Raw genomic sequence first — 57671 nt, forward strand, 5'->3', positions numbered from 1 at the left:
CGGTATCGGCACACTGCCACTTGATGAGTTCCTCTATCGGAATGGTCTCGCCCCGGGTCCGGTTCCTACCCCAGTGGGAGAGGAGGAAGCTGGGCATGCTGCCGTCGCAGAGGAAACCAACGTGGGCGCCCGCGTCGCCCAATCCGGGGACACTGAGCGGGTGGGAAAGCATCTCCCTGGTGAGCTCGAAGTCCCCGTGGCAGTAGTTCATCACCGGGACGTAGAGCAGCTCGGTGCCGTCGCGGGCCAGCAATGCGTCGTAGAGGGCTTCGTGGGGATCTACGCCTCTTCGAGCGGCATCGGCCGCCACACTGGCTTCGGGCGACGGCTCGTAATCGGGGATCTCACCCAACGGGAAGAGCTTGTCGAGTTGGTTGAACGTGTGGAGGGGCTGCGCGGCCAGTTCGGACACCAGCACTGCCCTCATCTCGGATTCGCGCATGCGGGCCACCCTTTCGTCCAGTTCGAGGGTGGCGATCTGGCGATAACTGGGGCAGGACAAGAGCGCGTGATAGGTGGATTGAAGGCCCACGAGCACTCCAATCGGCCTGCTGGCCACCTGGGCCCGCAACGGAATGCCCGCGGCATTGGCCTGGGTGATGCGATTCAGCAGCTGGCGTCCCAGTTCGGGCCGGGAGTCGGGGACGGCAATGGTCATGGAGAGCGGTCGGCCACTGCGCCGGGCCATTTCTGCGACGAGGTCGAACTCGGCGTCCAAGTCGATCCAGTCGCCCACCATCTCGAACACGCCTTTGCCGGTTGCCCCCACGGCCTCGGCAATCGCCCACAGTTCTGACGCGCCGGCCGTGAGGCTGGGGGTGTGTTCCCCGGCTTTGGTCTTGTGATTGATAGTGCGGCTGGTTGTGAAGCCCACTGCACCGGCGGCCACGCCCTCAGCAGCCAGCCGGGCCATCTCCGCCATCTCCGCTTCGGTGGGGTGGTTGTTGTGGTCGGCGCCTCGCTCGCCCATGACGTAGGCCCGAAGGGCGCCGTGGGGTACTTGGGCGGCCACGTCTATGGTGCGAGGTTTGCGCTCGATGGCGTCCAAGTACTCGGGGAAGCCCTCCCATTCCCATTCGATGCCTTCGGCGAGGGCCGCGCCGGGGATGTCTTCCACGCCCTCCATGAGTCCGATGAGCCAGTCTTCAGTGCCGGGGCGCACCGGGGCGAAGCCCACGCCGCAGTTGCCCATCACCACGGTGGTCACGCCGTGCCAGACGGATGGGGTGATGTCGGGGTCCCAGGAAACCTGACCGTCGTAGTGGGTATGTATATCGACGAAACCGGGGGTGACCAGCAGGCCGTCGGCGTCGAGTTCTTGGCGGGCTGGGCCGAGGTTGCTGCCTATCTCGGTGATGGTGTCGTTGTTGATGGCGATGTCGGCGGTGTAGCTGGGGTGGCCGGTGCCGTCGACGACTGTGCCGGCGCGAACTACGAGATCATGCATAGGCCGAAGTTAGTCTTTCGGACATGAGTGATGAAGCTGCTATCAGGAATGTTGTTGCCCGGTTGGCGATGCTGTCGGATGAGGGGGATTTGGAGGAGTACGTGGACTTGTTCACGGACGACGCTCGATGGGATATGCCGGGTGGAGCGTTGCAGGGGCGAGACAATCTCCTGAAGGGGGCCATAGAGCGTCGAGAGACGGGCACGGTAGGGCCGGGCAGCAATACGCGGCATGTGATTGCTACTCAAACGGTGCAGGTAGACGGCGACGAGGCCGTGTCTGACGCCTATTTTCAGTTCTGGGTGAACACCGCCACAGAGCCCTCGATGACCCTGTTCGGCACATACCGAGATCAGCTGGTGCGTACCGGCGACGGGTGGAAGCTGGCCCATCGGACAATTGCCTTTGGGTAAGCGCGGACAAGCGGAACGCGAACGGGATCAAGCCTCGGGCTGACGCCTGTGTTGCGGGTATCGCCGTTTACAGTAATAACTATCGTTATAGTTCTAATAGCTGACGCACGGGGCAAGGACGGGTGCTCGGCACGTAAGTGCTATGCCTGTCCGCAAAACGATCCCGGTGCTTGTCTCGGTGGTGGCGATGGTTGCCGCCACATTCACGGCCGTAAGCGTTTGGGCCCAGGAGCCGCGGCCGTCTCCCCTTCCACCCCCTGAGAATCCAGAGTTGTTCTATTCCGGTCCTGTGATAGACGGTCCGGGGCTTTGCTGGTATCGCAGCTTGGGCGGCCAAAGAACTTTTGCGTACGACCACGACAAGGATGGTGTGGCTGAGATCTGCTCGCTACCCCGTTCCCGGCGGGAGGCCATTGCCCGGCAGCTTGCTATGGAGCGATTGGCTCGTCGCCAATTCGGGCGATTTGCCGAACTGTTCGATCTGGAATGCCTGAACGTGGCCCAGACCTACGGCGACCCCAACAGCGAGGCCACCGACGACTGTGCGGCCTACCGGGCAAAGGAACTCCGTCCATCCGACGCACCACCACTGGTGCCGGCCCTGCCGACCAACCCCACGGTGTTCTATTCGGGTCCAGTGATCACGGGGAGCGATTTCTGCGTCAACTTCACCTTTGGCGGGCCTCGGCTCTATGGCCATGACTCCGATGATGACGGTGTAGCTGACGTGTGCTCTCTTTACGGCACAAAGCGAGCCTCCGTGGCGCGACAGTGGGCACTGGAACGCTTGGCTGAGGAGCAATCGGGCATGTTCAATCAGTTCTTCGAGCAGGAATGCCGAGAGGTGGCTGAGAGCTACGGAGAGCCGACTGCTGAAGCCACCGACGCCTGTGTTGATGCCCGGGAGCCGAAGCCCGTGCCAACGGCATCTGTGCCCGTGGTGAACAACCGCCAGTCGTCTCCGCCCCCACCTCCAGTGCCGGCTGTCCAGCCGCCTCCGCCGCCGCCACCACCACCACCACCGCCACCGCCGCCGCCACCACCACCGCCGCCGCTGCCTACCGAGGTGGCCACCCCTGTTGATGAAGACGACGACGAGGTCGAGGACAGTACGGAGGAGCCCCAACCCTTGGCTGACCCCACAAAGTGCACGGATACACGGGCGACGTTTGATACCGGCACAGCGCCGCAGAATCTAGAAGTATCCGGACGCGATGGCGGCAATCTGGCGGCTGCGAGCGGCAAGCTCACCGTGGAGTGGGATCCTGTGCCCGGATCTGCGTGCTACGACATTTGGTGGGGCGCGGAGCTCAGAGACTCCAGCGACATGCTCAAGGGAAGGAAGTACTGGAAGCTGGGCTCCCATGTGTACGTCCAGTCGGTCTACTACCCACCGGCCGACCACCCGTCAGGTCAGAAACTGTCGATCAATTTGACGCAGGTTGTGGCCAACACCAAGTACGACGTCAAGGTTCGAGCGGCAAACGCCACCACCGCGACTCCGTGGACCGAGATTGTGGTGGGACAGACGGGCAATGCCGTGGGAAAGCCAGAGATCACCTTCATGCGCATCGAGTCCAGCAGCTCGATTTATGTGGACTGGACTTACGCCAGCGGGGCGCATGCCTTTGAGCTGCAATACCGCAAGAAGGACACCAACAGTTGGTCATCACGGCTGTCTTGTCCCACCCAAGAGGACTATGCCGCCATCTTCTTCCAAAATGTGTGGGACGAGGCGACCGACGACGAGAAAGACCAACTCAGGACCAGTTACCAATCGATCTTTGGAACGAGCTTCGACGGACCGGTGTCACTTGAGGCAGTAGCGGACAGCAGAACGGTAACTGGTCTGGATGCCAACTCCGTTTATGAATTCCAGGTTCGAGGAGTGGCCGACAACGACACATGCTCCGTTACCAGCGACAATACCTACGGCGATTGGTCCGACATTGCCGAAGCGGTCACGATCCCATCCAGCTGGATCACCACGGTGACGGCGAGTCTGGATGCCAACGACGCACCGCAGCTGACGGTGACCTGGCCCGCGGTGACCGATGCGGACGGCTACAAGGTGCAGTACCAGGATCCCTTCTTCCGCGACACGGGTTCCTGGTTCACCCACCCGGGCACAGTTACCACCAATTCAGTCACAATCGATGATGTGGAATGCGGCCTCCAGTATTGGGTGATTGTGCAGGTCGAATACGACGATCTGCGTACCCCATGGTCTGACGAGGGCGATGCCACAACCGAAACCGAGGCAAACGGGTGTGACGACAGCTAGCTCATTGTGACCGCCGCGAGCCAGGTGAACTTGTAGATTGCCCAGCATGCAAGAGGCTGGGCAATCTGCCTTAGAAGACCGTGTCGCAGTGGTGACCGGCGGTGGTCGGGGTATCGGGCGGGCTATAGCGCTGGGAATGGCCCAGCAGGGGGCGACGGTGGTGGTGTCGTCGCGAACTCGACAGCAGCTTGATTCAGTCGTGAATGAGGTCGCCGCCGTCGGTGCTACAGGGTTGGCGGTAGTGGCCGATGCCGCTGATGAAGACCAGGCCCGGTCACCGGTGCGGGCGGCGGTGGCCGAGTTCGGGCGAGTCGATGTGCTGGTGAACAACGTGGGGGGCTCTTCGGGAGGAAATCACGATCCCTTCTCGGGGAGAGCGGAGCCGTTCATGGCCACGCTGCGGCTGAACCTCATTTCGGCCTTCTGGACCAGCCAGGAAGCGCTTGCCCCTATGCGAGAGCAGGGCTATGGCCGCATCATCAACATCGGCTCAGGTGCCTCCAAGCGGGCGGCGGCCAGCGTGGGCTACACCGCGGCCAAACACGGCCTAGTGGGCTTGACCAAGCAACTGGCGATGGCGGCAGCGCCCTACGGGATCACAGTGAACTGCCTCTGTCCGGGGTGGACCAACACCGCATTGGTGGACTTCGAGCGCTTGGCCGCGGCCAAGGGAATCACCGCCGCCCAAGCCGAAGCCGACGCCCATGCCGAAAGTGCCCAACGCCGGATTCTCGAGCCTGAGGAACTGGCTCCTATGGCTGTGCTGTTGGCCTCCGAAGCGGGCGGGGGTATCACCGGACAGGTGATCAGCGTGGATGGCGGCTATCGCCTCTGACGCAAGGGTAGGACTACGGTAGAGGTGGGCAACTGCGTGGAGTTGATTACATGGCCTTGATGACAGTTACCGAAGATCTGAGAGTCACACCGATAACCGGAGTCATCGGGGCCTATGTGGAGGGCGTCGATCTGGCTCAGCACTTGAACGACCAGGCTTGGCAGGAGCGGCTGCGGGATCTGCTATTCACCTATGGGGTGATCGCCTTCCGAGATCAGGACCTCACCCCTGTTCAGCACAAGGCGATCGGCGAGTTCTTCGGACCGCTGCATACCCACCCGTTCGCAGTGAACATGGCCGAGCATCCTGAGATCCTCATCTTGGACACCACGAAGATGACCAAGGTGCTGAAGTGGCACGCGGACGCGACATTTGAGGTTGCTCCTCCAATGGCGTCGTTTCTGTACGCCTTGGAAGTGCCCCCGGTGGGTGGTGACACCCTCTTCACCCATACTCAGGCGGCTTACGAGGCGTTGTCACCGGAGTGGCAGCAACGCCTGGAGGTGTTACGAGCGGTTCACTCCAGCACCGCCACTTTCGGGCCGAAGGGCACCTACAAGCGACACTGGGACAAGCCCCGCCACGAACACCCCGATGTGGAGAATTCGCATCCGGTGGTGCACACCCACGCTTACAACGGGCGTCGAGGAATTTACGTGAACTCGCAGTTCACCGTGGCCATCGAGGGAATGGACCCAGCGGAGAGCCGCTGGCTCTTGGATTTCCTGTGGAATCACATCGCCAGTGTCCAATTCCAGTGCCGGGTGCAGTGGGAGCCGGGCACCCTCACCATCTGGGACAACCGGGCCGTGCAGCATGCTGCTGTTCCCGACTGGACCGAGGGACGCCGCCTAATGCATCGGGTCACCGTGAACGGTCCACCAATCGAGTAAACAGAGCCGCAGTGGAGATTGCGGCCTTTCAACAGCTCATGGACGACCTATACGGTCCCCAGGATCGGGAGCGGGGCATCCCGGCAACGGTGGCCTGGCTGTGCGAGGAGTTGGGGGAGCTGGCCCAGGCAGTGCGAAAGGGTGATGATGTGGAGCGGCTGCACGAGTTAGGTGATGTGCTGGCTTGGTTGGCGTCGTTGGCCAATCAGTTAGATCTCAGTTTGGAAGAGGCGGCGTTGAGGTACAGGGACAATCCACCGCGCTAGCGGGGAAGGAGCGCTTCCGCTATTTGGATGGCGTTGAGGGCGGCGCCTTTGCGGAGGTTGTCGCCGGCGACGAAGAGAGATAGGCCATGGGGGACGGTGCGGTCGATGCGGATGCGGCCAACCATGGTGGGGTCGATGCCTGCGGCGGCCAGGGGCGTGGGAACATCGTCGACCACGACGCCAGGGGCGCTTGCCAGCAGCTCGGTGGCCCGCTCGGGGCTCAGGGGGCGATCGAACTCGGCGTTGATGGCTAGGCAGTGGCCGGCAAATACCGGCACTCGCACGCACGTGGCGCTCACTGCTAGATCGGGCAGTTCCAAAATCTTGCGGCTCTCGTCGACCAACTTGCGCTCCTCAGAGGTTTCCCCCGAGTCGTCATCGATCCAGGACCCGCACTCGGGAACCACGTTGAAGGCTATGGGTGCGGCGAAAACCGATGGTGCCGGGAAAGAGACGGCCTGGCCGTCGTGAGTCAACCCGATGGCGTCGTCAGCCACCTTGCGCACCTGCTCGTCTAGCTCGGCCACTCCGGCCAATCCGCCCCCCGAAACCGCCTGATACGACGAGATCACCATGCGTCTTAGTCCGGCTTCGACGGCCAGTGGCTTGAGCACCGGCATGGCCACCATGGTGGTGCAGTTGGGATTGGCCACGATCCCCTTGGGAATCTCAGCCAGGGCGTGGGCATTGACCTCCGGCACCACTAGGGGCACATCGGGGTCCATGCGCCAGGCTGAGGAATTGTCGATCACCGTGGCTCCGGCTTCAGCCACCTGAGGAGCCAGCTCCCGAGAGATACCACCTCCAGCGGAGAACAGGGCTATATCCACGCCGCGGTACTCGGCAGTGGCGGCATCTTCAACGACCAGCTCTTGATCTCGCCACAACATGGTGCGTCCCGCTGAGCGGGCCGAAGCCAAAAGCCGCAGCTCGTCAACCGGGAAATGGCGCTCGTCCAACAGACGGCGCATCACCCCGCCGACCTGGCCGGTGGCCCCGACAATGGCAACTCTCACGTTGACAATCCTCCGTTCGGAATCTCAAAGGCATGTCCGCAGATGAGGGGAGAGGCAAGCAGCACGGCGAAAATCCTACTGCCGACAAGGCAGAAATCCGCGGTCGTTAACGGGAGAGGGCAAAGGCCTCGTGCAGCGCAGAAACAGCCGCATCGGTTTGGTCTTGGCGGATGACACAACTGATCCGGATGGGAGAGGTGGAGATCATCTCTATGTTGATCTTCTCCCGGGCCAGCGTCTCGAACATGGTGGCGGCCACGCCGGGATGAGACTTCATTCCCGCCCCCACCAAGCTGACCCGGGCGATCTTGCGATCAGCAGTCACGCCAGTCGCCCCGATGTCATCGGCCACCGTCTTGGTCAGCTCAGCCGCCGTGTCGGCATCCTCGTCGGGAACCGTGAACGAGATATCGGTGACGCCGTGCTCGGAGGCGTTCTGCACGATCATGTCCACATTCACGCCGGCGTCGGCCAGCTTGCGGAACATGGTGGCGGCCACCCCCGGCCTATCGGCCACGCCGGTGACAGTGATCTTCGCCTCCGACGTGTCGGGGGTGACCGACCGGATGATGGGTTGCTCCATGGAAGACTCCTCCTTGACCACCCAAGTGCCCTGCTCCCAGGTGAATGCGGATCGAATGTGCAGCTTGACTCCATAGTTCTGGGCGACTTCCACCGAGCGCATGGCCGGCTTGGGACAGCCCACCGCAGTCATCTCCAGAAGCTCGTCAAATGAGATGGAGCCCAGCTTGCGGGCATCGGGGCACACCCGGGGATCGGTGGTGAACACCCCGGGCACGTCGGTATAGAGCTCGCAGGCATCGGCCCCGAGGGTGTGGGCGAGTGCCACCGCCGTGGTGTCGGATCCTCCACGGCCAAGAAACGTCACGTCGTTCTCGGTGCTGACCCCCTGCGATCCGGCCACCACCGGCACCCGATTGGCGTCCAGCGCGGCCTGAACGCGGTCGGGGGTGATGTCCAGGATCTTGGCGTTCCCGTGATTGGTGTCGGTAATAAACCCGGCCTGGCTGCCGGTGAAGGAGTCGGCCGGCACGCCGAGGTCGTGAAGGGCCATGCACACCAAAGCGCACGCTTTGCGCTCTCCGGCAGTGATGAGCATGTCCAGCTCCCGACCCGGCTGGGTGGTGGACACCGCCGAAGCCAGCGACAGCAGCTCATCGGTTTCCTTGCCCATGGCGCTGATCACCAACACGACGCCATCGCCGCGATCCCGGCACCGACGCACATGGTCGGCTACCTCGCGGATTCGGTCGGCATTGGCTACCGACGTGCCGCCGAACTTCTGAACCACCAAGGCCACGCCCAAACGCTACCGGCCACTTATGGGCACTTTTGTGGTTGTTATCCGAGTTTCTTGTGCTGATATGCACTTGGGCAGTTGCCATCGTAGATTTCAGGCGATGGCCACCGACAAAAGGCAGCGTCAGCGGGCGCGCAGGCAGGTTGCGCAGCAGCGGGCCAAGGTAACCGAAACCCGCGGACGAATCCGCTCTAGGGGCGTGCGGGTGGCCCTGATCACTGCGGTGATCGTGGTGGCGGTGGTGATCGTGTGGTGGTACTCGACAAGAGGCAACGGCAGCGACGACACCGGCGGGGACGTTGCGGTCAGCGATACGACTGAAGGCGATGGCGCCGACGCCGCGCCGGTCACCGGCGGCTTCCCCGATCTACCCCCACCACCGAAGCCCGGCGGGGAGTTGACCGGTGAAGTCACACCTTGCCCCGATCTGGCGGGCCCGGCATTCCGAGTGACCTCGTTTGAATCGGCCCCAGCTCAATGCCTCGATCCCAACCTCAGCTACTCCGCCGTATTCGACACCAGCCTGGGACAGATCAGGGTGGCGCTTGACCAAGAGGCCAACCCTGAGGCGGTAAACGCATTTGCGGCGTTGGCTGGCTACGGCTACTACGACGGAACTGCCATTTTCTACTCAGATCCCAGCGGCGGCTACATCCAGGGCGGGTCGCCCCACACCAACAATGCCGACGATCCCGGGCCGGGTTTCACGGTGACTGCAAGTGAGCCCGATGAGTATCGGCAGGGCCAGTTGCTGTGGTCGGGCGAAGGAGCTTCGACCGGACAGTTCCTCTTGTTGGCCTACGACGATTTCCTGCCGTCCCAACCGGTGTCGGGGCTCACCAGCCTGGGGCAGATTTCCGACGGCAGCTTGGCCGTGGTCCTCGAAGCCCTGGTCCTTCATGTGGACGACCCCGACACCGCCTTTGGGGGGCGGCCGTCGGAGTCGGTCATCGTCAACTCCATTTCCATTCAATCCACCGACCCATCTCCTGAAGGGAGCATTGACTTGAGCGGATGTCCACCAGCTGACGGATCAGGACCACAGGTCCTCGACTTCGACGGCCCTCAGCCCATGTGCTTGGACGCGTCCAAGCAGTACACCGCGGTGTTCGATACCACCGCAGGGGAGATGCGAATCGCCCTCGATATGGCCAACACGCCGATCACGGCGAACAACTTTGCGGTGTTAGCCCGGTATCACTACTACGACAACACCCTGTTGTTCCGCACCGACCCCGGCATTGGCATCATCCAGGGCGGGGCGCCGCACACCAACTCGCCGTCGGACCCCGGGCCGGGTTACACCATTCCAGATGAAGGCGCCGGTTTCACCTATGAGCCGGGTCAGATCGTGATGGCCCGCACCGCGGCGCCCAACAGCGCCAGCGCCCAGTTCTTCTTCGCGGTCAACGAGAACACCGCCCTGCTCAACAATCAGGGCACCTACGTGGTGTTCGGCCAGATGGACGCCGAGGGCTTGGGGGTGGCCGAGGCCATCCTGGCCAGCCACGTTGACCAGCCCGGCAACCGTCTGGGAGGGGCGCCGGAGCCCCAGGTGATCGTCAACTCGGTAACCATCGAAGAATCCGGCTAACCCCCCACTCCGGCCTCGCTGGGTGGGGCAGAGTATTGGGGTGAGGCTTGTCCCCGAGCCCAGCCAGTGGGAGTTTCCGCCCGCGGAGACGGCCGACGAGCACGGGCTAGTGGCAGTGGGCGCCGATCTGGCGCCCGGCACCCTTCTGGCGGCCTACCAATCCGGGTTGTTCCCCATGCCACTGGGGCGCACCGACAAGCTGGGCTGGTGGTCGCCCGATCCCCGCGGGGTGATACCGCTCGACGAATTGCGGATCACCCGCTCGCTGCGCCGCTCGCTGCGTCGCTACCGGATCACTGCCGACGTCGCCTTCGGCGACGTAATCGACGCTTGTCGCACCATCGAGCGACCCCACGGATGGATATCGCCAGACATCCGGGATGCCTATGTGCGGCTGCACCGCTTGGGATGGGCCCACAGTGTGGAGGCGTGGTCGGAGGACGGGGAGCTGGTGGGGGGGCTCTACGGGGTGTCGATTGGTGGGCTGTTCGCCGGAGAATCGATGTTCCACGTCGACCGGGACGCGTCCAAGGTGGCGCTGGTTTCTCTGGTGGGGAGGTTGAATCACGGCGGTGTTTCCCGGCTGCTGGATGTGCAGTGGGCGACGGAGCACATGGTGAGCCTGGGGGCGGTGGAGATTGCTCGGAGCGAGTACTTGGCTCGGTTGAAATTGGCAATTAAGCAGCCGTCAGCTCCTTGGCCTCGATAATCCCCCGGCAGGCTGGCGGGTCCTGTCGCTCTACGGCGGCTTGGCGTGCTTCGCGTGCGCCAAGTCCGCCTCCGGCGCCACCCCCCAGCCTGCCTAAGTTGGGTACCAGCTCCTCTTGTTTGGTTAGAGGGTTAGGGCAGGCGGGTGACCGTGTCGCCGGTGTGGATGGGGCCGGGGTGGATGACTCGGGCGTTGATGCCACGGAGATTGAGGGCGCGGCCGGTGGGGGAGTTGACGAACCGCAGGGCGTCGAGGCCGAACCGAGACGAGAATTTGCCACAGCCGGTGTGGGGTTCGGCGGTGACCTCGATGACCGCTTCACCCAGGGCGAGGCGGGTGCCCGGCGGCAGGGTCTCGATGCTGATGTCGAGATCGATGTAGAGCTGATCGCCCGCGAGGGCCCAACGTTCGATAGGCCCGGCCACCGCGGCCGCGGCCCGGGCGTTCATGATGTTGAGCTGCGCGTCGAGCAGTGGACCCCCGTCAGGGGTCTTGGAGGAGCCTCGCTGGTTCCAAGTGTCGCCCACGAGACCCTCTTCCTGGCTGAGCGTCCCAGACTCCAACACCTCTCGTTCGTCTACTGCCGGGCGGCGCACGATCAATTTCAGGGTGCCATTGTCGGCCGGGGCCTGCCGGATATGGGGGAGGGAGGCTTCCAGCTCTCCGGGCGTGCGATGGTGAGCGGAATCAGCGGTCATCGCTTCAGAGCCTGCCGCTGGCGGCGGGTTGCGGCTGGCGCAGTCCACCAGCGTCCGCTGAATCGCCAGCGAGGGGCAGCGGGAGCTGATGGCTCTGCTGCTACTGGACGGGGCCAGAGAGCCTCGTAGGCGGCCAGAATGGCAGCCACTTCGGATTCAGTGGGCTGCGGGGTGATCTGGATGAGGCTCATGGGGCTGTTCTAGCTGGTCTTATGGGTCTGGCCAGAGTGATTTACCGACGGTGGAGATTAGAGAGGAATGACGCCGTGCTTTCGGGGCAGCAGCTCCTCGCGCTTGGAGCGAAGCATCTCGAAACCGGAGATCACCAGGCGGCGAGTGTCGGCCGGGTCGATCACATCGTCGATGTAGCCTCTCTCGGCGGCGATGTAGGGGTTGGCGTAGCGCTCGGTGTAGTCGTCCACCAGCTCGGCTCGCCGGGCAACTGGATCGGCGGCCGACTGGAGCTCGCGGCGGTAGATGATCTCCACCGCCCCTTGCGGCCCCATTACAGCCAATTCGGCAGCCGGCCAGGCGAAGGAGAGATCAGAGCCCACCGACTTGGAGTCCATCACCACGTAGGCCCCGCCGTAGGCCTTACGGGTGATTACCTGGATTCGGGGCACGGTGGCCTCGCAGTAGGCGTACAGCAACTTGGCCCCGTGGCGAATGATGCCGCCGTGTTCCTGGTCGACGCCGGGCAGAAAGCCGGGGACATCCACGAAGGTCAGCAGCGGGATGTTGAAGGCGTCGCAAGTACGCACGAATCGGGCTGCTTTGGACGACGACTCGATGTCCAGAACGCCGGCCAGCACCATGGGCTGGTTGCCCACCACGCCGACGGTGTAGCCGTTCAGCCGGGCGAAGCCGCACACGATCGACTGGGCCCAGTGGGCGTGGTACTCCATGAACTCCCCGTCGTCCACCACTGCTTGGATCACCGTGCGCATGTCGTAGGGCAGATTGGGGCTGTCGGGCATGATGTCGCGCAGCTCAGGGGTAAGCCGCTCGGGGTCGTCGGTAGCCGCGACCTGCGGGGGCTCCTCCAGGTTGTTGGCCGGCAGGTGGCTGATCAGGAACCGGACCTCGTCGAGGACATCCTCCTCCGTCGGGCCCACAAAGGTGGCCACGCCCGACTTGGTGGAGTGGGAGCGGGCCCCGCCCAGTTCCTCAAGGGTCACCTCTTCGCCGGTAACCGTCTTCACCACGTCGGGGCCGGTGATGAACATGTGCGACTTCTCGGCCACCATGAATACGAAATCGGTCATGGCCGGGCTGTACACCGCTCCTCCAGCACACGGTCCGAGGATCACGCTGATCTGGGGTATGACCCCGGATGACTTGACGTTGCGGTGGAAGATCCCTCCGTAGGAGTCGAGCGACACAACACCCTCTTGGATGCGGGCGCCGGCGCCGTCGTTGAGGCCGATCATGGGCGCGCCCACCGACAGGGCCAAGTCCATCACCTTGTGGATCTTCTCGGCGAACACCTCTCCCAGTGCCCCGCCGAACACCGTGAAGTCCTGGGCGAACAGAAACACTTTGCGGCCGTCGATGGTGCCCCAGCCGGTGATCACTCCGTCGGTGTAGGGCCGCTCCTCGATCCCGCTGTCCAGCGCCCGGTGGCGGGCCAGCATGTCGAGCTCGTGGAAGGATCCGTCGTCGAGCAGGTACTCGATGCGCTCCCGGGCCAGCATTTTGCCCTTCTCGTGCTGGCGGTCGACCGCCCGCTGGGGACCGGCATGGAGGGCCTCGTGTTTGCGGCGTTCTAGGTCGTTGAGGCGGTCCTTCATCGAGTGCTCGGCCATTGACGTGACAGGCTACATCCGGTTCGGGTCGGTAGCCTCACTCTTGTGACTATGGAATCTGGGGAAGCGCGCCGGCGGGTGGCGGTGTTTTGCAGCTCGTCGCTGGGGAATGAGCCGGGTTATGCGGAATTGGCTGCTGATCTGGGGCGGCGGTTGGCTGACGAGGGCATTGGAGTTGTGTTCGGCGGCGGGCGGATCGGGCTCATGGGGGTCATGGCCGACGCAGTAATGGCCGCAGGCGGCGAGGTGATCGGGGTAATACCCAACTTTCTGGACGAGATCGAGGTGGCCCACCAGGGGTTGACCCAGCTCCACCTGGTCAACGACATGCACGAGCGCAAACAGCTCATGTACTCGCTGTCGGACGGATTTTGTGCGCTTCCGGGCGGATTGGGAACTATGGAAGAGTTGTTTGAGGCGGCGACGTGGACGCAGTTGGGTCTGCACGAAGACGGGCGGTACAAGCCGGTTGTGCTGTTGGACGAAGACGGGTTTTGGAAGCAGCTGACCGAGTTTCACGCCGGGCTGGTCGAGAACGGATTTGTGAAGCCCGATAAAGCGAAGATTATCCAGCGGGCCGGTTCGATTGACGAGGCTTTAGCGCTGCTTTATCCGGATAAGGGCTAGCCGGCCCTCCCCTACCTATTCACCATCTTCTATTTGTGTGGAAAGGGTTTGGACCGCCTCTATGAACTCTTCGACGAGGTTGTAGACCACTTGGCGGGTGGGGAGGACTTGGTTCATGGTGCCGACGATTTGGCCGACGAAATAGTTGGCCAGCTTCTGGGCGCCGCTTTCGGGATGGTGGGACACCCGGTCGATGCGGCGGCGAGCCTCGCCGGTCAAGATGATCTGCAAGGGCATGGGCAGAGGATCGGGAGTGTCAGCCCGGTTCCACTCTTCGGTCCAGGCTGATCGAAGCATCCGGGCTGGCTTTCCTGTGAGAGTGCGGGATCGCTCGGTGTCCGATGATGCGGCGGCCAGGAACTTCTCCTTGACCGCCGGGGTGGTCTCGGCTTCCTCTGTGGCCAGCCACACCGATCCGCACCACACTCCTTGGGCGCCCAACGCCATGGCCGCAGCCATCTGGCGCCCTCGGCCGATGCCCCCGGCACCCAGCACCGGCACCGGGGCAACCGCGTCCACCACCTCGGGTATGAGCACCATGGAGCCAATCTCGCCGGTGTGGCCGCCGGCTTCGTATCCCTGGGCGACAATGAGATCGACACCGGCGGCAACATGGCGCTCGGCGTGGACGGCTCGGCCCGCCAAGGCCGCCACCTTGGCCCCAGCGGCCTGGCTCTTCACGATCATCTCCGGGGGCGGCGGGCCCAGAGCGTTGGCCACCAGGGCGGGCTCGTAGGCCAAGGCGATCTCCAGATGGCGATCGGCTCGACGGCTGGACAGCGGGGCCGCGGGACCCCAGTTCTGGGTCGGACCGTCGTCATCGGGCAGCGGAGGCACGTTGTAGCGGTCGAGCATGTCATCGAGAAATTGCTGGTGCTCCTCGGGAATGAGCGCCTTCACTTGCTCGGTGTCCAGCCCGCCCTGGTCGGCGCCCTCGTACCGGGCGGGAACGATGAGGTCGACGCCGAAGGGTCTGTCGCCGACCTGTTCCCGGATCCAAGCCAGGTCGGTTTCCAGATTCTCATCGCTGTGCCCGACGACCCCCAGCACTCCCAGCCCGCCGGCCCGGCTCACCTCGGCGGCCACGTCGCGGCAGTGGGTGAAGGCCATGATCGGAAACTCGATGCCGAACATGTCGGTGACCGCGGTGCGCATCTCGGGTCTATCTTTTCAGCTTTGCTCGATCCGAGCCTTCAACTTGTCCGCCCGCTCCACAAGGTGGTCGCCGCCCAGCCTGCCGATTGTCTCGGGAAATTCGGGGGTGGGGCCGACCCAGCGCAGCTCGTCGAGGGAGTCAAAGGTGGGAGCCTCGTCCACGATGGTGGCGATGCGGCGAAACAGCAGGGCCAGTTCCCGGTTCTCGGCCAGGGTGGCGGCCAGCTTGGCCGAGCCCCGCACGCTCACCTCCCACTGGCCGACGGCGTCGGGGATGTTCTCCAGGTGGCGATAGTGGGCCAAGACCGCCGCGGTGGAGCGGGCTCCCCAGCCGGGCAGTCCGGGAAAGCCGTCGGCGGTGTCGCCGACCAGGGCCAGATAGTCGGGAATGGACTCGGGGAGCACTCCGAATTTGTCCACCACCCCGTCGTGGTCGATGAGTTTCTGTTGGCGGCGGTCGTACTGAACGATGCGACCGTCGGCGGTAACGCACTGGGCCAGATCTTTGTCGGGGGTGCAGATCAGCACCTGCTCCACGCCCGGGTCGAGGGCAGCCTTGCGGGCCGCAGCCCCCATGGCATCGTCGGCCTCGTGCTCGACCATGGGCCAAACACAGAATCCAGCCGCGGCCATGGCTTCTTCCACCAGGGGGAATTGGGCCATCAACTCCGGGGGCACTCCCTCGCCGGTCTTGTAGCCGGGCCACAATTCGTTGCGGAACGACTCGATCACCTGGTCGGTGGCGATTCCGACGTGGGTGGCCCCGTCGTCGATCAGCTGGAGCATGCTGTGGACCACTCCCCGGGCCGCTCCATGCTCGGGATCGCGGTTGCCAGGCGAGAAGTGGTAGCGGAACAGCTCGTATGTACCGTCGACCAGGTGAATCCGCACTCCCTGACCGTATCCTGTGAATCGGTATCCGACAGGTTGAGCGGTATGGCGGTTGACGCCCTGACCGTAACCTGTTCGGCAGCGGAAACGAACGGATGAAGGGGAAGCAATGAGCAACACGGTGATCTTGGCCGGGGCCCGTACGCCGATTGGGAAGATGTCAGGAGGACTGGCGTCATTTCGGGGCACGGAGCTGGGGGCATTGGCCATTCGGGCCGCGCTGGACCGAGCTGGCGTGGCCCCGGAACAGGTGGACTACGTGTTCATGGGGCAGGTTCTGTTGGCCGGAGAAGGCCAGGCCACGGCGCGCCAGGCGGCGGTGGGCGCCGGTATTCCCATGACGGTGCCGGCCACCACGGTGAACAAGGTGTGCCTGTCGGGGATCAACACCGTCTACCTGGCCCACCAGATGATCTCGGCTGGTGATGCCGAGATCGTGGTGGCCGGGGGGATGGAGTCGATGACCAAGGCGCCCTATTTGCTCACCCGGGCTCGAGAGGGGTATCGCCTGGGTGACGGCGACCTGGTGGACTCCATGATGTACGACGGGCTGTTCTGCGCCTTCGACCAATGCGCCATGGGAACCGGAACCGAGAAGTATGCGGCGTCGAGCGGGCTAGACCGCGAACCCCAGGACGCCTTTTCCGCGCAGTCGCACCAGCGAGCTGCGGTCGCGGCAGACGGGGGTTTGTTCGACGACGAGCTGGTGGCGGTGGAGGTGCCCCAGCGTCGAGGCGATCCGGTATCGGTGTCGGCCGACGAGGGGGTGCGCCCGGACGCGACCGCGGAGGGGCTGGGCCGGCTGCGCCCGGCGTTCGCCGAGTCGGGCAACATCACTGCGGGCAACGCGTCGCAGATCTCGGATGGGGCCAGCGCACTGGTGGTGGCCAGCCGGGAGCGGGCCGAGCAGCTCGGCGTGGAGCCGCTGGGAACGTATGCGGGCTACGGGCAGGTGGCCGGGCCTGATCCCTCGCTGCTCACCCAGCCGTCTCGGGCCATATTCCAGGCGCTCAAGTCGTCGGATATGAGCCTGGGTGACGTGGACCTGTTCGAGATCAATGAGGCGTTCGCCGCAGTGGCGGTGGCGTCGATGGCCGATCTGGGGATTTCAGACGATGTGGTGAACGTCAACGGGGGCGCCATCGCCCTCGGACATCCCATCGGAGCCAGCGGAAACCGCATTGTGCTCACCCTGTTGCACGAGCTTCGCCGCCGAGGCGGCGGAACCGGGGCAGCCGCCTTGTGCGGGGGCGGTGGCCAGGGAGACGCCCTGCTGGTTCAAGTTTGATTGTTACAGACGCAGTATGACTTGACTTTGTTCCGTCATTTTTGTAATGTAATCGCAACAAACAAGCACCGCCTTATGCGTGCCGGTTCCCAATGCCCCCCGCCCGGCCCGCTAAGGCGGTGTCTTGCGTTTGACGGGCAGTCGACTCAGCCGGAGAGGCTCTGACCTCAAGGGAGATGAAGGGCCCTTTAGGGCCGTGAGGGCTCAGCTGGCGGAGATGCGCTGGCGTCCCTCCAGAGCCCGGCTGAGGGTGAGTTCGTCGGCGTATTCCAGGTCGCCGCCCACCGGAAGACCACTGGCGATGCGGGTGACGGCCACTCCGAGGGGCTCGATGAGCCGGGCCAAGTACATGGCAGTGGCCTCGCCCTCGATGTTGGGGTTGGTGCAGCAGATGACCTCGGTCACGTTCTCGTCGTCGATGCGGGCCAGCAGCTCCTTGACCCGGAGCTGATCGGGGCCGATGCCCTCGATGGGATTGATGGCGCCGCCGAGCACGTGGTAGCGGCCCCGGAATTCTCGGGTCTTTTCCAAGGCCACGATGTCGCGGGGCTCTTCCACCACGCACAAAATGGCTGGGTCGCGCCGGTGGTCGGCGCACAGCTCGCACTCGGCGTGCTCGCTGATGTTGAAGCACCGCTGGCAGAACCTGACTCTTGCTTTGGCCTCCTTGATGGCCTCGGCCAGCTTCAAGGCGTCTTGCTCGGACGCCTTCAGAAGATGGAAGGCGATGCGCTGGGCCGATTTCGGGCCTATGCCCGGCAGACGGCCCAATTCGTCGATGAGCACTTGAACCGGGGCGGTGTAGACGCTGCTCATGCTCGGTCCGTCGATTCCTACCGCCTAGGCCCTACTGCCCAGAGCCTGGTTGAACCGCGGCCGCTGGCGGTTCGATGGAGACCAACTCAGAGTCCGGGAACGCCGCCATAAGGTTGGAGATGGCCTCTTGGGCGACGGTCTCCTCGTCCATGAGCTCGTCGGGGTCGATTGCCTCGGGTTCATCGTGGGCGGGGCGCGACGGAACCGGTTGAAGGTCAGGAGGCGATGCTGTGCTGTCGTCGTCGATGGCCAGGCGCAGCGGCACTGGCCGTCCGAAGTGCTCTTGAAGCGCGTCGTCTACTGCTTCGCGGACTTCGTCGCAGCGGTCGATTTGGATTTGGCTGGGCAAGGCGAACACCGCGCTGTGGGAGTCGTTGGCCAAAAAGCGCCCGACCTGGAATCGAACTCTGGCCTTGTTGGAGAGGCTGGCCAAAATGGTGTCTCCCCACGCCAGAACGATCTCCTCTCGAGAAGGCAGCGGCTCGCCGGTCTCTGCGGCGCCAGTGCTGGTCTCAGAGGTTGAAACGGCCTCGGAGCCCTCGGGGTTGGCCGTCCGAGTGGCAGTTGCCGTTCCCGCCCGCACTGCTCCCAATGTGGGCCGCGGGCTCCGATCGGGGGATTGGGCAGCTTCGGATTCGGAGTCTTGGACGGCAGGGGCAGTCGAACTCGCCTCGGTCTCGGATTGCTTGGCCTGGATCTGGGCGATGGCGGCTCGGGCCCGCTCGTGTCCGCTGGTGGGGCCGGGAGTCCGCCGGTCCGTAGGCGAAGTCTCGGCGGCAGGGGCCGGGTTGTCGCGGTCCGAGGCCCCGGCCGACGCAGGCGGCCCGTGGCGTTCCAATCGCTCAACGCGCTCTAACAGGGCGGCGATGTCGGTGTCCAGATCGCGGCGGGTGAGCCGTCCTAGGGCCACCTCCAAGTTCACCCGGGGATCGGGAGCCTGGCGCATGTCCACCAAAGCGGTGCCCAACAACTCGAGCGCCCGGGTGAGCCCGGCCGGAGGGATCAGCGCCGCTGTGGCTCGGGCGCTCTCCTGCTGGGCGTCGGTGAGATGGCTGAGATCGGCGCCCATCGCGGACAGAAAGGCATTGCGGAGCCGGTCGAGAACTGCCTCTCCGATTATCCGGGGCTCGCGTCCCGATCGCAGGGCATCGTGTACCGCCACAAACGCGGGACCGTAGTCCTGGCCGCCCAGGGCGTCGATGACGGCGTCCACAGCGTCGAGCCGATCGGCCACCCCGCCGGCGGCCGCTATCTGGTCGAGGGCCGACAGCGTGTCCCGGGCCGATCCAGCCCCCCGGTGTACGGCATGGTCGATGGCATCGTCGCCCACCTCCAGCCCGGCTTGCTCGACTACCCAGCGGGCGTGGTCGGCCAGCACGTCGCCGTCGATGAGGTTGAACTCCAAGTGCTGGGTGCGGCTGCGGATGGTGGGCACCACTTTGTGGGGCTCGGTGGTGCACAGCACGAACACCACATGGTCGGGGGGCTCCTCGAGGGTCTTCAGCAGGGCGTTCTCGGCGCCGGGGGTGAGCATGTGGACCTCGTCGAGCACATACACCTTGGCCTTGCCGGGAGAGCCCATCGCCACCCGGGAGATGAGGTCGCGGACATCGTCCACCTTGTTGTTGGAGGCGGCGTCCAACTCGATGAGGTCGTAGGAGGCGTTGTTGGCAATGTCCAGGCACGACTGGCACTGGCCACAGGGCTCGCCCTCGCTGCTCAAGTCGGTGCAGTTGAGGGCCTTGGCCAGGATGCGGGCCGTGCTGGTCTTGCCGGTGCCCCGCGGCCCGCTGAACAGGTAGGCGTGGCCGACCCGCCCCTGTTGGACCGCGTTTTGCAGCGCTCGAACGACGGGCTCCTGCCCCCGCAGCTCCGCGAAGCAGCCCGGCCGGTACCGTCGATAAAGCGCCTGTAGGGCCATTGCGCCGACTTTACTCAGGCTGAGTGACAATGAGGCTCAGACGGGCAGAATCAGTGGGGCAGAACCAGTTGGGCCGTGTGATCCCGGTCTCGAAAGTGATGGCCAGGCGGTCTGCGGCACACCCCAGGATCCGCTGAGAGCTGCTGCCTCCCGGCCCTGACTCGGTTCACGGGCTGGCGTTGCACAGGACCCGACCATCACATTCCAAACCGGGCACACGGCCCAGATGGCCACAGGATAGCGGCAACCGGTTCAGGTATGCCCGCCGAGCCGAGATAGATTTGACTGCTCCGGGAGGGGTGCGAGAGCGGCCGAATCGGCACGCTTGGAAAGCGTGTGTGGCGCAAGTCACCGTGGGTTCGAATCCCACCCCCTCCGCCAGACAGAAAGAGGTTTGTGACCTCTGACCAGCAATAACGCAAACAGATAGTCAGCGTGTTGTCCAAATTGCTGTCACTCTTGGCCTCAAAAACCGCAATATATGACAACCGGGCCAGCAGCAGCTCCAATTCGAGAATGGTGGACGCCGCACCAGGATGTCCGCATGTCGACGAACAGAATCGCTGACGGTGAACAATTCACGCTTCCACTCTCCGGCCCCATCGCTGGCCGACTCAGCAAACCGCTACCCTCGTGCAGTCCAGTACAACCCAATACGCCTCCTCGATTGCAAGTGCGCCAAGCACCAGCAAGCAGATCAGCGACCCATAGGGAAGGCAACCGCCATGACTAATGACCACCGAAACCCCGAGGCCGCTCGATGACGTGCTTTCCCCCGCACGTCGTAGCCCAGCTTGATCCAGCCATCGACGAGCTGGCAGGCGCCATGAGTGCCCTCCATGCGGCGCTCGGGAATCTGGCGGGAGCGGCGAGGGCCGATCTCGACCCGGACAACGCCGAGACCGCGTTCTTGGCCTCGGCTGCTGCGGCAGCCCGCAACGCGTTCGGCTCGGAGTCTGACAGCGCCGAGGCGATGGGGCACATTTCAGGGCTGTGCGCCGACGTGGCCGGGTTCCTAGGACAACGGGAACTGTGAGCGATATCAAGAAGCCATAGGGGCGCTGTTCGGAATACTGGGATGCCGCCTGTGCGGGAGGTGGGAATGACGTAGCACTGCTTGGCCGAAAAATGGCTCTCGCTAGGATGCCCTCCATGCCTGATGACCAACTGGCTGAGCTTCTCAGACGTGAGGATTTCGACGGGTTGTTCAGAACACGGATGCGTTGGGACAACCCTCACTAGCGTGTTTCGGTCTCGGTCGATGACAGTTCGCTCAAGCCAAGAGCAGGGCTAGAGGGGGGTCTTGAGCGAAGCTGGAGCCGTCTAGGAGGCTCGTTGCAATGTCCTCTCTCCTCTAGGGTCTGGGGACAATGTGACGCTGGTCTACGGTGCCTGGTTTGGCTAAGCGCACCACTGCAAAGGAATTCGTTGAGAAGGTTGGGCCGATCACCCACACCTCGTCGAATTCCGTGAACTCGATATTGCCCTGGCCCAAGAACTGAGATTGCTGTTCGGATTCGGCAGCCGATTCAAGCTGCAAGGCTGCGCAGCCGCCGTCGATGTATACGGCAAGCCACTTATCGCCAGAGACTCCTTGCATTTGGCCTCTGTTTTGCTTCTTGTCGATTCCTTCTTGGATCACTGGCACTAGGCAGTCCACCGCTTCAAGGACGCACGCCCCTCCCGACGCAGTGGGGTAGACATTGATGCTCCCGCCATTTCCTTGCGCAATGGCTGGCTTGGACACCCTCACATGGCGTGGACGCAGCCCGGCTGTCACGCGGTCAGCGAGGTCGAGCGGATACCAGTAGTCACAGAGGCTTGAAATGTCAGCCTGCGCCCGTTTGTCAGGGTCCTCCGCTTGACTCCACTCATCGGAGTTCACCCTCTTCCACCAGTCCGATTGAGGCCCATGCTCATAAGGGTCAAATGGATCGGAGTTGAGCATTTGGGCAGCGCACTCTTGGATTGTTTCGGGTGCTCCTCCCTGCTCCTCTGCCTTCTTGAGAACCTTCTCAATTGCCTTGACCAGGGTTTTAAGAGTGCGCCGCTGGCTTCTGTGGGCTATGTCGCTATCTGAGACGTAGACCACCCAGTCGTGAGAAAGTTTGGTTGCCTTTACAGGGTTGATTTTTTCCGCTGTGTTGAAGAGCGCGTTGATTGCGCTGTTTGTGTGCGCTGTGATCTCGACTGTGACGACGAGGCCGTTGATGACCACCTCCAAGTCTGGAGTGCGCACTCCCTTCACGGTGCTTTCCCGCAGCCACCTGTGGCGCGATACGTCCTCAACGGCGCAGATGGCGTCAAATGCCATCTGCTCTTCTTTTCTTGGTGGGCTTTCCAGGGAAGATGCGCTGGGGGTTGTCATTGCTTCGTACCTGCCTACTGCCGGTGGAGGGTTCATTTCTGAGACAGATTCATCATCTCAGGGCTGAGTGGTCAAGCCGGAGGACCTCGCCCTTCGGTATCTCCTGGGATGACGTTCCTTAAGATGACGGAGATTCAAGAAGCTGGGTATCCGCGTCGCGGGTCATGTCGTTTTGTTGAACCGGTCGCGGGCTACCAGCTCAGGGCGCCCGCCTGGTCGAGCAGGGTTCCGACGGCCCCTTCGATTTCCTGTCCAACCTCACTCACCGCTAGTTGCTCGCGGACTTTCCGACGCATGTGTCCGTGCGCCTTAGAGGGCTTGATTTCAAGCCCTGCGACGAACTGCTCGGCTCGACTTCCGAGGTCGGCGAGTCTCGTGTGGAGATCGTTGTGATCGTCGTAGAGCGGCATCGGCACTCTCCAGAGATGGGAGATGTGGCGTCCGCCTCCCTTGCCCGAGGTCATGTAAGGCTCCGCGGCCTTCGTAACAGTCACGCTGTTCAGGATGGCACACAGGTATTGGGCCTCCTCGGTAGATCGCACGGCAGCCCAGTTGAGTTGGTGCTCCACGATGGCATGCCGATCCACCACCCGGCAGGCAGTGACGTGCATCCCTGAAGCGCCGTAGACCACACGGATCGGGGCGAGGGGGAACTGGGAGGTCAGCTTTTCGTAGTGGTCGATGTTCTCATCGAGGGAATGCTCGCCTTCGCCGTGCTCATCCCATAACGGGCGCGCTTCGTGCCACCAGCGCTTTAGCCCATGATGGTCGTCGATTTCCTCATCTCGCATGATCTTGCCCTTGCGAAGCGGAAGGATCGCCTCGAAGGGGCTTCGCTGCCAGTAGGGCATGACCGACTCGCCGAGCAGCACTTGGTGAATGAACTGCGATTCGATGACGCCTTCGAGGTCGTCCATCCACTTCCAGGGGGGATTTTCGTAGATGCCCCTCGACGAGCGCACTGGTCTACGGCCCTCGCCGGCCCCAAGCGGTGGCTCCTTGTCGGGATCAACAATTACCAACATTCGCGGATAGAGGTTGGCGCCGTTGGCGAAGCGCTCCTTGTAGGGCGATTCGACCTGCTCTGCGGCGTCGAGGCTGACCCGTTCGCCCACCTCGCGCTCGATGGCCCCCTGGACCTCATCCCACGGGGCACCCGGGTCGGACAGGTTGCCCGACCACCGCTCCACCTGCTCAGGCAGCGAGGAGTGCCTGTCCGAGCGCATTCCGAAGACGACGCATGCGGTGCGAGGAAAGAAGCGGTGACTGATCGGCGAGATGTCCCAGGCGGGGTCGAACACAACGTCAGTGCTGCCACCGCTTATGAGCGGGAACACCCCCGAGCGGAAACCTGCTGACTGCCCGCGAGAGAGCACCCCCGCAGGCATCACAAACGCGAACCGACCACCAGGTGCAAGGTATCGCTCCACAGAGCGGGCGACGAACAGATCGGCGAGGTCTTGGTGAGTAGCGACGTTCCCTCCAGCCCACAGCTTCCGCTCCTTCGCCATCAACTGGAAAACGGCCTTCATGGCATCGGTCATGTACCGGTACGCGAGCCACGGCGGGTTTCCCACCAGAACAGTTCGCCGGTTCTCCTTGCGGGACAGCCACGCGGGTCGGGCCAGATTCCTCACGTAGTAGCCCCAGATGTGGTCGCGGCGCTCATCATGCAGGCGGCACATCGTCTTGAACGTCGCCTCTACGGTGTCCCGGTCATCCCCGGAGAGGCCGTGTCGCCTTGCAATTCCAGCAAACGACGGAGCGTCCTTCCCTCTTTCCCGGTTCGTGGCTGAATCGGCCATTTCGGCAACCAGGGCGTCGAATGTGTCAGCATCGTCTAGGAGCCTCTGCGGGAATCGGAGTTGGTCGGCGAACATCTCCGCCCCGTCGTCGGTACTGACGTTGAGCGTCTCTGAGGCGAAGATGTCGCTCCGTTGGCCCCATTGAACGCTGTCGCCGAGGAACACGGGGACCCGCAGTTCCCGTCTGTCAGGCGCCGAAAGCCGCTCGGCGCCGATAGCCAGCAGGTAGGTGACGCGGGCCAGCGTCACCGCGACGGGGTGGACATCAACGCCGAAGACGTGCGAGGAGACGCCTGCGACGGCATCGCCGTTGGACATCCCGGCCTTGTCGGCCGCCTCCAGATAACGCCGGACAGCGTGGAACAGAAACGTGCCCGATCCGCAGGCCGGGTCCATGACCGTCTCAGCGAGGGGGTCGGCGACCACCTGCTCGGTGATGGCCTCGGCCAGGAAGTCCGGTGTGTAGTACTCCCCGAGTCGCCGTCGGGTCTCGACGGTGATGACAGACTCGTAGATCGTCTTCATCACGTCGTGGGTGACGGCTCCCCAGTCGAATTGCTCAAGCCTGCGCGCAAGTGAGCTGACCCATCGCCTCCCCTCGCCGCCGCAGTCCAGCGGCCAATCGAAGAAGTCCTGCTCGACGACTCCGTGAATCTGGGACCCTTGCGAGAGGAGATCCCCTCGCAAAAGGTCTCCGGGGGGCAACTGCGAGATCGAGTAGCCCAGGACTGCGTGCGCGACGCACTCCGCGGTAGCCACCAAAAGCGTGTGCTCGATGAACAGGTCCTCCTCATCGGCGCTGAACTGGGTGCCCAGCGCCGTCGTCAGCAGCTTCGCCCACAGCTCCCGCTTGATAGCGATCTCGGGATGGCTGCGGTGGGCGTCGTAAAGGGCGCGCAGCGCCGCCCGCTCCAAATCGTGCCCCGGGCTGGCGGCCCCGATCCGATCGGCAAGCGCCTGTCTGGTCGGGATGACCCTTTCCTCAGTGGTCAGCACCGAGGACAGCCAGGTAACCAGCGCTTCCACGTTGGGCGCCGCCGCATCCACGTGGTGCTCCGCGACTTCCACCAGCAGGCCGTCCGTGTGGTGGAACAGGTGCCAATCGCGCCCGTCGGTGACGATGCCCACGTACTGCTGTGCAAGGCTTCGGCTCCGCATCTCGACGTACCCGGCGAGCTGGGTGGCCGCTTCACCCAGAGCCCCCTGTGGCGCCAGGCTCCGCTTCACCTCGATGACGGTGCGGCCCATCTCAACGTCGATCCGGCGGCGATCGGCAAGCGGTGCTTCCAACTCGACATCCAGCACATCGCCCTCGGTGAGGTTCAAACCCGCGGCCAAGAGAAGCATCCGGACATCTGCTTGGACAGTCGCCTCGGTGCGGCCACGGCGGGAACGGTTCGCCAACCGCTCAACCAGCTCGCTGAGGCTGACATGCCCGTCCAAGACCATGGGGCGACTCTAGGCCAACACTTGGGGCAGTCTTCGGCCGCGCCGACAGCAGAGAACAAAAGGCAGATCGGGAATCCCACTTCCGGCAGATAGGGTGCCGCACTGGAGACCTCGAAGAGCCGGACACTAGGTCATGGGACTGGAGGGGACTGAGCCTTGAGCGAACTGCGAGCAGCATGGGGCCGGATAGCCGATCATCTGCGAGCCGAGGCTGACTGGCGTGAAGGCAGAGACGTTGAGGGGCAGAGCAGCTACCTGTACTCGGAGTGTTTGAGCCAGGAGCATTCCCCTGGGCGTCCCTTCAGATTGGGGGCCGCTTTCTCCTATGCAATTGCCACGCGTCACGAGGCAGGAATGGCCGTCGAGTTCGAGTTAGGGGACGTGTTTGAGCATGTCGGCACAATGGTGCGACTCGGCGATCAGGCTGTTGGGCAGATTGAAAGGGAGTTGGAACAACGGGCAAGCGCCGGTGGTGACGAATGGGTCAGGCGCTCGCTCGGTGGGCTTGCCAAGGAAGGTGGGAGCGAAGTCAGCGTTCATTTGGATGCCTATGCGCATTTGCTGGAGAGGCGTCCCTTCTCGGCCGCGATCGCCCGAGCCCAGCCGTCGCTGGAGCACGCCCGCCGAACCAACGAGGAGGTCTGCCTCTATGCGCTAGAGCAAATCATGGTCGGTTGCCGACTTGTGTGTCGGCATCCCTCGGAACCTGGCGGCACCCACGACGTGGACATGTTCCTTCCCGGCTCTGGTGCCTCGCCGGTGCGCGTCGAGTTCACCGAACTGACTAGCGAAATGGGCGAGCAGTGGGGCAAATGGCCCCGGTCGGGGAGGCCGCGTGCGATGAAGGAGGCCAGCGGCCAACTCAGGTATCGCTGGCACGCGTCGGTGAACATGACAGACACCCTTTTCCGACCCGAATGGGAAGCTCTGGTCAAAGATGCCAAAGAGCGGAAACAGCGCAGCTCTGAGATCGACGGGCTTTTGTTGAAGCACCTGGTGTGGGCGGAGAGTCAGATGGGAACATTCGAGGGGGCTGTGAGCCTCGCCAATCAGCGCATAAGCCCGCATCTGAAGCCAGGGGGCAGGTTGTTGGTCTTTCCCTCCTTTCTTGCAGAGAAACCCCCAAGCGGTACAGCCGGCGGCATGACCGTCTCCTACGACGGCTATCAGTTGGACTACTCGATCATCGGAAGCTCTGAGTCCGCTGAGCCGATCAATCGGGTGATTGCAGGCAAGGCAAAAAAGGACCAGGCTGGCGCGCTCGCTGGCGACAAGTGGTTAGTCATTGCTCTCGACCCGGTCTACGCCATCGGGGTGGCCCACGACATGGAAGCCCTGCTTAAACGCCCCAAATCATGGTTGGCCTTCGAGTCGAAGATCGAACGGCGGCACTTCGAGGAGGTGTGGATCGTTTGGGAGAGGCGGCGGAGGCGAGAAGATGGCGACACTTCCGATGTGCAAGTGAATGTCGTCCGTTTCACGCCGCGAGACTCGCACTTTGTTGTTTGCGATTGAGAGCAAATGGGCGCCGCCACACTGCTCGTGCTCAGGATGTGCAACCCCTCCCATCCCCATCTCGATCCAGCCGGTACGGGTCCACTCCTGGCACCAGCACGGTGACGGGTTTCTGGGCGGCGGTTAGGTCGCCGCAGTTGATTGCGTCTCCGGGCAGGTTGGGCAAGCATGGGCTGTAGGCGGGGTGGCAGTCGGAGTTGGCTTCGATTGTTCCGGTGATTGATCCTGTCAAGGTGCTGGGAAACCTGCGGCCAGAGCAGTCGGCTAGTGCTGTTGTCAAAGCATCTTTTTCGTCTTGGTCTACGGACAGGGAGTAGGCGGCTTTGACCTGCACCATCTCTTGGGCCATGAAGCACCGCCCTTCAACGGTGGTTTCTGTTCCTTGGCACACGCCGCTTCCGATCCGGCCCGACCATTCGGCCATGTCGCGCGCCCCTTTGGATCGGTTGACGCAATCTCGGGTCGCAACCAGGTTCTCAGCGTCGTTGCCGAACGCCATCCGGCGTGCTGTGTCCCACGCCCAGGCCCCGGACTCGAACGCTTCTTGGGCAGCGACGATGTGGTCCACGTCGCAAGTAGATGGACTGAACGAGATGCCTGTGTAGGGGTCGGTGCCTGCGTTGTCGCACAGGTAGCCCCGGTCATGCTCGAATTCGGCGCGCACATATCCCGAACCCTCGTACTCGGCCTCTACCGCCAGCCCGTCGAGCACGCCGATGACAGCCGATTCAGAAGGCGGGTCGATTGACGGTGCGTCGTCTGGCTGCTGGCCCCCTTCAACGCCGTCTGCCGCGCAGCCGCCGGGCACGAGCTGGGTGTCAACGTCGAACTGGCATCGGTAGATGTTCAGCAGGGCTTCTTGGCTTTGGATCAGCCCGTCCCGCACGTCGATGTCGTTCTGTGTGGGATTCGCGGGAGCGGGTCCAGGCTCGATCCGATCAGGCGTCGGGCATCCGCCGGGAACCACGCCGGTGTCCACCCCGAACTGGCATCTGTAGGTGTTCAGCAGGTCTTCTTGGTTGGCGATCAGCTGATCTCTCACTTCCACGTCGTTTTGGGTCTGGGCGGAGGCGACGGGTGTGAGCAGCACCGCTACCAGGCCAACGGCAGCGACAAGCAGCGCAACGGGTTGGAGCTTCAGGATTCTTCGCACGGGCGAATAGCTATAGCCGCTATTGCGTGTGGTTGACAACAGCCATCAGCGTGGCTTCGGCGACGGCAACTCAGCACCAGTACCTCATGTCCTGTGGTTTCGGTTCGAGGTCGAGGGTGATCGGCCACTGGTTGTCGGGGTGTTTTGCTGTTGTTTCGGCGCGCAGCCCGACAGCATCCGCATCAAGAGGGGAACTGCGAGACATTCTTGAAGGTCGTGGCCAATCCAGGACCCCTACTGGCTCGATTGGCCCCACGAGCATCCTTGGACCGGGCCTACTGATTTCACCCGTGGACAAAGCAGGGAAGAACTCTTGGCTGGTGTCTCATGAAAGCGATCTGCTTTGGGACTGATTGGGCAGGAATCTGGGAAAAAGTCGTCGAATCTCCCGGTGTACCCGGCTGCACGGGCAAATTTCATAGATACGGTCTCAATGAGTCGTCATCACTCTCAGGAGGCAGTATGGACCACAGATCACCGCAGGTCATTCGGCCGGCGGAGGCCGCTGTGTGGCTCGGCATCAGCCAGGCCACTTTGTGGCGGTGGGCGCGCGGGCACGGCCATTCCGATTTTCCGCGGCCCCTGCGGCTGTCGCCGGGTGTGACGGTTTGGCGAATCGCCGACCTCGAAGCGTGGCTGGAAAGGCGGGCGGAGACCGCCGACCGCGACCTGGGGTCTCGTAGGCGAAATTACCCCGACTCTGCGTTTCCCGAGGAGGAGGTGTGCCGATGAGGGCAATGCCGGCTTCAGTTGACTTGATCAGAAGGGGCAGTTCCAGCGCGACAGGGCATGTGGGTTCCTGGTCGGGTCAAGTGCTGCTTGGCTTGCTTGGGAGGATCAGGTGGTGGGAGTTGACCGCCTCGGCCCAAGCGGGAGACGCCGCGTCAACCTCTGGACAGTGGCGCGTGGGTTACAGCGACTCGCCGACATACCCGACACTCAATCCCGTTCAGAGGAGATATCTCGAAAAAGGGGCTCGGGGGTTTATGAGATATCGGGCGAGGGTAGAGGTGAATTGTCCGGTATGTCTTTGAGGGCTGCAAGCGAAACGCGAGGCGCGCTGAATGCCGTGTGAGTATGGGCATCCGAACTGCGCCGAGTGGCCAGCCACAAAGGCAGAGGTTGAGGCCTGCGAGCTGCTTCAGCGCGCCTATAAGGAGAAGGAGGCAGAAGAGCAGGCCGCTGCACGGGAGCAGGTGCTGCGGGAGAGCGGCCATCTGTGCTCTGCGACGACGCGGCAGGGGCATATGTGCAAGAACCCTGCTGCCGACTCTGGCGCTGAGGAGCCGCTGTGCAAAGTCCACTCAAAGGAGTCGGGCAGCGATGAAGAGCCGCACCCAGGCCGCCCAGCCATCCGGAGGGAGGCGCAGGCCAAGGCAATACGGGCGCTCCGCGATCTTGGGGTGATGCACCTGGTCGGCAACTGGTGGAGACCAGACGGCCGCACCTACGTGGGGATTTCCAAAGCCGACGCCAAGGCGATCTTGAATCGGGAAATGGATAAGGTTCATTGCGAGAACGACGAGGAGTGGGACCCCGACGCAGACGACGAGCGCTGGCTGGCGTCCGCACTAAGGGCCGCCGAAGTGCGCTCCGCCCCCATCGAATTGCAGCTACAGGCCAGCAGGGATCCCCTGGCGCTATTCGACATCGACACTTGCGAGAGGGTGGAGGGCGTTCCCTGGCAGGATGCCATCGTCCGTTGGGACGAGGACGACAGAAGTGTGAAGGTCGACCCGCTAGACCGCACCCTGTGGTCGCAAAAGACGGCCATAACCTACGAATGGGGCGATGGCCAGCCGCGGCCCACTCCCTTGCTCGATCAAACGCTCGTTGACTGGGGGCTAGCGGAGATGGCCGACTATGTGCTGGCGCAGATCGGGTGGACCTTGCTGGAGGCCTGGAAGGACCACGGCGTGGTCGTCTTGAAGGGCAATGGCGGTAGCGGGAAGTCGACCCTGGTAAACCTGGTGACCGAGCTGGCAGGAGGCCCGCCTGTGAGGGCCGAATCGCGTCTCGACAAGCTGGGCGGCCGATTCGGGATGGGCGTGGTGGAGGCAGCACGTCTCTTGACGCTCTCGGAGATGGGAGAGAGGATGCGAGCCAAAGAAACCCGCGACGGCCTCGAAGAGCTGAAAAAGCTGAGCGGCGGCGACCTTGTGAGCATAGAGCGAAAGGGGCGGGACGAATACACCGGCAGGCCAAGCATCACCACATGGATTTCCACAAACCACGAACCCTCGTTTGCGACATCAGCCAACAACATCTCGTCGTGGCGGCGGCGACAACGGCTCATCCCGATGAATGAGGACCTAGAGGCGAGAGGCCTCAAGCCCGATGAAAGCCTGGCAACCCGGATAGCCAAAGCCGAGGGACGCTCCATCGCCATCAAAGCTGTGCACGCCTACCGGCAGTGGCGGGCCGATGAGAAGCCGATCCCCATCGCGGTCCAATGCCAGATCGACCAAGTGCTGCTGGCCGGAGTGAGCCCGCTTGATAGGTGGCTCCACGAGCACTGCCGGTTCGACCAATCAATGAACTGGAGAACGCATGCCGACCGCATCATTGAGTCAGCCAGAAAATGGGGGGTTCCAGACGACATTCCCGACCGCACAATCAAGCTCAAAGTCACCCTCGCCGGGGCAATACGGGAAGGCCCGCGGTCCCCCTGGTACCAGGCGATCGAGGTCGACACTCCAGCTGACGAAGCTGAGCCGACGATGAGATTGGTAGACGCGCCGCCGTCAGGCGAGATCAACCCGCCCATCATCGATGGCGTAGAGGCATATTGACCGGCCAATCGAACTGCCGATCGCAGTGGACCGGCTAGCGGCATCCAAGCCGCCACAGGGGTACGAGGCCCCGGACCAGTACATGGGAACCAATAGTCTGATGACAGAAGACTGGGCCACCGACGAAGCAGCCGACGCGGAGAAGATGCGCCTGAAATGGAAGCGTGTTTCCAACACCCGCTGCCCGCGCTCCATGGCGGATCTTCGCGATTTGCTGTCCTTTGGCGAAATCGGCGACCGGCCCGTCCACCAAGTGTGGGCGCACAGAGACGGCAGACGACTCTGCGAGGTTTGCGCCTCGCCTGAGATGTGGGTGAGCGCCCCAGACATCACCGGCGCCGAGCGCGCTCTGTTGGGCCATCGCAGGTGCCGCGTGTGCGGCGAGTGGGAGGCCGAGCTAGGCGGACGCGAACCCGCGTATCCGGGGTGCTGGGTGGCTCGCTGGCTGCGCGAGCCGGTTGGCGAGTGCGGCTACTTTGAGAATCCAGACGGGCCATGCGAGAACAGGTGCGCTCTCGATCACCCACCTGTGGCCGAGGCCGCACACCGGCTGTTGGCGATATGTGACACACGAATCGACGACAATTGGCACCACCACAACCTGCTTTTGGACGTAGGCCCTTGGACCACCACAGCGAGCCTTCACACCCAATCCGTCTGCGAACAGGGCCAATGCGCCCGCTGCCTGCCAGCCGAAGCAGAAGATGCCCACATGGAATTGACGCGCGCCGTCTACATGGCATCCACAGGAGAAGCGCTTGAGAACGCACACGAGGCATTCACAACAAGCTGGTACTCGGCACACGAGGAGACCCGCCTGTCACGCGAGTACCACCAAGAACGCTGGTAACAGGACGACCCGAGCCAGAGACATCGCCAAACCGACCGAAGAAGAGAGCAAGCGTCACTAGAACGAGGGGTGAGCGCTGGTCGCTCACTTCGACGCGCTTATCCCGTTCTGCTTCCTGCGCCCTGCGCCCCCGCCTCGCCTTTCGCCGCTTTGCTGTTAGCGTTGTTCGTCTGGCGGTGCCCGCTGCGGGGGGTTCCCGCAGGTTGCGGGGAGCGGACGGGCACAGCGGTGTTGCGAGCACCCCTTGAGTATCCCCCCTTTGGCCGGTCACCTCGATTAGGAGGTAACCATGTCATTGATGGAAAAGGAGAGGCCGACGAGCCCACAATCGCCATCTCGCCAACCGAGTCATCCGCCGAATATGGCGAGACGAAAACACCCGAAAACAACCCCTCAAACCCGCCGCTTGACAAGGGAGCCTCCGACAGTTTCCGAGGTGGCGCAGGACCGGGGGCATTCCGCTGCGGGACGGGTGCCCACTAGTATCCTCAGCCGTGCCTTGTCGTCGCGGCCGCAGGCTGGTTTCTGTTGCTGTCGCTTTGTGCGTGGCGGCGACGGCTCTGGGGCCTGCTGGGGCGGCAGCGCAGGAGCCGTCCGGCGAGGCGACGGTTCAAGACGTGGTGGTGCGCGATGAGTTGATCGCGGCGCAGGAGTCGCTGCTGAACACCTACCGGTGCCTGTTCAGCGTGGATGTCGAGGTGGTGCCCGGCGGCTGCGCGGACGGCCAGCCGGCGCTGGGGCCGACGCGGCCGGGGGTGTTCGAGGGCACTGCTAGTCGCCAGGACGTGGCGGTGCGCGACGAGCTGGTCGCAAACCAGGAAGCTTTGTTGAATGTGTATCGGTGCCTGTTCGGCGTGGACACCCAGATTGTGCCCGGCGGCTGCGTGGACGGTCGCCCTGCGGGGCCTGTCGAGCCGGAGCGACCGCCCCAGCAGGTGGTGGTGGTGCCGGGGCCTGAGGATCGGGCAGTGCTGGCGCAGCAGTCGGTTGGCGCCGCGGGGGCGGTGGTGTCGGGCGGGCGGGTGTCGGTGTCGGTTCCCGCCGGGGCTATCGACGGGCGGGCGGAGGTGGTGATCCGCGAGCCGCTTGGCGAGTTCGGCGATGAGGTGGGCGGCGAGCCGGTGGGCGTGGAGCGCTCGGGGCCGGTGCGGGCGCCGATCACGGTGCGCTGGGATGTAAGCAACCTAAGCGAGTTGCAGCAGCAGGTGTTGGTGCTGGTGCGGTGGGACGACCAGGTGCAGGACTGGGTGCCCGAGGAGGCCGACTACCGGATCGACGACGGGGTGTTGACCGCGGAGATCCAGCAGTGGTCGCTTTGGGGCTGGATTACCGACCCGGTGATCAAGGCCGGCGAAGTCGCCGTGAAGGCGGCGAAGAAGGTCGTCGAGGTCGCCGAGGTGGCCATAGACAAAGCCGTCGAAGCCGTCGATGAGCTGGTCGAGTTGGGCGAGTCTGCTGTGCAGACCGCGCTGGAGGTTGCAGGGGCGCGAGTTGACACTCCCGAGTGCGCATCCGGCGCGTTGCCCAGCTGGGTGGAGCAGGCCACCGAGTCAGACGAGGGAACCACGGCGGCGGCGATCCGAATGTGCTATGAGAACGGCCCCGGCGAGTCGGTGCGGGCCAAGATGGCGAACAACCGCACATTCGCCCAGTTCATCGAGATCAAGGGCGGGGACGGCTACCTCCGCCCGGTGCTGAGCGGTGTCGACTCGACGCTCGGGGGCTTGGCCTGGTCGGTCGCCCACAGCGCGTTCAGCGACGAGCAGAGGGTGTTCGTGCCGCCGCTGGCGACCGTGCAGGTGGACATCCCCCGTCCAGCGGCCCCCGGCGACCACACCATCGGCTTCAAGAACCTGGCCGAAGCAGAAGCGCTTGTGGCCGACGCCGCCGTCTTCGTGGTGGAAACCCTCGACCCGCTCGGCGCGCTGGACAGCGACACGCTTGCCGCCGCAGTAGACGTGCTCATCGAGTGCGCCCAAGACCAGCTGAAAGGCGCCGGCACCCCGTCGTTCTCGCAGATCGCCGGGCATGTTGCCGACTGCTTCGTTGACATCCCCAAACCCGGAACCGACGCCAACAGCCTCTTCCAGCAGAAACTGCAGGACAAAGCCGAAGAATCCGCCGCCTCGACCGTCCTAGACGAAGCCCTCGACAGCGTCAAGCGCAAGAGCCGTACCGTCAGAAAAGCCGTCAAATACCTCGTCCTCATCGAAATCGCCTTCTACGGCCTCGACCTGCTCCACCAAGGAATCAAAGGACTCACAACCTGGAACATCACCGGCCAAGGAGGAACACGGCACGGACCACAAATGCTAGATACGACAAGAGGCCAAGTAGCTGGCGACTGCCGCATCATGGCCGACCAAACCATCGCCTGCCATAGCGAGCGATACGACCCACTCCCGCAAGGCACATACACAAAGATCGACAATGGCGGGGCTCTATTTTGCGGGCTTAGAACCGATCAGACCCTAGATTGCTACAACCATAGGCCGATCGACCGAGAGTGCAGCAACGACCGTGAGAGCGGGGATTGCGCCAGGGAGTTTATGGCTGATGTACCTTCAGGTCAGTTCACGGATTTCGACATAGGGTTTAGGAGCATTTGCGCTATAAGAATTGACAAGACAGTCCACTGCTGGGGGCGCGTGTGGGACTTGGAATGCCTCGACAACCTTGAATTCGATCCCACAATACAAGATCGCGAATTCAGTGTAGGCATCTCCAGCATTTATGGCATTCCGGCAGTAGGCAATTTGCGTGATTGCAATGTCTATCTCAGCGGAAACCACAATCGAAGAACAGCACCCCGCGGGCAATTCAGCAAAATTTCCGCTTCCAGTCGCGAAAATTACGATTGGTGCGGGATCAAGGGCACAGCGCCCTTTGAGAATAATCTAGAATGCTGGGGCCGATTTTGGTACACGCCGCCTAAGCTCTATCATCCACGGGCAGGTTTCCGTGACCCTACCCCAATGACTCCTCCCAGCGGAACATTCATAGACCTCGACGGCGATTGCGCTCTGACCGCCGACAACTATCCATACTGCTGGACCTTCATAAACGTCGAAGAGACCATGCCCACATCCATCTCATGGCGCCAGGCATACCAAAACGAAACGGGACGATCAGCTCCCGAGACCACACTCGTCAGGTCGCGTTCATGGAGGCGCTTACCCACACCGCCAATCCAATTCGACAACATTCAGATGGCGGAAACTCGGTGGTATCATCATGGCTATGGACTCGCATGTGGGAACAGCTCCCCTCGGCTCGTGTGCTGGCAAATCCAGGTTGCCATAAGCGAAGATGTCCTCACCATTCACACACTTCGAATACCGGTAAGCTCTTTCACAATAAGCTCATTGGGACATAGACATATATTCGCTATTGGCCTGGATGACTCCTTTTTCAGACACAGCCTTTTCGACAGAAGGAGCGGCCTGAGCTGGATCATAAGGAACGGACAAAGCACTGGGTGCCGAGCCCCGTTGGACCCTCGACAGCCTCCCGCTTGCAGTGTCAACAACATGGAACCCGACATCACTTACTTGAAGGTCCCGCACACTTCCTGAGCAGGAATCAGAGACTGGCCTGCACATACATCTCCGCGCACACTTGGAGCGCTTCCTCCGCCAGGTCCGTGGAGGCCACCATGAGCTCGAACAGAAGCGCTGACGAAGAATAGTGAACCCGTCAAATGCACAGAGAGGGCTAGGGGACGCTAAGGACGTTGGACTTCACGCCATCCACGACCACCCAGACCCGCTCGCCGGGGTAGCCGAACCAGCAGCCCCCCTCGGTCCACAGCCCAGAGGCAGGCCACTGCCAGGCTCCCGAGTACCAAGGGGCGGCCGGGTCGCGGCTCGACCAGCACTCGACGCTGAGGGGACCAGGTGCGAAGCTGGCGTCGAGCTGGATGGAAGGGTGGCGGCACGGGACGGTGGTGCAACCGGGCCGGCCCTGCGCGCTGGCCCCTTTCGACAGCGCCACCGCCCGACTACTGCCCAAGGGCTAGGCAACGGCGGACATGCCCGCTGGCGCATCCAACTGGCCAAAACCGGGGTGGCCCCAGCACACGGCGTTGCTGTCGGCTCTGATCCCGCACGAATGCCTATAGCCGGCGGAGATGGCGGTGAACCGGCCCGCCGGCACATCCGCCTGCCCCTCGCCGTTCCAGCCCCAGCAGACGGCGGTGCTGTCGGCTCTGATCCCGCACGAATGCCACTGGCCGGCTGTGATGGCGGTGAACTAGCCCGTGCCGGCGGGCGCGTCCGCCGGCACGGTGCTGTTTCAGCTCCGGATCAGCCAACCGCGGCAGATGGCGTTTCCGTCGGTTCTGATAGCGCACGAATGCCGAGTGCCGGCTGTGATGGCGATGAATTGTCCTGTGGGCGCGTCCGCCTGCCCGTCGCTGTTAATGCCCCAGCAGACGGCGGTCTGGTCGGTTCTGATGGCGCACGAGTGGCCGGCACCGGCTGTGATGGCGGTGAATTGTCCTGTGGGCGCGTCCGCCTGCCCGTCGCTGTTAATGCCCCAGCAGACGGCGGTCTGGTCGGTTCTGATGGCGCACGAGTGGCCGTTGCCTGCTGTGATGGCGGTGAATTGTCCTGTGGGCGCGTCCGCCTGCCCGCCGCTGTTAATGCCCCAGCAGACGGCGGTCTGGTCGGTTCTGATGGCGCACGAATGGTTTGTGCCGGCTGTGATGGCGGTGAATTGTCCTGTGGGCGCGTCCGCCTGTCCCCAGCTGTACCAGCCCCAGCAGACGGCGGATCGGTCGGTTCTGATGGCGCACGAATGGTTCGTGCCTGCTGTGATGGCGGTGAATTGTCCTGTGGGCGCGTCCGCCTGTCCCCAGCCGTTCAAACCCCAACAGACGGCGGATCGGTCGGCTCTAATCCCGCACGAATGCTTCCAGCCCGCTGAGATGGCGGTGAATTGTCCTGTGGGCGCGTCCGCCTGCCCGCCGCTGTTCCAGCCCCAGCAGACGGCGGATCGGTCGGCTCTAATCCCGCACGAATGGGCGCCGCCGGATGAGACGGCGGTGAACTGTCCCGCGGGCGCATCCGCCTGCCCGAGGTAGTTGCGGTAGTTGAAGCCCCAGCAGAAGGCGGTACCGCTGGTTCTGATGGCGCACGAATGGCCGTTGCCTGCTGTGATGGCGGTGAATTGTCCTGGGGGCGCGTCCGCCTGCCCGTGTTTGTTCCAGCCCCAGCAGACGGCGGTCTGGTCGGTTCTGATGGCGCACGAATGGTCCGTGCCGGCTGAGATGGCGGTGAATTGTCCCGCGGGCGCGTCCGCCTGTCCGTCGCTGTTCTTGCCCCAGCAGACGGCGGTCTGGTCGGTTCTGATGGCGCACGAATGGTCCGTGCCGGCTGAGATGGCGGTGAATTGTCCCGCGGGCGCGTCCGCCCGCCCGTCGCTGTTCAAGCCCCAGCAGACAGCGGTTCGCTCGGCTCTGATGGCGCACGAATGGTTCGCGCCCGCTGAGACGGCGGTGAACGCTCCCGAGGGGGCGTCCGCCTGCCCGCGGAAGTTCAAGCCCCAGCAGGCGACGGTTTGCTCGGCTCTAATACCGCACGAATGGCCGCTGCCGGCTGAGATGGCGGTGAACTGTCCAGCGGGGGCATCCGCCTGTCCCCAGCTGTTCAAGCCCCAGCAGACGGCAGATCGGTCGGCTCTAATACCGCACGAATGCTTCCACCCAGCTGAGATGGCGGTGAACTGTCCAGCGGGCGCATCCGCCTGCCCGTCGCTGTTCCAGCCCCAGCAGACGGCGGATCGGTCGGCTCTAATACCGCAGGAATAGACTTCCCCGACGGAGATGGCGGTGAACTGTCCAGCGGGCGCATCCGCCCGCCCGCGACTGTTCTTGCCCCAGCAGACGGCGGATCGGTCGGTTCTGATGGCGCAGGAATGGTGCCAGCCGGCTGAGATGGCGGTGAACTGTCCAGCGGGCGCATCCGCCTGTCCCCAGCTGTTCCAGCCCCAGCAGACGGCGGATCGGTCGGATCTAATACCGCACGAATGGCCGCCGCCAACCGAGATGGCGGTGAACTGTCCAGCGGGCGCATCCGCCTGCCCGCGGCTGTTGTCGCCCCAGCAGGCGGCGGTTCGGTCGGTTCTGATGGCGCACGAATGGCCGCTGCCGGCTGAGATGGCGGTGAACTGTCCAGCGGGCGCGTCCGCCTGCCCGCGGCTGTTGTCGCCCCAGCAGGCGGCGGTTCGGTCGGCTTTGATCCCGCACGAATGCTCGTTGCCGGCTGAGATGGCGGTGAACTGTCCAGCGGGCGCATCTGCCTGCCCGTCGTTGTTGAAACCCCAGCAGACAGCGGTTCGGTCGGTTCTGATAGCGCACGAATGGTCCGTACCGGCTGAGATGGCGGTGAACTGTCCAGCGGGCGCATCCGTCTGTCTGTCGCTGTTCAAACCCCAGCAGACAGCGGTCTGGTCGGTTCTGATAGCGCACGAATGGTCGTTGCCGGCGGAGACGGCGGCGAAGGGGCCGGCGGGCGCGTCCGCCTGCCCATAGCTGTGGTCGCCCCAGCAGACGGCGGTTCGGTCGGCTCTAATACCGCACGAATGGCCGTTGCCGGCTGAGACGGCGAGGAAGGGGTTGGCGGTGTTTTGGGCTGTGTCGTCGGCGGACGGAGTTGGGGTGTCGTCGGCGGACGGAGTTGGGGTGTCGTCGGCGCAGCCACCGGGGACGAGTTGGGTGTCGACGTCGTATTGGCAGCGGTAGACGTTGAGGAGTGCTTCTTGGTCGGCGATGAGCCGGTCGCGCACCGCGAGGTCTTGTGGGGTGGGGCTTTGCGGGGTGGCTCCGGGGGAGACGGTCGTGGGGTTCGGGCACTTGCCGGGGACCGCGTCGATATCGACGTTGAACAGGCAGCGGTAGGTGTTGAGCAGGTTCTCCTGGTTGGCGATGAGCTGGTCGCGTTGTTGGATGTCCTGAGATGTGGGCTGGGCCTCAGAAACAGGTTGCGCGCTGGCCCCGACGACGCCGAGAACCGACACCAACAACCCCACCACGACAGCGAGCGCAGCAATCGCTCCCCGCGGCCGTCGCCGACTGAACAGACTGCAAGACGAGGGCATAGGTCGGCAGGCTAAGGACCGCCCAGACACCTAGCAAACTTCCAGCGACCGGGCTGCTGGAGGTTCTCGATGTCGAGGTGCGGGCCGCGGCGGGCAGCTTCGGCCAATGTGGGCTCCTACATGGTCTCGTCGTTGGCCGCGTTGGCGGTCCAAAGGGCCCCTCACCTCCTTTCGCACCGCAGCCAGAGGCTCCACCGCCGCCCACACCCCATCTGCCACCCACGAGCCCAGAGCAATCACCATCACGACACCTCCACCATGTGGTTGTCGTTGCGACGACCCCCGACATGAATGCCGGGCCAACCCAACCACCGATGGACGGCCACCAACCCGCGTGCCCTCAAATTGCTCGACTCGCTTTCAGAGCCTCATCGCCGCCGAGGTTCATGGGCTCAACCCGACCAGGAGACGCCAGCCGGGAGGTTCGTCGTCCAGTTCCAGCAGACGGCGGTTCGGTCGGTTTTGATCCCGCAGGAATGGTAGTAGCCGGCCGCGATGGTGGTGAATGCGCCTGGAGGCGCGTCCGCCTGCCCGGCGTCGTTCCCGCCCCAGCAGACAGCGGTGTGGTCGGTTCTGATCCCGCACGAGTGGCTGTAGCCGGCCGCGATGGTGGTGAATGCGCCTGGAGGCGCATCCGTCTGGCCCCACCAGTTGGCGCCCCAGCAGACAGCGGTGTGGTCGGTTTTGACCCCGCACGAGTGGTTGCTGCCGTCTGAGATGGCGGTGAAGGCGCCTGGAGGCGCATCCCTCTCCCTGAGGTTGTAGCCCCAGCAGATGACGGTGTTGTCGGTTTTGATCCCGCACGAACGATTCCAGCCTGCTGAGATGGCGGTGAAGGCGCCTGCGGGCGCTACCATCGGGCCATCGAGTGGGTCGCGGCCCCAGCAGGCGGCGGTTTGGTCGACTCTGATCCCGCAGGTGTGACGCATGCCGGCTGCGATGGCGGTGAAGGCGCCTGGAGGCGCGTCCGCCTGTCCGTAATCGTCGTCGCCCCAGCAGACGGCGGTTTGGTCTGTTCTGATCCCGCACCAATGAGCCATGCCGGCTGCGATGGCGGTGAAGGTTCCGGCGGGGGCGTCTGCCCGCCCCAAGAAACCCCAGCTGTCGTCGCCCCAGCAGACGGCGGTGTGGTCGGTTCTTATCCCGCATGAGTGCTCGTCGCTAGCTGAGATGGCGGTGAAGGTTCCGGCGGGGGCGTCCGCCTGTTCCCTGTGGATGAAGCGGCCCCAGCAGACGGCGGTGTGGTCGGTTCTTATCCCGCAAGAATGGAGCCATCCAGCTGCGATGGCGGTGAAGGTCCCTGCGGGCGCATCCAACTGGCCGAATCGGTTGTCGCCCCAGCAGACGGCGGTGTGGTCGGTTCTGATCCCGCACGTATGGCCGTCGCCGGCGGAGATGGCGGTGAAGGTGCCTGCGGGCGCGTCCGCCTGCCCATGGGTGTGCCAGCCCCAGCAGACGGCGGTTTGGTCTGTTCTGATCCCGCACGAGTGACCTCCGCCGGTGGTGATGGCGGTGAAATGGCCTGTGGGCGCGTCCGCCTGCCCGGCGTCGTTCCAGCCCCAGCAGACGGCGGTGCTGTCAGTTCTGATCCCGCACGTATGGCTGCTGCCGCCTGTGATGGCGGTGAATTGGCCTGCGGGGGCGTCCGCCTGTCCGTTGCCGTTGTGGCCCCAGCAGACGGCGGTTTGGTCGGATCTGATCCCGCACGGGCCAGCGGTGATGGCGGTGAAGGTGCCTGCGGGCGCGTCCACCTGTCCGCCCGGTCCCCAGCAGACGGCAGTTTGGTCGGATCTGATCCCGCACGAATGGCCGGGGCCAGCTGCGATGGCGGTGAATTGGCCTGCGGGCGCGTCCGACTGTCCGCCCGGTCCCCAGCAGACGGCGGTTTGGTCGGATCTGATCGCACACGAGTGGCGGTCGGCTGCGATGGCGGTGAAGGCGCCTGCGGGTTGGCCATTTGGCTGGGGGCCAGTTTGGGTTGCGCAACCGCCAGGGACGAGTTGGGTGTCGATGTTGTATTGGCAGCGGTAGACGTTGAGGAGCGCTTCTTGGCTTTGGATCAGCCCGTCTCTGACGTCGAGGTCGGTTTGGGTGGGATTCTGCGGAGCGGCGCCAGCCACAACGGTGTCAGGAGCGTCGCAGCCTCCGGGAACTGCATGGGTGTCGACGCCGAACAAACACCGGTAGGTGTTCAGCAGGTTCTCCTGGTTGGCGATGAGCTGGTCGCGCTGTTGGATGTCCTGAGATGTGGGCTGGGCCTCAGACACAGGCTGCGCGCCGGCCCCAGCGACGCCGAGAAGCGACACCAACAACCCCACCACGACCGCGAGCACAGCAATCGCTCCCCGCGGCTGTCGCCGACTGAACAGACTGCAAGGCGAGGGCATAGGCCGGCAGGCTAAGGACCGGCCAGACACCTAGCAAAGTTCCAGCGACCGGGCTGAGCGCATTGGACCCCCATCGCAGAACGCGGACTCGGGTTTACCTACCGGAGCGGACGGGCACCCCGCCACGGATTCGGCCCCGCCCAACCGGCAGAACCGGCGAAACGCCGCGGCCGACACATCTGGCGCCCAAAGAACCGGGCGGCTGCGGTCAGAAGCCCGACGGATGGGCCCCGCGCCCGCTGTCTGTTGCGCGCCGCCTAAGCGGCAGGGCGGTCGCCGGTGGCGCGGGGCCGTGAGGCGAGCCACGCCTCGATCTCCGACGCGTGCCAGCGCACGGCGCGCCGGCCGACGCGGATCGGCTCGGGGAACAGCCCATCGCGCATGAACCGGTAGATCGAACTGGTGGACAAACAACAGAGCGCCTCCACTTGGCGGCGGGTCAACAAAGCGTCTCGGCGATCACGAACATCGGTATCCATGCCCGCCACTATGCAGTGCCGCACCGGTCGCAACCGGTCGCAAACCCATTCCAGGCCGGTCGGAACCCCATGGCACCAACTATCAGAGGTCGGGCGGCGTGGGTCGATTTCCGTCGGCCTGCAATATCCGTCCGCTGCTGCAAAATCCCATTGCCCAGCGACCGCCGCCTCGCCTATCGCAGCACAGATGGGGGATGGATTGGGGGATACGAGCACTCTTCGTGCTCCTAAATCCCTGCTATCAGGGACTTTGTAGAGTGTACGAATCCTGCCGGGAGCGCCGAGCGGGAAGGGCACGGTGCAGGCCGTTCGCCTTCCCGCTACTGGACCGCTGCTGCCATCGGCGGGCAACGACGAGTTTGCCATCAGCAACTGGCTGAGGCATCACTGCCCTGGCAGCCGCTCGCGCCGACGATGTACAGGCTGGCCGAACCAACTTGCCGTCAATCCCTTGTCGTGCCAGGTGATGTGGCAGGAGTGCAAGACCGAGCGGGAAGATGGTGGACCGCCACGTCCGCAGAACCTCATGGGGCGCGGCGGACCCCGACAGCGCATCGCGCTTCCCGCCTACGCTCTTATCGACGCCGGCCGTTCAGCCCATCGCCCAGACGATGCTCCCCCCGCCTCATGCGCCGGCGCGCCTCGCTGCGCGCGCTAAACCTCCGCTTTGAGGCAGGAGCGGCGGGAAAGGCAACCAGCGGGACGGCGGCGAGCGCGAAGGGACCGCAGAGGGGCAAAAGGGAAAGAGGCGATAGGCGCGTCGGGATCGAGTCATCTGGCTGCCCGCCTCGACGCACTTATCCCTTTCTGCTTCCTGCCCCCTGCGCCCCCGCCCAGCCTTTCGCCGCCCGGCTGGTCGCGCTGTTCATCTGGCGATGTCCGCTGAGGGGGGTGATCGCTGATTGCGGGGAGCGGCCCGGCTCGGCGGTGTTGCGGGCACCGCGTCGGCGGTGTGGCAATGGGCTCTGTGGCGATACGGGCGTCGGCGGGGAGCACCGTGCGGTGTGCTTCGCTTCGCGCCTGAGGCGGGGAGCACTGCGTGCTGTGAAAGGTCCGACGGCCGCCGGCGACGCGGCGATCGCCCGGCCCGCTTTGGGCACTTTGATCTCTTGGGCTTGGCGCGCTCATCGCCCTCGTTTAGCCGTGTTTCGATACCTTCGCTTCGGGCCACGTATCCCGTCCTCGCCTGCGGCTCTGCCTTCCGGGACCGAATGCATCCGGTCGGCACCCGCAGCTGAAATGACAAGAGTGAGTGGAGGCCCTTTGCCGTTACGCTCATCGGGCGTGGATGAAGGCCAGGAATTCGAGCGGTCAGTGTCATTTGTGGAGGAGACCAAGACAGCCGTCATGCTCTTGGACGAGGGCATTTGGTGCATCGCCCAGTGGAAGGGCAAAGAAGCAGGGTGGTATAGCGGCGAAGACCGTAGGATTCTTGGCCTGTTCCTCACTTCGCTGGGGCTTGAGCGCTTTCTCAAGCTGACCATGACGCTGATCCTCAACGGCGAAGGCATGGACCCGTCGTCCACGTATTTCAGGAAGAGATACGGTCATCGTCTCGTGTCGCTGCTAGACGACATTCTCAAGAAAGCGGGCGCTGACGCGGAGGTGGCCAGTAGCCCGAGACTCAGCGAGGATCTGGAGTTCTGTTACTCAGACAGGCACCTCAGGGAGATGTTGAACATTCTTCAGGAGTTCGGCACTGGAGGGCGCTATCACAGCCTTGACGTGTTCTTGGACGGCCGCTCCCGAACAGATCACCCCATCAGAAGATGGCAGCAGCTTGAGCAGTCGATCCACGACGAAAACCCGTCTTGGCCGGAGCTGAAACAAACCGACAAGAGACAGTGGATTCAACGCTGGTATCCCCACCTTGCCGGGAAGCAAACCGAGACCCTGCAAAGAACGCTGCGCTTTCTTGCCCGGCTCTGGGAATTAGAGATGGCATGGGAACGAGGGCTGGGTTTCAGAGCGCTGGACCGCTTCTTGTCCATTGAGGACGAATACCTGGGCACCCCTCCCCAAGAGCGGTACTTCTAGCAGAATCACCCTGGTCTGGACGGAACTTCGGGGGTCGCTGCCTTTCGCGCTGTCAGTTGGCTTGGCTTCGGGCTGTAGTTGTGATGTGGCGGTCGTCGGGTCTTGCGGCATCAGCTGGCACCTGAGGCACCTGGTGGCAGCCAGTGGTCGCATTCCCACGCGCCAATCACCTTCGCCCGGTATAGCCCCCTTCTACCCTGCCTCGCAAGGTGCCCTCTGCTTCCCTGCACCGCCCCAGCCGTCGGAACGGCGAAACGGGGGCATCAGCACGACTGCCAGGACGGGGTAGTAATGGCCGCGCAACTGGCCTAGCTCCGGCGATGTAGTTCGCCGCGAAGATGCGATAGGCACGTCGCCAAAGAGCGATTCCGGGGCTGGTGGGGTCGGTCAAGCTGTCGTGCCGGTTGGCTGTCGGCCCGGTTGCGTGCTTGGGGTGTTGTGGGTAGTTTGCCGGGTGCCGTCGATATGTTGCCGTGACCGGAGAGCCGGGGGTCACCCCCTGGCTCCCTTCGGGACGGTTGCGGCATCGACGGCAATCGACACCCGACCAACCGAAGGGGGCCACCTTTGATGCCGAGGAATGCGGAACTCAGCGCGAGACTCCCTACCTGCGAAGACCCCGATGGCGACGAGTGCCTTCAATCCGGCGCTCAGTTCGCTCTCCGTCCCCGTTTCTCTGGGGTCGTCTTCGGATCAAGTATGGCGGCCAGGGTGCTCGGCCTCGCCCTAGTTGTCTTTTTGGCCGCTTCCTGCGGCGGGGGTTCTGCACCGGATGGCGGTGGATCGTCCTTGGGTCCCGCAGCGACGGGCGCTTCGTTCGACGACAGCAGCCCCTTGTTTGCCAGCGGCGTCGGCCAGTCCCAAGAACCAGGCACAAAACGGGGCCCCGTTCTGTTCTCAGACACAATCCAAATCGACCTCGATGCGCTTGCTGAAGACATCGGGCTTTTGCCTGAGCACATACAAGAGCTATTTGCGCAGGATCAAGGCGATCCGCCCTACGCATTCGCCCACCTAGACACCCATGTGCGAAGGGGACTCGCCCGCAAGCCCAGCACGCCGCCTGGCACGCTCGCTCTGCTCGCCGACGACCCCGAGTCAGAGGTGCGGGGATTGGTCGCCTGGAACGACAGCACACCGTCAGAAGCACTCGCCCAGCTCGCCAAAGATCCCGAGTCAGAGGTGCGTAGAACCGTCGCAAGCAACGAAAACACCCCGCCTGGCGCGCTCGCCCTGCTCGCTGAGGACTCCGAAACCGAGGTGCGGAGAGCGGTAGCTGGCAACGAGAGCACCCCGCCTGAAGTCCTCGCACAGCTGGCCGAAGACCCCGATATCGCCGAAGAAGACTGGAGTTCCAATGTGCGGAGACTTGTCGCTGGCAACCCCAGCACTCCGCCAGAGACGCTCGTTCTGCTATCTGAAGACCCCGACGAAATAGCGAGGGGTCACGCACTTTCCAATGCCAGCATGCCGTCAGAAACCCTCGCACAGCTCGCCGAAGACCCCGACTCATTTACGCGCCACGATGTCGCACAAAATCCCAACACGCCAACCGACACACTCACACAACTCGCAAACAAGCCCGTCGACGACGAGGGCGCCTGGTTTGACCCGTTCAGCGAGCGGTCAGGGGTGGCGGGCAATTCCAGCGCGCCGCCTGATTTACTCGCCCAGCTCGCCGGGGACCCCGACGAATGGACGCGGGGAATTGTTGCGGGTAATTCCAGCGCGCCGCCTGGCACGCTCGCCTTGCTCGCCGACGACCCCGAAACCGAGGTGCGTAGAGCCGTCGCAAGAAACGAAAGCGCTCCGCCCGGAACGCTCGCACAGCTGGCCGGGGACACTGAAGCCGACGTGCGTAGAGCGGTTGCCGCCAACGAAAACACTCCGCCCGACACGCTCGCAAGGCTCTCCAGCGATCCCGATGTGCCGGATGAGGATTATGAACTCTCTGTGCGCTGGTATGTCGCTTGGAATGACAGCGCTCCGGCCGAGGCACTCGTCCTGCTCGCCGAAGACCCCGACAGCGACGTGCGGAGAGCGGTTGCTACCCACCAAAACACGCCGCCCGACACACTCGCTCAGCTCATCGAAGACCCCGACATCGACGTGCGGAGCAGTGCCTTCTTTAATCCGAACACGCCACCCTATGCATTGGCAGGAGTTGCCAGCGATTTGCATTGGGAAACGCGGTTGTCCTTCGCGTTCGATCCCCAAACCACTGCCAGCGTGCTCGCCCAGCTCGCCAACGATTCCCATGTAATGGTGCGCAGAGAAGCCGCGGGCAATCCCAGCACCCCGCCAGACGTGCTCGCCCTGCTCGCTGACGATCCCGATGAGAACAGGGAACTTGGAGTCATTGTGCGGGCAAGGGTCGCAGACAACCCCAGCACCCCGCCTGAGACCCTCGCCCGACTCGCCGACGACCCCGACAGCGGCGTGCGGTCCAGAGTGGCCCGAAACCCCAGCACCCCGCCTGAGACCCTCGCCCGACTCGCCGACGACCCCGACAGCGGCGTGCGGTCCAGAGCAGTCCGTAACCCCAACACACCGGCCGATGTGGTCATTGGCCTCGGAGTCCGCGATTTCCCAGAGGTGCTCTTCGCCATGTACGGGTACCTGACCTCAGAGGCCCTCAACCGGATCAGCGAAGAGTTCTTCAGCGATGGGGCAAGATCCGAAATAGCGTTCCTGCTCGCCATACACCCTCTCACCCCACCCGATGCCATCCAAGGGCTAGCGGAATCCGCCGACGCAGAGGCACGCCAAGCAGCCGCATTCTCGCCCAATACACCCGACGACATCTTGGACACTCTCACCAGAGACAACCACCCTGACGTGAGAAGGGCTGCCACCGAACAACTCGGCCGCAGGTGAATTCAACTTCACACGGGACGAGTGCTGGCGCTACCACCAGCGGTTCCACCCAAGCCTCGGAATAGCTGGCCCGCCACTCGGGCACCGCAACAAGGATGGCCGTTGCCGACTATTTCGACTCCCGGTCAGATGCCAGACCTTCCCCATTACGCCAACACCACCGCCCGTTCTGCTGATTGCCGCGGAACGGACGAAGCGAGAGCGGTACTCTCGCAGGCGGCGCATCGCGAGCCATTGCACCGGCCCGTTCCGAATCGCCTATCGCCGCCCGCTTTACTGCCCACCGCCGCGGCTGTGCTCTTGATGTTCTGATTCCCCCGCCTATGTTCTGGCCGCCCCGGCCCCGCCCGTCCTGCCCCTCGCCCGCGTCATCTGTCATCCCGCTTTGCGCTTCCCGCTAGCCGGGGGAGCACACCGCATGGAGAGTTCAGCTGGCTGCGATATGCGATTCGGTTTTCCGCTCTCAGGCTGCGGTGCGCCACGGTGCGCCACGGTGCGCTGTCCCGGCCCCTCCTGCATGGATGTTGTCCTTAGCTGATTTTTGCAAGCCCTCGGAGCCGAGGTGCGAGCCGGTAAGAGGAGGCGGGCAAGAAATGACAGGTTCTTGGCTGCGCAGACGATAGATCCTTCGTTGGCTGCATCATGTGAATTAAGCCGCTGGGCATCCGATCCTCAAGAACGCCGCGGTGCTGGTCCGCCGAGTGGCCTGCCACTGCGGTACGGGCCGCCCGAGCGCCCGGTTTCTCCTGTTGCCGCGGTCCCCTGGAGCGCTGAGCCGGCTTGGGCGAAGTGTGGGCCATCGCCATAGACGACGGGAAGTTCACGGTGCTCCGATTCAAGGGCTCGAACGCCGAATGGGAGCGCCATAGCGGCCTCCTGGTCGCGGCAGACCCGCAATCGGGTGGACGCAGCAGGCCTGCTAGTCGGTGTCTTCGTCCGACTGGATGGGTGTATAGCGAACGAGGTCTATGAGATCGGCTATCAGCTTGATCTGCGGCCTCGCCCCGCCTGTGATTTCGCTGTTTTGTTTGCAGGCATTGAACACGCGCTCAGCCCTGCTGGGCAGGCATCCGATGGCCGACGTGTACCGCTCCAAGAACTCTTCTTTTTCGCTATCGCTGAAGAAGGGGTCGTCGCTGCTGCCTGAGATGAGGAAGGCCTCGATCTGTTCCCGAATCCTGTCTGAGGCTCTGATTCCGTCCTGGGGATCAGGTTCAAGGCCGAGGGCTTTGTCGAATGCGGCTACGGCGGCGAATCCATCCCCGCCGTTGTGGGCGAGGTTCTGGTAGGCGGCTTCGTCGAGAGCCCTGAACACGATCAGCGCCACGGCGGCGTGCTCCCACACCAGGCTCCTGCTCAAGTAGCTCTGATCCGATGGCGCGAGGGACGCGAGGGCTACTACGGCGAGGTGGACAGCCTGTTCAAGGTCGCGCAGGCTGCGACCTGGCGACTCCGCGAGCAGTTTCAGCATCAGGGGGCTGTAGCTGTTACTCGATGTGGTGAACCTGGCCGACAGCCCAGAGGACTCCAACAGCCCGTCCAAGAACGCCGAAAGGCTCTGCTCGTCAGGTGGGGGAAGACTTATGTGCAGGTCCGCGAAGCGGCGCAAGTACCAGTCCGCATCGAACTTAGGGCCGTAAACTGACTTCACCGAATGGCGCAACTCGGCCCGGTTGACGGCCAGCACGACCATCACGCCGTCTGCGGCAAACAGGTGCCTCACAGTCTCCAACAGGCTCAATGCATAAGGCGGCCGGCAGCGATCCAATTCGTCGATGAGAACCACCAGCGGCCCTTCGTCTGCTGAGGCGACCGCTTCGAGCCGCTCGGCGAACTTCGCCGACTCCTCTTCAGCCTGATTCCAGTCGGCCAAGATCTCCGGCTCGTCGCCCCGGAAAGCGTCCCTGTCAACAAGTCCGCGGCTGCCAACGTTCGCCAGGTGCCAGGCCACGTTTGCCCCTGTCTTCCGCAATTGCGCTGTCTTTGACTCGCCAATCTGATCGGAGACAGCGGCCACTAGGTCCAACAGGGGATTGCCCGTGTGGCCCCTCTGCCAAGCGTTGAACTCGACGACCCGGACACCCTCGGATCGCAGGTGCGCCGCGCACATCTTCACGAAAGCCGTCTTGCCAGCGCCCCAAGGAGCGTCCAGCGAGACCACTGCGTGCCCGTCGACACCGCACAACACTCTGCACAACGCTTCGACGTGGGGGCCACGGTTCAGCCTGTCGCCTGCGAACGGGCTCTCCTTGTCGGCGGTGAATTCGACGGGGTGCAATCGCATCGCCACAACCTACAAACCCGCAGCGACAAATCCGCGTCGACAAACCCTTACAGGAGCCAAACCGCAAGGGTCTTGATCGCCCGGTTAGGAGCCCCCACCCTTTGCCGACGACGGGCGGACCAACAGGTCGTGGTTTCACCGTCTCGGCTGCTGCCTGTTTTTCCGAATGCGGCTGTCTCGACGCTAGTCGCGCGGGCCGCCTGCCGGTCTGGCGATCACGTGGTTTTTGCTGTGGAAACTCGTGCTCTTTGGTTGCCAGGTGCATGTGGAATCGGCGGGTTCGGGCCGTTTGCGGTGTTCCGGGGGGTGTCGGCTGGGTCGGGTGCGGGTCCGGGAGGTCCAGGTACAGCGCTCTTGTAGGTTTGGTGACAGGCCCGCTGAGCTGGTGTTTTCCGGCGAGCGGGAGGAACGAGAACCCCTAACGAGGAGAAAATGAAATGAGCAGCAGGCAAAAGCAGCGTGCCCCCTATGTCGTGTACCGCCGCAGTTGGGGCTGCGGGTGCGTGTATGTCGGACAGACCAGGTTCACGCCCGAGAAGCGCGACAGCGCGCCGTACGACAGCGCGAACCCGGCGGTGGTCGCCCACGGCAAAGCCGACGGCTACGAGGTGATCGCCGGGGCTGGCACAGAAGAGGAGGCCTTGCGGAAAGAGGCCAGGGAGATAGCGGCAGCCGCAGCGGCTTCCCCTGGGGGGTGGGGGTGCGCTCCGGGCCGGCTGTTGAACATCGCCGGCAATGTCCGCGCCTGGTTCGCCAAGCGGCCCAAGCGGCGGATTCCTGTGTCGCAGGTGCGCCCTGGTCTGGTGCTGGAGGGCAAACAGGCCGTGGTGTGCGTGTGCGACCACGACGATCCGGGGCGGATAGTGACCGGCGGCATGGATCCTCGCGGCGGGAAATCGCCCGGCTCGCAGGGGGACTGGATCGACCCGCAGACGCCGACGGTGAAGACGGGCGGGCGGGTGCCGGCGGTGCCCGAGGCCGAAGGGGAGATGTACAGGCGGGCCATCGAGCGGGCCATGGACCAGATGTGCGGCTCGTGCCCCCTCAAGGCCGCTAGACCCCGGCTGCCGAGGGTCAGCCGTAAGGACGCGCAGAAACTGGTTGATGCAGGCGGCAGCAGCGACCTTGTGGACGCGTGGGACCAGTACGACCGCCAGCACGCCCTGTGGACAGAGCACCTCGACGCCGTGTGCGCCGAGCTGATCCCCCAGATGCAAGAGGAGGGCCGGCGCACCAAAGGCGACGCCGACCCCCCGACGGGCGGGGAGCAAAAGGAGGCGCGGCGGCCGATCTCTCAGGGCGAATGATGTGCCGTTTGCCCCTCGGGGTCGGGCGCAGCCTGCTGGGTGCTGGGCATCGCCAATTTGGGCGGCGGGGCTCGCGGGCGCAGTTTTCCCAGCGCCTCGGCGATCTTTCCCGGTCTTTGGTGCCCAAGGCTGGCACGGGTCGTCGCCGGTTCTCCGTGGCGGTGTCGGGCGCTGGTCGTCTGCTGCGGCTCCCGTAACCGCCTGTGATGTCTCCCATGCCAGCAGCCTCACAGCCGTGTTCGATCGCAGATCGCGGCGGTTCCTCCGGTGACGATCGGGCAGTGCCCGTCGCGTCCGGCGGGAGGAGCCGTCGTGTGGTGGTGTGCGATGGGGTGCGGGCCGTGTTCGCCCGCCGGGCCGACGGCCGGTGGTGCCTGGCCAACGGGGGGGAGCTGTCGGTGCTGGAGGGCCTGGGCGGCCCGCCGGAGCCGATAAGCCGCCTGCGGGGCATGGGGGCGGCGCTGGAGGCCGGTGTGGCGGGTCCGGGCGACATCGCCGAGTTGGGCCGGTGTCTGAAGAGTGTGGCGTCGAGCACCGACGTGTTCGAGGCGAGGGTGCCCCCGCATCTGGCAGCCGCGGTGACGGTGGCTTGCTCGTCGAGGGGCCACCACAAGGCTGCGGAGTGGCTGTGCTGGGTTCTGTCGTCGCGTCTGGAGGAGAACCTGTCGGCCGATGCGCGGGTGGGGTCGGGCTGGCTGGGTTGGGAGATCAACTCGGGGCTCTTGCCAAGAAGGGCCTGGTGGAACGGGTGCGGGTGGCTGGAGGGCCTCGACGGCGAGTTCTGGGAGAAACTGGCACACCACAGCGACTACAGAGTGCCCCTCGCAGCGGAGGCCAGCGACCCCAACACTCCGCCTGCCAGGCTCAACGAGCTGGCGAGCACGCCGTCGTTGGAGGTTATCGATCTGGTGTGCTCGCATCCGCGCACACCGGCGGGCGCGCTGAAGTTCTTGTGCCAATCGGCCCGACAGAACAGGACCGCGTGGCGGGTAGCGCAGAACGCGTCGGCGGATGCTTCGGTGCTGCGCTGGCTGTCCACAAGCCCTCACCGGGGAGTCTTGGAGGCAGAAGACCTGAGGCTGCTGTGGCTTCTGGCGGTGAACCCGAACACGCCCCGCGACGCCTTGGGGCGGCTTTCGCGCTGCGACGACAGCAGCGTGTTGAGCTGGGTCGCCTACCACCCCAGCGCCGGGCGGCGGACACTGGAGCGCCTCGCCCGGAACCGGCGATGGGAGGTGCGCCGCCCCATCGCATGGAACCCGTCCGCCCCCGGCCGGCTCATCGCACGCCTCGCCGCCGACAAACACCGAAAGGTGCGCTCCGCCGTCGCGGAGCGCCGCAGCCTCCCCGAGGAAGTCCTGGAAGAGCTGGCCGCTGACCGCAGCCTGGAGGTGCGAGCCGCCGCGGCGGCCAACCCCGAGCTGTGCGAGCGCCTGGTGCGACAACTGGCCCAAGACCCCCACCCCAGGGTGCGGGCCGCTGTCGCCCGCAGGCCCGACGCTCCGCCTGATGTGCTGGCCGTCCTGGCTGAGGACGCCGACCCTGGTGTGCGGGAGGCCTTGGGCGGCAACCCGTCCGCCTCGCCCGAAGCGGTCGCCTGTCTGGCCGAAGACCCTGTCCTCGGGGTGCGAAGGGCGGTGTGCCAGCGCCCCGAGGTGCCCGAGGACACCATCAGGCAATTCGCCCGCGCAGATGATGACTGGCTGCGATGGGGCGCAGCCGCGAACACCTCGACCCCTCCAGATGTGCTCGAAGCGCTGGTCGGCGACTCCGACGGCCAGGTCAGAGACGCTGCGGCCCGCAACCCCAGCATCGACGAGGCCGTGCTGGAGCGCCTCGCAGCCCACCGCGACAAGTACATCCGCCACTCGGTGGTGGAGAACCCGTCGGTGCCCGACCGGCTCCTCGAACAGCTCGCCCGAGACGACTGCGCAGTCGTGTTCTCGGCGGCCGCCTACACCCTCGCCGAGCGCCGCGCCCGAAACCCTGCCCGCACACCAGCCGAGAAGGCCGCGGCATGACACGGCTGGCAGCGCTGCCGCCGACACGGCCGAGGGCAGGACACGAACGACAGCCGCAACCAGAAGGGAAATGAGCATGAGTGACGTCCAAGAGGAGCAGCAGCCCGACAAGCAGCCCTCAGGCGAGCTGGTCGCCGGGTCGCAACACACGGTGCTGGCCGCGATGCAGGTGCTGTTGGCGGCGAGGGTGCCGGTGTTGTTGTGGGGCGATCCGGGCACCGGCAAGACCGAGACAATCGAGCGGTTTGCGGCGAGGGCCGGTTGGCGGACGACGACGGTGGTCGTGTCGCTGCACGAGCCGACCGATTTCGCAGGTCTGCCCGTCCGCACCCCAGACGGGGTGGTGTTCGAGCCGCCCATGTGGGCGAAGGAAATCGCCGCCAGCAGGGAGCCGCAGTTGGTGTTCTTCGACGAGGTGAACACCGCTCCGCCCAGCGTGCAGAACGCCCTAATGCGAGTGATCTTGGAGGGCCGCGTCGCAGCGCTCGAGATGGGCGAGGACGTGCGGTTCGTCGCCGCGGCGAACCCGCTCGAGCACAACATCGGCGCGTGGGACCTTTCCGCCCCCCTCGCCAGCCGCTTCGCCCACTTGCGCTGGCCCGTCCCATTGGACGAGTGGAAGCGCGGCTACCTGTCGGCCTGGCCCGACACCGGCCCGCTCGACCTACCCGCCGACTCGGAGCCGGACCCCAAAGCAGTCGCCGAGCACAAAGCCGTCCAGGCCGCGTTCCTCACAGCCAGGCCCGATTTGCTGTCCGCCCCTCCTCGCCAGGGGATCCCCGCCGGGGGGTTCCCCTCGCCGCGCACCTGGGACCGCACGGCCCGCTGCCTTGCCATCGCGCAAGAAGCGGCAGCCGACGAGGAGACCGAGCTGCTGGTCGCCGCGTCGCTCTTGGGCACCGGCGCGGCAGCCGAGTACCTGTCCTTCGAGCGCAACCTCGATCTTCCCTGCATAGACCAGCTCCTCTCGGACCCGGCCCTTTTTGCCTCCCTGGAGCGCTCCGACCAGCAGCACGCCGCGCTCAGCGCGATAGTCGCACGCGCCTCCGCCCAGCCCGGCGCACGACTGTGGAAAAAAGCGTTCAAGGTGTGCATCGCCGCCGCCCGCCAGGGAGCGCCCGACATCGCCGCCGCATCAGCGATGCGCCTCGTCGACATCAAACCCGCCGGAATCGCCCTGCCCGCTGGACACGACGTGTTCGCCGACATCGTGGCCTCACCCGTCGCCGACGGCGACATCGCAGCATGACCTCCCAACCCCCCGCACCGCACCCCGAACCCCAACCCGGACAAGGCGGCACCGAGACCGATTGCGAGTCTGAGACCGAGGGTGGCAAGAAGGTGATCGCCGCGAGACTGTGGATCGCCCGGCACCGCCCCTACTACACCTCAGCGCTGTTCTCCTGCCCTCTCAGCTTCACCGACCAGGTGGAGGGCTTCGCGATCGACGGGGTGTGGCGCATACAAATCAACCCGTCCACAGCCGCCGACCTCAGCGTAGGAGAGGTCGCCGGATGCCTTATCCACGAACTGAACCACGCCCTGCGCGGCCACTACGGCCGGAGCCGCAGAGCCGGAGTCCCGCCCGAACACCACTACATCTGGAATCTGGCCGCAGACTGCGAGATCAACGACGACCTGCGAGCCGACGGCCTGTCCTGCCGCCCCGGAATCGTCTATCCCGAGGACTACGAGTTGCTGCCCGCGAAACTCGCCGAAAGCTACTACCGGCTCCTCCTCAAGAGCGCCGAGACCATCGAACTGCCGGTCGTCTGCTGCGACTCGGCCACCCGCGGCCCCGACCGGACGCACCCCCAGCCGGGCCTTAGCGCAGCGAGACGACAACACCTGCGCCGCACCACCGCCCAGGCCATCCTCGACCACCGGCACAAGTACGGCTGGGGGTCCACCCCTGGAGGACTCGCCCGATGGGCTGAAAAAGCCGGGGGGCCGACCGCAGACTGGCGGCGCATCCTCGCCCACGAACTGCGACGCGGCATCCAGCGCCAGCCCGGGACCGGCGACTGGACCTACACCCGCCCGCCCCGCCGACCCCAAAACGGACCTGTCATCGCCCCCGGCACCCACCAGCCCACCGCCGACATCACGGTTGTCATCGACACCTCCGCGTCCATGTCTGAGAGAGAACTCCAACAGGCCGTCGCCGAAACCGAGGCCGTCCTGCGACAAGTCGGCGGGCAGCACCCCATCACCGTCCACAGCTTCGACACCGAGGCCCACACCGCACAGCGAGTCCTCAACGCACGGCGGATCGAACTCGCCGGAGGCGGCGGCACCGACATGGCCTCCGCCATCGAAACAACCTCAGCCGCCCGGCCCCAGCCCGCCGTCATCATCGTCATCACCGACGGCCACACCCCCTGGCCACCAGCCCGGCAGCCAGGAAACAACTCGACCGTCATCGCTGTCCTCACACAACCACATACCAGCCACCACGTCCCCGGCTGGATCACCACCATCATCACGAACAGCCGATAGACCACCCGCCCCGCCCGCCCGCAGGCCCGTGGAAACCACCCAGGCCCGCAACACAGAGGCAAGTAGCCTCAACTAGCCGAGCAGCGAGGAGGCCGCCTGTGAACGGCGAGTGGTGGATAGATGACCGGGAGGACTTGCCTGAGGGGAATTACGCGCCTCCAGAGCACACGGTCGCAGGAACCCTAGACGACAGCGGGGCCGACAGGTGGTCGTTGGAGACAATCGGAGGTATCAGCGACCAACCGCTGCACTACCGATGGGGTGACGATGCACAGGGGCCACCGGGTCCGGCGACCATCTGGGGTGTCAACACAGACCAAAAGTCATTCAGCCTTCTGGATTGCTACGCGTTTCAGGCCAGGATCATCCTCCCCGGCCTTCGCGAGGGAGCGGAGAGGTGGCGGATAGGTGCAATCGCTTCGGGCACTGGTATATGGGTGAAGCCCGAAACCCTCGTGGATGAGATCACAGTCGAGTACCGGGACCTTGCAGCGTGGGTGTGAGACCGACACGAGCAAGGGGTAGACCCTGATTTCACCGAGGAAGGAACAATCCTCAGGGTTTCTCTGATTAAGGACTTCATTGAGGCGCACGCCCAGGACTATCCGATAACGCTCTCTTGGGGCAGAGAGGCCCCCATAACAAAAGGCCCGTTCAATGTGGAACTGTCCGCGGCCTTCACGATTTTCGACAAGATCGCAATCTCGGACATCGCCCAGAAATGGGCGTTCCCCTTGGGGGAGTTGCTATCGCTGCTCACCCTCAGCCAATGCAACATCACCAGTGTCCAAGCCCGAGTCGCCGTTGGACGGGAAGAAGGCGTTGAGAAGACTGTCAATCTGCGATTCCCACAAGCGCCGGTTCACATAGGCGAAGGAGAGGCAGAAAAGGGTCCCCGCGGTCGCCAACTGGACATGCTCGTGACCCGCACCGCCCTCGAAGAGAAGGGCGTTGACCTAACAGCCCTACTGAGCGCCTACTTGGAGCTGAAGAACAACCCCAAGCTAAGCGATGCCCTTGAGCACTTCCTTGAATCGCAGGCGATCACAGGGACAGGGGACGTGGACGAAGCGCTGCGGCGCTTGTTCAACGCCTTCGAGAACTTGCACGCCGCCCTGTTCTCCGGCACCGTCGAGGACAGCCGAGAACTCGGGACAGTGCTGAAGGAACTCATCTCACAGACACCTGAGGAGCACCGCGACGAGGTATCCCGACGCCTCGGCAGGAAAAAGCAGAAGCCGATCAAACAAAAATTGCAAGACCTTGTCGACATCTGCGGCGAACCAGCAACCAGGGTGCTCGCCATACACCCGACACTGGTGTCAGACGCCGGAGACGCAAGAAACGAAATCGCCCACACCAACCCCAGGACAGCCAGCAGGTGGAAGCGCCACAATGTCCTCATCAACCTGCAATGGCTTATGCGCCACGCCTTCCTCCAGCTACTAGGAGTCCAGCCTTCAGACTGCGACGACATATTCCGACAGGTAGGCCACCCGTTCGGCCAATACGTCGGACACTAACGTTCCTCCCCAGTAGGCCCGCTCCCAAGAATCCGAAATGGACCGGCAGATCGCCGACGACGACACAATCGGGACCGACGCAGCCACAGCCGAAGCACTGCAAGGGAAACTGCTCGGCTAGCCCGCTGGCCGCTACACCAACCAGCGGGGCGGTACTGCGCCCCTTTCGGCAACCGGCGTAGGCCGATTCGGCGAAGCTGGGCTGATTGGGACTAGCAGGAAAGTTTGTCGGCGGACTTCCAGTGGGTGGGGGTGCCGTGGATGCCTGGGGATCGTGTCAGGTCTTGGAGCCATTCGACGATGTGGCGCTCCTGGGGGAAGTTGCAGCGGTAGTTGCGGATGCCTTTGAAGCGGTCTACTTCGTCGTGGGACATGATGTGGTCGGGGATGTCGGGAGCGTTCCTGCCGAAGTAGGCGAAATGCTGCGAGATGAGAACTCGGGGTGACTTTGTGTCCTTTTCGACATTCAGTGGGTCTGGGCAGCCATTGTCGAGGCTGTGGTAGCCGGGTGCTTGAACCCAGTCGCCGGAATCAGGGAAGCGGTGGTAGATGTTGTCGCCGCACCGCGACTCTTCGGTGCCGTTAGGGTTTGGCTTCTTCAGCTGGAAGCGCGGGTCGGCCCAGTAATCGTCGAACCACATCGCCTCCTCTACTCTCATGGCAAAGATGAGCTTGCCGTATTGAGCCATGTCCACAGACCCGACACCGAAAACCCAGTCGCCGATGTCCGCACGCTTGCGAATACCTGATTTGCAGGTGGCGAGGGTGCAATAGCCGTGGAAAGGGTTGGGGGCGAAACCGGAGTCAGTTGTGACGGTGTAGGCATACAGGCGCAAAACGGGTCACCTCCGGGAAGGCGGCGAAGAAAACGGACACGGAAGGAACCCGAACAAAGCAGGGATCGCCCGAAGCTTGGACATCAGCTCCCGGAGAGCTTCTGCATCTGGTCCTGTACGCGCTGCTCGTGCTGCAACACAGCCTCGGCAACCTCTTGGGTCTGCCAGACCCTGCGCCCGCTCGGCGTTGGAATCTCCGCCTTGTTGAGGAGCCAGCGGGCATCCACCAGATCGCGGCCCTTGTCCCGGTACACGCAGGCAACAACGTCGTCCAAGTGCGTATTTGCCATCGCGTTCTCCGTGTTCCGCCTTCTTGAGAAACAAATTAGACCGGCCCCGCAAGAGCCTCCAACGGGAAGGCTTCTGGCAACGAGTGGTGGGCTGCGTTAGCGGCAGTCGGAAAACTTCACAG

Annotated in this window: 45 protein-coding genes, 1 tRNA gene and 1 other RNA gene (1 of these 47 running past the window's edge); 24 read left to right on the plus strand and 23 right to left on the minus strand. The window is 64.1% G+C overall.

The genetic code is table 11. The annotated features are described in order from the left end of the window. Positions 1-1447, minus strand: partial view of an N-acyl-D-amino-acid deacylase family protein gene (locus ACOGXH_RS00655; RefSeq protein ID WP_419927186.1) — the 5' portion only. Its footprint begins 242 nt before the window's first position; only the first 1447 of its 1689 coding nucleotides appear in the window; its start codon is at positions 1445-1447; the stop codon falls past the left edge of the window. 23 nt (positions 1448-1470) lie between these two features. Between ACOGXH_RS00655 and ACOGXH_RS00660 the strand changes: the two genes are divergently transcribed. The 5 genes from ACOGXH_RS00660 to ACOGXH_RS00680 all read left to right on the plus strand — a co-directional run bounded on the left by ACOGXH_RS00660 (position 1471) and on the right by ACOGXH_RS00680 (position 6138). Beyond that, a complete protein-coding gene (locus ACOGXH_RS00660) occupies positions 1471-1860 on the plus strand; it encodes a nuclear transport factor 2 family protein (protein ID WP_419927187.1) in 390 nt (129 codons plus the stop codon). Between the two features lie 370 nt (positions 1861-2230). Next, positions 2231-4144, plus strand: a complete 1914-nt coding sequence (locus ACOGXH_RS00665) for a fibronectin type III domain-containing protein (RefSeq protein ID WP_419927188.1) — start codon at positions 2231-2233, stop codon at positions 4142-4144. Between the two features lie 46 nt (positions 4145-4190). Next, positions 4191-4979, plus strand: coding sequence for an SDR family NAD(P)-dependent oxidoreductase (locus ACOGXH_RS00670; RefSeq protein ID WP_419927189.1), 789 nt, complete (start codon positions 4191-4193; stop codon positions 4977-4979). A gap of 50 nt (positions 4980-5029) precedes the next feature. Continuing rightward, a complete protein-coding gene (locus tag ACOGXH_RS00675) occupies positions 5030-5872 on the plus strand; it encodes a TauD/TfdA dioxygenase family protein (protein ID WP_419927190.1) in 843 nt (280 codons plus the stop codon). 11 nt (positions 5873-5883) lie between these two features. Continuing rightward, positions 5884-6138: a MazG nucleotide pyrophosphohydrolase domain-containing protein gene (locus ACOGXH_RS00680; protein WP_419927191.1), complete on the plus strand. Its 255-nt coding sequence runs from the start codon at positions 5884-5886 to the stop codon at positions 6136-6138. On the opposite strand, the gene ACOGXH_RS00685 is transcribed toward ACOGXH_RS00680, so the two are convergent. Further along, on the minus strand, positions 6135-7154 hold the full coding sequence (locus ACOGXH_RS00685) for an aspartate-semialdehyde dehydrogenase (protein WP_419927192.1): 1020 nt from the start codon (positions 7152-7154) through the stop codon (positions 6135-6137). The genes ACOGXH_RS00680 and ACOGXH_RS00685 overlap by 4 nt on opposite strands. A gap of 106 nt (positions 7155-7260) precedes the next feature. Next, positions 7261-8475 (minus strand): aspartate kinase, encoded by a 1215-nt coding sequence (locus ACOGXH_RS00690; protein ID WP_419927193.1) that lies wholly within the window; start codon positions 8473-8475, stop codon positions 7261-7263. Between the two features lie 205 nt (positions 8476-8680). On the opposite strand from ACOGXH_RS00690, the gene ACOGXH_RS00695 reads away from it, so the two are divergent. Beyond that, a complete protein-coding gene (locus tag ACOGXH_RS00695; protein WP_419927194.1) occupies positions 8681-10069 on the plus strand; it encodes a peptidylprolyl isomerase in 1389 nt (462 codons plus the stop codon). A 40-nt stretch (positions 10070-10109) separates the two neighbouring features. Then, positions 10110-10778 carry a leucyl/phenylalanyl-tRNA--protein transferase gene (gene aat, locus ACOGXH_RS00700; protein WP_419927195.1) on the plus strand — a complete coding sequence of 223 codons (669 nt, stop codon included), beginning with the start codon at positions 10110-10112 and terminating at the stop codon, positions 10776-10778. 131 nt (positions 10779-10909) lie between these two features. Here the strand turns inward: aat and ACOGXH_RS00705 are convergent, their stop codons facing one another. Genes ACOGXH_RS00705 through ACOGXH_RS00715 form a run of 3 tightly spaced genes read right to left on the minus strand, consistent with a single transcriptional unit; the run spans position 10910 to position 13281 of the window. Next, positions 10910-11476, minus strand: coding sequence for an MOSC domain-containing protein (locus tag ACOGXH_RS00705; RefSeq protein WP_419927196.1), 567 nt, complete (start codon positions 11474-11476; stop codon positions 10910-10912). Further along, positions 11473-11667 carry a hypothetical protein gene (locus ACOGXH_RS00710; RefSeq protein WP_419927197.1) on the minus strand — a complete coding sequence of 65 codons (195 nt, stop codon included), beginning with the start codon at positions 11665-11667 and terminating at the stop codon, positions 11473-11475. Before ACOGXH_RS00710 ends, ACOGXH_RS00705 begins: the two co-directional genes overlap by 4 nt. Positions 11668-11724: 57 nt before the next feature. Then, positions 11725-13281, minus strand: coding sequence for an acyl-CoA carboxylase subunit beta (locus tag ACOGXH_RS00715; protein ID WP_419927198.1), 1557 nt, complete (start codon positions 13279-13281; stop codon positions 11725-11727). A gap of 51 nt (positions 13282-13332) precedes the next feature. Between ACOGXH_RS00715 and ACOGXH_RS00720 the strand changes: the two genes are divergently transcribed. Continuing rightward, the gene (locus ACOGXH_RS00720) at positions 13333-13908 is read left to right on the plus strand and encodes a TIGR00730 family Rossman fold protein (RefSeq protein WP_419927199.1); all 576 of its coding nucleotides are present in this window, start codon (positions 13333-13335) and stop codon (positions 13906-13908) included. A gap of 15 nt (positions 13909-13923) precedes the next feature. On the opposite strand, the gene ACOGXH_RS00725 is transcribed toward ACOGXH_RS00720, so the two are convergent. Together ACOGXH_RS00725 and ACOGXH_RS00730 are read right to left on the minus strand one after the other, a co-directional pair. Beyond that, positions 13924-15063, minus strand: coding sequence for an NAD(P)H-dependent flavin oxidoreductase (locus ACOGXH_RS00725; RefSeq protein ID WP_419927200.1), 1140 nt, complete (start codon positions 15061-15063; stop codon positions 13924-13926). A gap of 15 nt (positions 15064-15078) precedes the next feature. Further along, positions 15079-15954 (minus strand): 5'-3' exonuclease, encoded by an 876-nt coding sequence (locus ACOGXH_RS00730; RefSeq protein WP_419927201.1) that lies wholly within the window; start codon positions 15952-15954, stop codon positions 15079-15081. Positions 15955-16063: 109 nt separating this feature from the next. Between ACOGXH_RS00730 and ACOGXH_RS00735 the strand changes: the two genes are divergently transcribed. Next, entirely contained in the window at positions 16064-17242 is a 1179-nt protein-coding gene (locus tag ACOGXH_RS00735; RefSeq protein WP_419927202.1) for an acetyl-CoA C-acetyltransferase, read from the plus strand. 204 nt (positions 17243-17446) lie between these two features. On the opposite strand, the gene recR is transcribed toward ACOGXH_RS00735, so the two are convergent. From recR to ffs, 3 genes are all read right to left on the minus strand, one after another. Beyond that, a complete protein-coding gene (recR, locus tag ACOGXH_RS00740; protein ID WP_419927203.1) occupies positions 17447-18058 on the minus strand; it encodes a recombination mediator RecR in 612 nt (203 codons plus the stop codon). 31 nt (positions 18059-18089) lie between these two features. Next, positions 18090-19979, minus strand: a complete 1890-nt coding sequence (dnaX, locus tag ACOGXH_RS00745) for a DNA polymerase III subunit gamma/tau (RefSeq protein ID WP_419927204.1) — start codon at positions 19977-19979, stop codon at positions 18090-18092. 97 nt (positions 19980-20076) lie between these two features. Then, an RNA gene (gene ffs / locus ACOGXH_RS00750) (signal recognition particle sRNA small type) lies at positions 20077-20175 on the minus strand. A gap of 97 nt (positions 20176-20272) precedes the next feature. Here ffs and ACOGXH_RS00755 point away from each other — a divergent pair. Next, positions 20273-20360: transfer RNA gene (locus ACOGXH_RS00755), tRNA-Ser, on the plus strand. Between the two features lie 379 nt (positions 20361-20739). After that, a complete protein-coding gene (locus ACOGXH_RS00760) occupies positions 20740-21015 on the plus strand; it encodes a hypothetical protein (protein WP_419927205.1) in 276 nt (91 codons plus the stop codon). 318 nt (positions 21016-21333) lie between these two features. Here the strand turns inward: ACOGXH_RS00760 and ACOGXH_RS00765 are convergent, their stop codons facing one another. Next, positions 21334-22347 carry a hypothetical protein gene (locus ACOGXH_RS00765; RefSeq protein ID WP_419927206.1) on the minus strand — a complete coding sequence of 338 codons (1014 nt, stop codon included), beginning with the start codon at positions 22345-22347 and terminating at the stop codon, positions 21334-21336. A 191-nt stretch (positions 22348-22538) separates the two neighbouring features. Then, the gene (locus ACOGXH_RS00770; protein ID WP_419927207.1) at positions 22539-25601 is read right to left on the minus strand and encodes an N-6 DNA methylase; all 3063 of its coding nucleotides are present in this window, start codon (positions 25599-25601) and stop codon (positions 22539-22541) included. Between the two features lie 354 nt (positions 25602-25955). Between ACOGXH_RS00770 and ACOGXH_RS00775 the strand changes: the two genes are divergently transcribed. Further along, positions 25956-27116 carry a hypothetical protein gene (locus tag ACOGXH_RS00775; protein ID WP_419927208.1) on the plus strand — a complete coding sequence of 387 codons (1161 nt, stop codon included), beginning with the start codon at positions 25956-25958 and terminating at the stop codon, positions 27114-27116. 31 nt (positions 27117-27147) lie between these two features. On the opposite strand, the gene ACOGXH_RS00780 is transcribed toward ACOGXH_RS00775, so the two are convergent. After that, entirely contained in the window at positions 27148-28269 is a 1122-nt protein-coding gene (locus tag ACOGXH_RS00780) for a GmrSD restriction endonuclease domain-containing protein (protein ID WP_419927209.1), read from the minus strand. Between the two features lie 462 nt (positions 28270-28731). On the opposite strand from ACOGXH_RS00780, the gene ACOGXH_RS00785 reads away from it, so the two are divergent. The 4 genes from ACOGXH_RS00785 (at position 28732) to ACOGXH_RS00800 (ending at position 35486) form a co-directional block, all read left to right on the plus strand. Then, positions 28732-29001 carry a helix-turn-helix transcriptional regulator gene (locus ACOGXH_RS00785; RefSeq protein ID WP_419927210.1) on the plus strand — a complete coding sequence of 90 codons (270 nt, stop codon included), beginning with the start codon at positions 28732-28734 and terminating at the stop codon, positions 28999-29001. A gap of 332 nt (positions 29002-29333) precedes the next feature. Continuing rightward, complete coding sequence (locus ACOGXH_RS00790; protein ID WP_419927211.1) at positions 29334-31061, plus strand: DUF5906 domain-containing protein; 1728 nt, start codon at positions 29334-29336, stop codon at positions 31059-31061. A 100-nt stretch (positions 31062-31161) separates the two neighbouring features. Continuing rightward, positions 31162-31911 carry a hypothetical protein gene (locus ACOGXH_RS00795; RefSeq protein ID WP_419927212.1) on the plus strand — a complete coding sequence of 250 codons (750 nt, stop codon included), beginning with the start codon at positions 31162-31164 and terminating at the stop codon, positions 31909-31911. Positions 31912-32405: 494 nt separating this feature from the next. Beyond that, positions 32406-35486: a hypothetical protein gene (locus tag ACOGXH_RS00800; protein WP_419927213.1), complete on the plus strand. Its 3081-nt coding sequence runs from the start codon at positions 32406-32408 to the stop codon at positions 35484-35486. Between the two features lie 139 nt (positions 35487-35625). Here ACOGXH_RS00800 and ACOGXH_RS00805 read toward each other — a convergent pair whose 3' ends face one another. The 5 genes from ACOGXH_RS00805 to ACOGXH_RS00825 all read right to left on the minus strand — a co-directional run bounded on the left by ACOGXH_RS00805 (position 35626) and on the right by ACOGXH_RS00825 (position 41875). Further along, a complete protein-coding gene (locus ACOGXH_RS00805) occupies positions 35626-35904 on the minus strand; it encodes a hypothetical protein (RefSeq protein ID WP_419927214.1) in 279 nt (92 codons plus the stop codon). A 21-nt stretch (positions 35905-35925) separates the two neighbouring features. Then, positions 35926-36153 (minus strand): hypothetical protein, encoded by a 228-nt coding sequence (locus ACOGXH_RS00810; RefSeq protein WP_419927304.1) that lies wholly within the window; start codon positions 36151-36153, stop codon positions 35926-35928. A gap of 51 nt (positions 36154-36204) precedes the next feature. Further along, a complete protein-coding gene (locus ACOGXH_RS00815; RefSeq protein ID WP_419927215.1) occupies positions 36205-38943 on the minus strand; it encodes an RTX toxin in 2739 nt (912 codons plus the stop codon). Between the two features lie 458 nt (positions 38944-39401). Next, positions 39402-41342 (minus strand): hypothetical protein, encoded by a 1941-nt coding sequence (locus tag ACOGXH_RS00820; RefSeq protein WP_419927216.1) that lies wholly within the window; start codon positions 41340-41342, stop codon positions 39402-39404. A 311-nt stretch (positions 41343-41653) separates the two neighbouring features. Next, positions 41654-41875 (minus strand): helix-turn-helix transcriptional regulator, encoded by a 222-nt coding sequence (locus tag ACOGXH_RS00825; protein WP_419927217.1) that lies wholly within the window; start codon positions 41873-41875, stop codon positions 41654-41656. Between the two features lie 1284 nt (positions 41876-43159). Here ACOGXH_RS00825 and ACOGXH_RS00830 point away from each other — a divergent pair. Beyond that, positions 43160-43912 carry a hypothetical protein gene (locus ACOGXH_RS00830; protein WP_419927218.1) on the plus strand — a complete coding sequence of 251 codons (753 nt, stop codon included), beginning with the start codon at positions 43160-43162 and terminating at the stop codon, positions 43910-43912. A 699-nt stretch (positions 43913-44611) separates the two neighbouring features. Next, positions 44612-46789, plus strand: a complete 2178-nt coding sequence (locus ACOGXH_RS00835) for a hypothetical protein (protein ID WP_419927219.1) — start codon at positions 44612-44614, stop codon at positions 46787-46789. 919 nt (positions 46790-47708) lie between these two features. On the opposite strand, the gene ACOGXH_RS00840 is transcribed toward ACOGXH_RS00835, so the two are convergent. After that, a complete protein-coding gene (locus ACOGXH_RS00840) occupies positions 47709-49067 on the minus strand; it encodes a KAP family P-loop NTPase fold protein (RefSeq protein ID WP_419927220.1) in 1359 nt (452 codons plus the stop codon). Between the two features lie 443 nt (positions 49068-49510). On the opposite strand from ACOGXH_RS00840, the gene ACOGXH_RS00845 reads away from it, so the two are divergent. The 5 genes from ACOGXH_RS00845 to ACOGXH_RS00865 all read left to right on the plus strand — a co-directional run bounded on the left by ACOGXH_RS00845 (position 49511) and on the right by ACOGXH_RS00865 (position 55403). Beyond that, positions 49511-50380: a hypothetical protein gene (locus ACOGXH_RS00845; protein ID WP_419927221.1), complete on the plus strand. Its 870-nt coding sequence runs from the start codon at positions 49511-49513 to the stop codon at positions 50378-50380. A 281-nt stretch (positions 50381-50661) separates the two neighbouring features. Next, positions 50662-52401 (plus strand): hypothetical protein, encoded by a 1740-nt coding sequence (locus ACOGXH_RS00850; protein WP_419927222.1) that lies wholly within the window; start codon positions 50662-50664, stop codon positions 52399-52401. A gap of 76 nt (positions 52402-52477) precedes the next feature. Further along, on the plus strand, positions 52478-53650 hold the full coding sequence (locus ACOGXH_RS00855) for an AAA family ATPase (RefSeq protein WP_419927223.1): 1173 nt from the start codon (positions 52478-52480) through the stop codon (positions 53648-53650). Continuing rightward, positions 53647-54900, plus strand: a complete 1254-nt coding sequence (locus ACOGXH_RS00860) for a DUF2201 family putative metallopeptidase (RefSeq protein WP_419927224.1) — start codon at positions 53647-53649, stop codon at positions 54898-54900. Before ACOGXH_RS00855 ends, ACOGXH_RS00860 begins: the two co-directional genes overlap by 4 nt. A gap of 98 nt (positions 54901-54998) precedes the next feature. Beyond that, on the plus strand, positions 54999-55403 hold the full coding sequence (locus ACOGXH_RS00865) for a hypothetical protein (RefSeq protein WP_419927225.1): 405 nt from the start codon (positions 54999-55001) through the stop codon (positions 55401-55403). Positions 55404-55646: 243 nt separating this feature from the next. Here the strand turns inward: ACOGXH_RS00865 and ACOGXH_RS00870 are convergent, their stop codons facing one another. Then, a complete protein-coding gene (locus tag ACOGXH_RS00870) occupies positions 55647-55808 on the minus strand; it encodes a hypothetical protein (RefSeq protein WP_419927226.1) in 162 nt (53 codons plus the stop codon). Between the two features lie 6 nt (positions 55809-55814). On the opposite strand from ACOGXH_RS00870, the gene ACOGXH_RS00875 reads away from it, so the two are divergent. Further along, positions 55815-56423, plus strand: a complete 609-nt coding sequence (locus ACOGXH_RS00875; protein ID WP_419927227.1) for a HEPN domain-containing protein — start codon at positions 55815-55817, stop codon at positions 56421-56423. Between the two features lie 212 nt (positions 56424-56635). Here ACOGXH_RS00875 and ACOGXH_RS00880 read toward each other — a convergent pair whose 3' ends face one another. Together ACOGXH_RS00880 and ACOGXH_RS00885 are read right to left on the minus strand one after the other, a co-directional pair. After that, complete coding sequence (locus tag ACOGXH_RS00880) at positions 56636-57259, minus strand: hypothetical protein (RefSeq protein ID WP_419927228.1); 624 nt, start codon at positions 57257-57259, stop codon at positions 56636-56638. Positions 57260-57342: 83 nt separating this feature from the next. After that, positions 57343-57549, minus strand: a complete 207-nt coding sequence (locus ACOGXH_RS00885; protein WP_419927229.1) for a hypothetical protein — start codon at positions 57547-57549, stop codon at positions 57343-57345. Between the last annotated feature and the right edge of the window lie 122 nt (positions 57550-57671).

This window comes from Candidatus Poriferisocius sp. (assembly GCF_965208355.1).
GTDB lineage: Bacteria > Actinomycetota > Acidimicrobiia > Acidimicrobiales > Bin134 > Poriferisocius.

Excerpts from the sequence above, each read along its gene's own strand:
- ACOGXH_RS00660 (WP_419927187.1), top strand. The coding sequence starts at position 1,471 with ATGAGTGATGAAGCTGCTATCAGGAATGTTGTTGCCCGGTTGGCGATG.
- ACOGXH_RS00670 (WP_419927189.1), top strand. The coding sequence starts at position 4,191 with ATGCAAGAGGCTGGGCAATCTGCCTTAGAAGACCGTGTCGCAGTGGTG.
- ACOGXH_RS00675 (WP_419927190.1), top strand. The coding sequence starts at position 5,030 with ATGGCCTTGATGACAGTTACCGAAGATCTGAGAGTCACACCGATAACC.
- ACOGXH_RS00705 (WP_419927196.1), bottom strand. The coding sequence starts at position 11,476 with ATGACCGCTGATTCCGCTCACCATCGCACGCCCGGAGAGCTGGAAGCC.
- ACOGXH_RS00710 (WP_419927197.1), bottom strand. The coding sequence starts at position 11,667 with ATGAGCCTCATCCAGATCACCCCGCAGCCCACTGAATCCGAAGTGGCT.
- ACOGXH_RS00715 (WP_419927198.1), bottom strand. The coding sequence starts at position 13,281 with ATGGCCGAGCACTCGATGAAGGACCGCCTCAACGACCTAGAACGCCGC.
- ACOGXH_RS00720 (WP_419927199.1), top strand. The coding sequence starts at position 13,333 with ATGGAATCTGGGGAAGCGCGCCGGCGGGTGGCGGTGTTTTGCAGCTCG.
- ACOGXH_RS00725 (WP_419927200.1), bottom strand. The coding sequence starts at position 15,063 with ATGCGCACCGCGGTCACCGACATGTTCGGCATCGAGTTTCCGATCATG.
- ACOGXH_RS00735 (WP_419927202.1), top strand. The coding sequence starts at position 16,064 with ATGAGCAACACGGTGATCTTGGCCGGGGCCCGTACGCCGATTGGGAAG.
- recR (WP_419927203.1), bottom strand. The coding sequence starts at position 18,058 with ATGAGCAGCGTCTACACCGCCCCGGTTCAAGTGCTCATCGACGAATTG.
- dnaX (WP_419927204.1), bottom strand. The coding sequence starts at position 19,979 with ATGGCCCTACAGGCGCTTTATCGACGGTACCGGCCGGGCTGCTTCGCG.
- ACOGXH_RS00760 (WP_419927205.1), top strand. The coding sequence starts at position 20,740 with ATGACGTGCTTTCCCCCGCACGTCGTAGCCCAGCTTGATCCAGCCATC.
- ACOGXH_RS00765 (WP_419927206.1), bottom strand. The coding sequence starts at position 22,347 with ATGACAACCCCCAGCGCATCTTCCCTGGAAAGCCCACCAAGAAAAGAA.
- ACOGXH_RS00770 (WP_419927207.1), bottom strand. The coding sequence starts at position 25,601 with ATGGTCTTGGACGGGCATGTCAGCCTCAGCGAGCTGGTTGAGCGGTTG.
- ACOGXH_RS00775 (WP_419927208.1), top strand. The coding sequence starts at position 25,956 with ATGGCCGTCGAGTTCGAGTTAGGGGACGTGTTTGAGCATGTCGGCACA.
- ACOGXH_RS00785 (WP_419927210.1), top strand. The coding sequence starts at position 28,732 with ATGGACCACAGATCACCGCAGGTCATTCGGCCGGCGGAGGCCGCTGTG.
- ACOGXH_RS00790 (WP_419927211.1), top strand. The coding sequence starts at position 29,334 with ATGCCGTGTGAGTATGGGCATCCGAACTGCGCCGAGTGGCCAGCCACA.
- ACOGXH_RS00795 (WP_419927212.1), top strand. The coding sequence starts at position 31,162 with ATGACAGAAGACTGGGCCACCGACGAAGCAGCCGACGCGGAGAAGATG.
- ACOGXH_RS00825 (WP_419927217.1), bottom strand. The coding sequence starts at position 41,875 with ATGGATACCGATGTTCGTGATCGCCGAGACGCTTTGTTGACCCGCCGC.
- ACOGXH_RS00835 (WP_419927219.1), top strand. The coding sequence starts at position 44,612 with ATGGCGGCCAGGGTGCTCGGCCTCGCCCTAGTTGTCTTTTTGGCCGCT.
- ACOGXH_RS00845 (WP_419927221.1), top strand. The coding sequence starts at position 49,511 with ATGAGCAGCAGGCAAAAGCAGCGTGCCCCCTATGTCGTGTACCGCCGC.
- ACOGXH_RS00855 (WP_419927223.1), top strand. The coding sequence starts at position 52,478 with ATGAGTGACGTCCAAGAGGAGCAGCAGCCCGACAAGCAGCCCTCAGGC.
- ACOGXH_RS00860 (WP_419927224.1), top strand. The coding sequence starts at position 53,647 with ATGACCTCCCAACCCCCCGCACCGCACCCCGAACCCCAACCCGGACAA.
- ACOGXH_RS00875 (WP_419927227.1), top strand. The coding sequence starts at position 55,815 with ATGCTCGTGACCCGCACCGCCCTCGAAGAGAAGGGCGTTGACCTAACA.
- ACOGXH_RS00885 (WP_419927229.1), bottom strand. The coding sequence starts at position 57,549 with ATGGCAAATACGCACTTGGACGACGTTGTTGCCTGCGTGTACCGGGAC.